The sequence below is a fragment of the Pedococcus sp. P2_F6 genome (genome assembly GCF_056403675.1).
Genome location: NZ_JBFUEZ010000004.1, coordinates 686,080 through 741,175 on the forward strand (window position 1 = coordinate 686,080; position 55,096 = coordinate 741,175).

58 protein-coding genes and 1 tRNA gene (2 of these 59 running past the window's edge) are annotated in these 55,096 nt (G+C 70.6%); 24 read left to right on the forward strand and 35 right to left on the reverse strand.

Annotated elements, in window-relative coordinates:
* The 9 genes from AC1DWP_RS14620 to AC1DWP_RS14660 all read right to left on the reverse strand — a co-directional run.
* Nucleotides 1-550, reverse strand: the 5' portion of a protein-coding gene (locus AC1DWP_RS14620) for a uroporphyrinogen-III synthase (RefSeq protein ID WP_477615310.1). It extends 542 nt beyond the left edge of the window; only the first 550 of its 1,092 coding nucleotides appear in the window; it begins with the start codon at nt 548-550; the stop codon falls past the left edge of the window.
* A gap of 20 nt (nt 551-570) precedes the next feature.
* Nucleotides 571-1,788: a uroporphyrinogen-III C-methyltransferase gene (gene cobA, locus AC1DWP_RS14625; protein WP_477615204.1), complete on the reverse strand. Its 1,218-nt coding sequence runs from the start codon at nt 1,786-1,788 to the stop codon at nt 571-573.
* Nucleotides 1,785-2,273 carry a nitrite reductase small subunit NirD gene (gene nirD / locus AC1DWP_RS14630; protein WP_477615205.1) on the reverse strand — a complete coding sequence of 163 codons (489 nt, stop codon included), beginning with the start codon at nt 2,271-2,273 and terminating at the stop codon, nt 1,785-1,787. Before nirD ends, cobA begins: the two co-directional genes overlap by 4 nt.
* Nucleotides 2,270-4,849, reverse strand: coding sequence for a nitrite reductase large subunit NirB (nirB, locus tag AC1DWP_RS14635; protein ID WP_477615206.1), 2,580 nt, complete (start codon nt 4,847-4,849; stop codon nt 2,270-2,272). Before nirB ends, nirD begins: the two co-directional genes overlap by 4 nt.
* Before the next feature lie 10 nt (nt 4,850-4,859).
* On the reverse strand, nt 4,860-6,461 hold the full coding sequence (locus AC1DWP_RS14640) for an FAD-dependent oxidoreductase (RefSeq protein ID WP_477615207.1): 1,602 nt from the start codon (nt 6,459-6,461) through the stop codon (nt 4,860-4,862).
* Nucleotides 6,458-8,668, reverse strand: coding sequence for a molybdopterin oxidoreductase family protein (locus tag AC1DWP_RS14645; RefSeq protein WP_477615311.1), 2,211 nt, complete (start codon nt 8,666-8,668; stop codon nt 6,458-6,460). The genes AC1DWP_RS14640 and AC1DWP_RS14645 overlap by 4 nt, the downstream gene beginning before the upstream one ends.
* 34 nt (nt 8,669-8,702) lie before the next feature.
* Complete coding sequence (locus tag AC1DWP_RS14650) at nt 8,703-10,115, reverse strand: MFS transporter (protein WP_477615208.1); 1,413 nt, start codon at nt 10,113-10,115, stop codon at nt 8,703-8,705.
* A gap of 131 nt (nt 10,116-10,246) precedes the next feature.
* Nucleotides 10,247-10,837 carry an isochorismatase family protein gene (locus tag AC1DWP_RS14655; protein ID WP_477615209.1) on the reverse strand — a complete coding sequence of 197 codons (591 nt, stop codon included), beginning with the start codon at nt 10,835-10,837 and terminating at the stop codon, nt 10,247-10,249.
* Between the two features lie 28 nt (nt 10,838-10,865).
* Nucleotides 10,866-12,173, reverse strand: a complete 1,308-nt coding sequence (locus AC1DWP_RS14660) for a nicotinate phosphoribosyltransferase (RefSeq protein ID WP_477615210.1) — start codon at nt 12,171-12,173, stop codon at nt 10,866-10,868.
* Between the two features lie 71 nt (nt 12,174-12,244).
* Here AC1DWP_RS14660 and clpS point away from each other — a divergent pair, with 71 nt between their 5' ends.
* The 5 genes from clpS (at nt 12,245) to AC1DWP_RS14685 (ending at nt 15,619) form a co-directional block, all read left to right on the forward strand.
* Nucleotides 12,245-12,535: an ATP-dependent Clp protease adapter ClpS gene (clpS, locus tag AC1DWP_RS14665; protein ID WP_477615312.1), complete on the forward strand. Its 291-nt coding sequence runs from the start codon at nt 12,245-12,247 to the stop codon at nt 12,533-12,535.
* Nucleotide 12,536: 1 nt separating this feature from the next.
* Entirely contained in the window at nt 12,537-13,172 is a 636-nt protein-coding gene (locus AC1DWP_RS14670; RefSeq protein WP_477615211.1) for a DUF2017 domain-containing protein, read from the forward strand.
* 85 nt (nt 13,173-13,257) lie between these two features.
* Nucleotides 13,258-14,109, forward strand: coding sequence for a glutamate racemase (gene murI / locus AC1DWP_RS14675; RefSeq protein ID WP_477615212.1), 852 nt, complete (start codon nt 13,258-13,260; stop codon nt 14,107-14,109).
* On the forward strand, nt 14,106-14,882 hold the full coding sequence (locus AC1DWP_RS14680; RefSeq protein ID WP_477615213.1) for an MBL fold metallo-hydrolase: 777 nt from the start codon (nt 14,106-14,108) through the stop codon (nt 14,880-14,882). The genes murI and AC1DWP_RS14680 overlap by 4 nt, the downstream gene beginning before the upstream one ends.
* Nucleotides 14,883-14,899: 17 nt before the next feature.
* Nucleotides 14,900-15,619: an MBL fold metallo-hydrolase gene (locus tag AC1DWP_RS14685; protein ID WP_477615214.1), complete on the forward strand. Its 720-nt coding sequence runs from the start codon at nt 14,900-14,902 to the stop codon at nt 15,617-15,619.
* A 25-nt stretch (nt 15,620-15,644) separates the two neighbouring features.
* On the opposite strand, the gene AC1DWP_RS14690 is transcribed toward AC1DWP_RS14685, so the two are convergent.
* The gene (locus AC1DWP_RS14690) at nt 15,645-16,457 is read right to left on the reverse strand and encodes a deoxyribonuclease IV (RefSeq protein ID WP_477615215.1); all 813 of its coding nucleotides are present in this window, start codon (nt 16,455-16,457) and stop codon (nt 15,645-15,647) included.
* 56 nt (nt 16,458-16,513) lie between these two features.
* On the opposite strand from AC1DWP_RS14690, the gene rph reads away from it, so the two are divergent.
* From rph to AC1DWP_RS14725, 7 genes are all read left to right on the forward strand, one after another.
* On the forward strand, nt 16,514-17,278 hold the full coding sequence (gene rph / locus AC1DWP_RS14695; RefSeq protein ID WP_477615216.1) for a ribonuclease PH: 765 nt from the start codon (nt 16,514-16,516) through the stop codon (nt 17,276-17,278).
* Nucleotides 17,275-17,883, forward strand: a complete 609-nt coding sequence (gene rdgB / locus AC1DWP_RS14700) for an RdgB/HAM1 family non-canonical purine NTP pyrophosphatase (protein WP_477615217.1) — start codon at nt 17,275-17,277, stop codon at nt 17,881-17,883. Before rph ends, rdgB begins: the two co-directional genes overlap by 4 nt.
* A gap of 107 nt (nt 17,884-17,990) precedes the next feature.
* A tRNA-Leu gene (locus AC1DWP_RS14705) sits at nt 17,991-18,075 on the forward strand.
* A 46-nt stretch (nt 18,076-18,121) separates the two neighbouring features.
* A complete protein-coding gene (locus AC1DWP_RS14710; RefSeq protein WP_477615218.1) occupies nt 18,122-18,712 on the forward strand; it encodes a TMEM175 family protein in 591 nt (196 codons plus the stop codon).
* Nucleotides 18,713-18,716: 4 nt separating this feature from the next.
* Nucleotides 18,717-19,343, forward strand: coding sequence for a DUF1684 domain-containing protein (locus AC1DWP_RS14715; protein ID WP_477615219.1), 627 nt, complete (start codon nt 18,717-18,719; stop codon nt 19,341-19,343).
* Nucleotides 19,344-19,349: 6 nt separating this feature from the next.
* Nucleotides 19,350-19,601 (forward strand): Ada metal-binding domain-containing protein, encoded by a 252-nt coding sequence (locus AC1DWP_RS14720; protein WP_477615220.1) that lies wholly within the window; start codon nt 19,350-19,352, stop codon nt 19,599-19,601.
* Between the two features lie 58 nt (nt 19,602-19,659).
* Nucleotides 19,660-21,030 (forward strand): CoA transferase, encoded by a 1,371-nt coding sequence (locus AC1DWP_RS14725; RefSeq protein WP_477615221.1) that lies wholly within the window; start codon nt 19,660-19,662, stop codon nt 21,028-21,030.
* On the opposite strand, the gene AC1DWP_RS14730 is transcribed toward AC1DWP_RS14725, so the two are convergent.
* From AC1DWP_RS14730 to AC1DWP_RS14745, 4 genes are read right to left on the reverse strand one after another with little or no spacing between them, the layout of a single operon-like run.
* Nucleotides 21,031-21,780 (reverse strand): energy-coupling factor ABC transporter ATP-binding protein, encoded by a 750-nt coding sequence (locus tag AC1DWP_RS14730; RefSeq protein ID WP_477615222.1) that lies wholly within the window; start codon nt 21,778-21,780, stop codon nt 21,031-21,033.
* Entirely contained in the window at nt 21,777-22,538 is a 762-nt protein-coding gene (gene cbiQ, locus AC1DWP_RS14735) for a cobalt ECF transporter T component CbiQ (protein ID WP_477615223.1), read from the reverse strand. Before cbiQ ends, AC1DWP_RS14730 begins: the two co-directional genes overlap by 4 nt.
* Nucleotide 22,539: 1 nt before the next feature.
* Nucleotides 22,540-22,905: a PDGLE domain-containing protein gene (locus AC1DWP_RS14740; RefSeq protein ID WP_477615224.1), complete on the reverse strand. Its 366-nt coding sequence runs from the start codon at nt 22,903-22,905 to the stop codon at nt 22,540-22,542.
* Complete coding sequence (locus tag AC1DWP_RS14745) at nt 22,902-23,591, reverse strand: energy-coupling factor ABC transporter permease (RefSeq protein ID WP_477615225.1); 690 nt, start codon at nt 23,589-23,591, stop codon at nt 22,902-22,904. The genes AC1DWP_RS14740 and AC1DWP_RS14745 overlap by 4 nt, the downstream gene beginning before the upstream one ends.
* Before the next feature lie 164 nt (nt 23,592-23,755).
* Between AC1DWP_RS14745 and bcp the strand changes: the two genes are divergently transcribed.
* Together bcp and AC1DWP_RS14755 are read left to right on the forward strand one after the other, a co-directional pair.
* Nucleotides 23,756-24,226, forward strand: a complete 471-nt coding sequence (bcp, locus tag AC1DWP_RS14750; RefSeq protein WP_477615226.1) for a thioredoxin-dependent thiol peroxidase — start codon at nt 23,756-23,758, stop codon at nt 24,224-24,226.
* A 34-nt stretch (nt 24,227-24,260) separates the two neighbouring features.
* Nucleotides 24,261-24,548 carry a DUF3618 domain-containing protein gene (locus AC1DWP_RS14755; RefSeq protein ID WP_477615227.1) on the forward strand — a complete coding sequence of 96 codons (288 nt, stop codon included), beginning with the start codon at nt 24,261-24,263 and terminating at the stop codon, nt 24,546-24,548.
* Nucleotides 24,549-24,602: 54 nt separating this feature from the next.
* On the opposite strand, the gene AC1DWP_RS14760 is transcribed toward AC1DWP_RS14755, so the two are convergent.
* From AC1DWP_RS14760 to AC1DWP_RS14790, 7 genes are all read right to left on the reverse strand, one after another.
* Nucleotides 24,603-25,088 carry a rhodanese-like domain-containing protein gene (locus tag AC1DWP_RS14760; RefSeq protein ID WP_477615228.1) on the reverse strand — a complete coding sequence of 162 codons (486 nt, stop codon included), beginning with the start codon at nt 25,086-25,088 and terminating at the stop codon, nt 24,603-24,605.
* The gene (locus tag AC1DWP_RS14765) at nt 25,085-25,570 is read right to left on the reverse strand and encodes a cysteine dioxygenase (protein WP_477615229.1); all 486 of its coding nucleotides are present in this window, start codon (nt 25,568-25,570) and stop codon (nt 25,085-25,087) included. The genes AC1DWP_RS14760 and AC1DWP_RS14765 overlap by 4 nt, the downstream gene beginning before the upstream one ends.
* A gap of 428 nt (nt 25,571-25,998) precedes the next feature.
* Nucleotides 25,999-27,243: a glycoside hydrolase family 1 protein gene (locus tag AC1DWP_RS14770; RefSeq protein ID WP_477615230.1), complete on the reverse strand. Its 1,245-nt coding sequence runs from the start codon at nt 27,241-27,243 to the stop codon at nt 25,999-26,001.
* The gene (locus AC1DWP_RS14775) at nt 27,158-27,739 is read right to left on the reverse strand and encodes a VOC family protein (RefSeq protein ID WP_477615231.1); all 582 of its coding nucleotides are present in this window, start codon (nt 27,737-27,739) and stop codon (nt 27,158-27,160) included. The genes AC1DWP_RS14770 and AC1DWP_RS14775 overlap by 86 nt, the downstream gene beginning before the upstream one ends.
* Before the next feature lie 6 nt (nt 27,740-27,745).
* The gene (locus AC1DWP_RS14780; RefSeq protein ID WP_477615232.1) at nt 27,746-29,143 is read right to left on the reverse strand and encodes an FAD-binding oxidoreductase; all 1,398 of its coding nucleotides are present in this window, start codon (nt 29,141-29,143) and stop codon (nt 27,746-27,748) included.
* A gap of 1 nt (nt 29,144) precedes the next feature.
* Nucleotides 29,145-29,912 carry an SDR family NAD(P)-dependent oxidoreductase gene (locus tag AC1DWP_RS14785; RefSeq protein WP_477615233.1) on the reverse strand — a complete coding sequence of 256 codons (768 nt, stop codon included), beginning with the start codon at nt 29,910-29,912 and terminating at the stop codon, nt 29,145-29,147.
* 80 nt (nt 29,913-29,992) lie between these two features.
* Nucleotides 29,993-30,901, reverse strand: coding sequence for a flavodoxin family protein (locus tag AC1DWP_RS14790; RefSeq protein WP_477615234.1), 909 nt, complete (start codon nt 30,899-30,901; stop codon nt 29,993-29,995).
* A gap of 129 nt (nt 30,902-31,030) precedes the next feature.
* Here AC1DWP_RS14790 and AC1DWP_RS14795 point away from each other — a divergent pair, with 129 nt between their 5' ends.
* Nucleotides 31,031-31,657: an MBL fold metallo-hydrolase gene (locus tag AC1DWP_RS14795; RefSeq protein ID WP_477615235.1), complete on the forward strand. Its 627-nt coding sequence runs from the start codon at nt 31,031-31,033 to the stop codon at nt 31,655-31,657.
* 42 nt (nt 31,658-31,699) lie between these two features.
* Here AC1DWP_RS14795 and AC1DWP_RS14800 read toward each other — a convergent pair whose 3' ends face one another.
* The 8 genes from AC1DWP_RS14800 to AC1DWP_RS14835 form a co-directional block, all read right to left on the reverse strand.
* Nucleotides 31,700-34,318, reverse strand: a complete 2,619-nt coding sequence (locus AC1DWP_RS14800) for a family 78 glycoside hydrolase catalytic domain (RefSeq protein ID WP_477615236.1) — start codon at nt 34,316-34,318, stop codon at nt 31,700-31,702.
* Between the two features lie 9 nt (nt 34,319-34,327).
* Nucleotides 34,328-35,107: an ATP-binding cassette domain-containing protein gene (locus AC1DWP_RS14805; protein WP_477615237.1), complete on the reverse strand. Its 780-nt coding sequence runs from the start codon at nt 35,105-35,107 to the stop codon at nt 34,328-34,330.
* A gap of 5 nt (nt 35,108-35,112) precedes the next feature.
* Complete coding sequence (locus tag AC1DWP_RS14810) at nt 35,113-36,201, reverse strand: ABC transporter permease (RefSeq protein WP_477615238.1); 1,089 nt, start codon at nt 36,199-36,201, stop codon at nt 35,113-35,115.
* An 11-nt stretch (nt 36,202-36,212) separates the two neighbouring features.
* Entirely contained in the window at nt 36,213-37,235 is a 1,023-nt protein-coding gene (locus tag AC1DWP_RS14815; protein WP_477615239.1) for a sugar ABC transporter substrate-binding protein, read from the reverse strand.
* A gap of 123 nt (nt 37,236-37,358) precedes the next feature.
* Nucleotides 37,359-38,282, reverse strand: a complete 924-nt coding sequence (locus AC1DWP_RS14820; RefSeq protein WP_477615240.1) for a ketopantoate reductase family protein — start codon at nt 38,280-38,282, stop codon at nt 37,359-37,361.
* The gene (locus tag AC1DWP_RS14825; RefSeq protein ID WP_477615241.1) at nt 38,279-39,253 is read right to left on the reverse strand and encodes a GlcG/HbpS family heme-binding protein; all 975 of its coding nucleotides are present in this window, start codon (nt 39,251-39,253) and stop codon (nt 38,279-38,281) included. The genes AC1DWP_RS14820 and AC1DWP_RS14825 overlap by 4 nt, the downstream gene beginning before the upstream one ends.
* A gap of 50 nt (nt 39,254-39,303) precedes the next feature.
* Nucleotides 39,304-40,098, reverse strand: coding sequence for an SDR family NAD(P)-dependent oxidoreductase (locus AC1DWP_RS14830; RefSeq protein ID WP_477615242.1), 795 nt, complete (start codon nt 40,096-40,098; stop codon nt 39,304-39,306).
* A gap of 44 nt (nt 40,099-40,142) precedes the next feature.
* Nucleotides 40,143-40,901, reverse strand: a complete 759-nt coding sequence (locus AC1DWP_RS14835; protein WP_477615243.1) for an SDR family NAD(P)-dependent oxidoreductase — start codon at nt 40,899-40,901, stop codon at nt 40,143-40,145.
* Between the two features lie 150 nt (nt 40,902-41,051).
* Between AC1DWP_RS14835 and AC1DWP_RS14840 the strand changes: the two genes are divergently transcribed.
* The 8 genes from AC1DWP_RS14840 to AC1DWP_RS14875 all read left to right on the forward strand — a co-directional run bounded on the left by AC1DWP_RS14840 (nt 41,052) and on the right by AC1DWP_RS14875 (nt 48,584).
* Nucleotides 41,052-41,870: an IclR family transcriptional regulator gene (locus AC1DWP_RS14840; protein ID WP_477615244.1), complete on the forward strand. Its 819-nt coding sequence runs from the start codon at nt 41,052-41,054 to the stop codon at nt 41,868-41,870.
* On the forward strand, nt 41,867-42,436 hold the full coding sequence (locus tag AC1DWP_RS14845) for a carboxymuconolactone decarboxylase family protein (protein ID WP_477615245.1): 570 nt from the start codon (nt 41,867-41,869) through the stop codon (nt 42,434-42,436). The genes AC1DWP_RS14840 and AC1DWP_RS14845 overlap by 4 nt, the downstream gene beginning before the upstream one ends.
* Nucleotides 42,437-42,556: 120 nt before the next feature.
* The gene (locus AC1DWP_RS14850; RefSeq protein ID WP_477615246.1) at nt 42,557-43,441 is read left to right on the forward strand and encodes a fumarylacetoacetate hydrolase family protein; all 885 of its coding nucleotides are present in this window, start codon (nt 42,557-42,559) and stop codon (nt 43,439-43,441) included.
* 2 nt (nt 43,442-43,443) lie between these two features.
* A complete protein-coding gene (locus tag AC1DWP_RS14855; protein ID WP_477615247.1) occupies nt 43,444-44,289 on the forward strand; it encodes a fumarylacetoacetate hydrolase family protein in 846 nt (281 codons plus the stop codon).
* A 118-nt stretch (nt 44,290-44,407) separates the two neighbouring features.
* The gene (locus AC1DWP_RS14860) at nt 44,408-45,685 is read left to right on the forward strand and encodes an amidohydrolase family protein (RefSeq protein WP_477615248.1); all 1,278 of its coding nucleotides are present in this window, start codon (nt 44,408-44,410) and stop codon (nt 45,683-45,685) included.
* Nucleotides 45,682-46,494 carry an alpha/beta hydrolase fold domain-containing protein gene (locus AC1DWP_RS14865; RefSeq protein WP_477615249.1) on the forward strand — a complete coding sequence of 271 codons (813 nt, stop codon included), beginning with the start codon at nt 45,682-45,684 and terminating at the stop codon, nt 46,492-46,494. Before AC1DWP_RS14860 ends, AC1DWP_RS14865 begins: the two co-directional genes overlap by 4 nt.
* A gap of 14 nt (nt 46,495-46,508) precedes the next feature.
* Nucleotides 46,509-47,510 (forward strand): alpha/beta hydrolase, encoded by a 1,002-nt coding sequence (locus AC1DWP_RS14870; RefSeq protein ID WP_477615250.1) that lies wholly within the window; start codon nt 46,509-46,511, stop codon nt 47,508-47,510.
* A 102-nt stretch (nt 47,511-47,612) separates the two neighbouring features.
* The gene (locus AC1DWP_RS14875) at nt 47,613-48,584 is read left to right on the forward strand and encodes an aldo/keto reductase (RefSeq protein WP_477615251.1); all 972 of its coding nucleotides are present in this window, start codon (nt 47,613-47,615) and stop codon (nt 48,582-48,584) included.
* Nucleotides 48,585-48,621: 37 nt separating this feature from the next.
* Here the strand turns inward: AC1DWP_RS14875 and AC1DWP_RS14880 are convergent, their stop codons facing one another.
* From AC1DWP_RS14880 to AC1DWP_RS14900, 5 genes are read right to left on the reverse strand one after another with little or no spacing between them, the layout of a single operon-like run.
* The gene (locus tag AC1DWP_RS14880) at nt 48,622-49,575 is read right to left on the reverse strand and encodes a Gfo/Idh/MocA family oxidoreductase (RefSeq protein WP_477615252.1); all 954 of its coding nucleotides are present in this window, start codon (nt 49,573-49,575) and stop codon (nt 48,622-48,624) included.
* A gap of 1 nt (nt 49,576) precedes the next feature.
* Entirely contained in the window at nt 49,577-50,938 is a 1,362-nt protein-coding gene (gene ligA / locus AC1DWP_RS14885; protein WP_477615253.1) for a protocatechuate 4,5-dioxygenase subunit alpha, read from the reverse strand.
* Nucleotides 50,935-51,864, reverse strand: coding sequence for an amidohydrolase family protein (locus tag AC1DWP_RS14890; protein WP_477615254.1), 930 nt, complete (start codon nt 51,862-51,864; stop codon nt 50,935-50,937). The genes ligA and AC1DWP_RS14890 overlap by 4 nt, the downstream gene beginning before the upstream one ends.
* 7 nt (nt 51,865-51,871) lie before the next feature.
* Entirely contained in the window at nt 51,872-52,561 is a 690-nt protein-coding gene (gene ligK / locus AC1DWP_RS14895) for a 4-carboxy-4-hydroxy-2-oxoadipate aldolase/oxaloacetate decarboxylase (RefSeq protein WP_477615255.1), read from the reverse strand.
* A 24-nt stretch (nt 52,562-52,585) separates the two neighbouring features.
* Entirely contained in the window at nt 52,586-53,611 is a 1,026-nt protein-coding gene (locus AC1DWP_RS14900) for an amidohydrolase family protein (RefSeq protein ID WP_477615256.1), read from the reverse strand.
* Nucleotides 53,612-53,709: 98 nt separating this feature from the next.
* Here AC1DWP_RS14900 and AC1DWP_RS14905 point away from each other — a divergent pair, with 98 nt between their 5' ends.
* Nucleotides 53,710-54,396: a substrate-binding domain-containing protein gene (locus AC1DWP_RS14905; RefSeq protein ID WP_477615257.1), complete on the forward strand. Its 687-nt coding sequence runs from the start codon at nt 53,710-53,712 to the stop codon at nt 54,394-54,396.
* A 38-nt stretch (nt 54,397-54,434) separates the two neighbouring features.
* Here the strand turns inward: AC1DWP_RS14905 and AC1DWP_RS14910 are convergent, their stop codons facing one another.
* Nucleotides 54,435-55,096, reverse strand: the 3' portion of a protein-coding gene (locus tag AC1DWP_RS14910; protein WP_477615258.1) for a 4-hydroxybenzoate 3-monooxygenase. 562 nt of this gene lie beyond the right edge of the window; 662 of the gene's 1,224 nt are visible here — the last part of the coding sequence; its start codon lies off the right edge, out of view; its stop codon occupies nt 54,435-54,437.

Genomic DNA, 55,096 nt, shown 5'->3' on the forward strand with positions numbered 1-55,096 from the left:
CCGCGATGACGGACAGCTTCAGCGCCACGGGGTCCGGTGGCGGCCCCCAGCGGTACACGACCAGGCTGCGGACCAGCGCCCCAGCCGCGGCGAGCTCGGTGTCGAGGCCGTCGGCACCGGCGCCATGGTGCTGCACCGCGATCCGTTGCTGGGCAACGCCTTCAGCGAGCAGCAGGTCGAGGATCTCGGCGCTCGTCTCGGACTCCGCCACCCAGTCGGCCTGCAGCCCGGCTGCCTGGATCGCCCCGTGCGCCTTGGGGCCTCGCGCGATGATGCGGGCTCTCGAGAGAACCGTGACGAGCTGCTCAGCCAGGCCCGCGGCGTCGGCCGCCTCCACCCAGCCGCGGAACCCGATCCCGGTCGTGATCACGACGGTCTCGGGGGGCTCGGCGAGCAGCTCCCTGGTGTGGGCGAGCAGCTCCTCGTCGTGCTCGTGAGGCACGATGCTGAGGGCTGGGGCGTGCCGGACACTGGCGCCGCGGCGGGTCAGCGCGGAGGCGAGCTCGCCCGATCGACGGTCGGCCGTGATGAGCACGACGCAGCCGGCCATGACCTGGCCCAGGCGAGCGCTCACGCGCAGCCCTCGAGGAACCCCGGCGCCGCAACGGCACCGATGACGATCACGGCCGGAGCCCTGACGCCGCCCACTGCGCAGACGTCGGCGATGGTCGAGATGGTCCCTGTGGTGACCCGCTGGGTGGGCAGGCTGGCGTTCTCGACGACCGCGACCGGGATCGTGTCGGAGGCGCCGGCGTCCAGCAGCCGGGACATGTGTTCGGCCAGCAGGGAGACGCCCATCAGCACGACGAGGGTCGCCTCGCCGCGGACGACGGCAGAGACCGCAGTGTCGTCGAGCCGGCCGTGACCGTGGGCCACGTGCAGAGCACCGACCGTGCCCCGATGGGTGACGGGAATGCCTGCGACGGCAGGAGCGGACAGCGCCGAGCTGACGCCCGGCACGACTTCCACCGGTATGCCGTGGGCAGCCAGTGCCAGCTGTTCCTCGCCACCGCGTCCGAAGAGGAAGGGATCCCCACCCTTGAGCCGCACCACCAGCCGTCCACGCCCCGCCTGCTCCACGAGGATCGCGTTGATCTCCTCCTGGGTGACCGCATGCAGGCCCGGGGTCTTGCCGACGTCGATGACCTCCACGTCGGACGGCAGGTCGGCGAGCACGCTGGTCGGGCCGAGCCTGTCGGTGACGACCACATCCGCCTCTGACAGGAGGCGCCGCGCGCGCAGGGTCATCAGGTCCGCAGCGCCGGGCCCGCCCCCGACGAGCACCACCCGCCCCTGACCGGCTCGTGCACGTGCTCGACGGTGCCGGAGGTCGACCTCGCCGTTGCGCAGGCTCGCCGCGAGCTGGTCGCGGACAGCGCGAGCGCGTGCCGGGTCGGGAGCACCCTGGGACACGACCGCGAGGCTCAGGCCGGCCAGGTCGGTCGTCGCCGGGGTGCGGGCCGAGCCGTGCTCGGCCGCGCTGGCACAGATGCTCCACACCCGGCGCGCGGTCGCCCACGCGCAGACCATGGTGTTCGTCCGCGGGTCGTCGGTGGCGGCATGGACCAGCCAGACCCCCTCGACGTCGGACTCCTCGACCTCCCTGTCGTGCCAGCCCACTCGTGCGGCTGCGACCAGGTCGACGAGGTCCTCGCAGAGATGGGGAGCCACCACCGTGACGACTGCGCCGTCCGCGACCAGCCGGGCTGCCCGACGTGCGGCAACGGGGCCGCCACCGACGACCAGCACGGGGCGATCCGCGACCTCGAGGCCGACGAGCGTCGTCACCCGGCACCGTGCTGCACGGTCAGGTCAGGCTCAACGGTCAGGTCAGGCTCAACGGTCAGGTCAGGCTCAACGGTCAGGTCAGGCTGAACGGTCAGGTCTGGCTGACCCGGCAGGAACGGCCGCCCGATGCTGATCACGCCGTCGAGCAGCTGCACCGGGTAGACGAGCAGGTGCCGGGCGTCCTTCCCGACGGAGTCCAGGCACTCGCCGGTTCGCAGGTCGAAGACCTGCTTGTACATCGGTGAGGCGACGGTCGGTGCTCCGCCGCGGGTGCCGACGATGCCCCGCGACATGACGTGGGCGCCGCTGTACGGGTCGAGCTGCTGCACGGCATACACGGCGTCGTCGTAGGCGCGGAACAACGCGACCTGGGCACCGTCCACCAGCGCGCAGGCACCGCGCTCGCGGGGCAGGTCCTCCAGGGCACAGACCGGCTGCCACGTCGCTTCCGCTGCACGTGACGAGAGGCTCATCTCGGCGGTCATCGGCGCACCTCCAAGGTCGTTCCGGCGATGAGCACCGAGCCATCGGTTCGTTCGGTCGGCGTGGCCGGTCGGGCCTGACCACGCTCGCTGACGTAGGCGAGGGAGTCGTCGGCCTGGTCCGGCGCGTTGACGAAGGACCCGAACCGGCGCAGCTTCTCGGGGTCGTCCAGCGCAGCAGCCCACTCGTCCTCGTAGCCGTCGACGTGGCCCGCCATCGCGTCGTCCAGGTCAGCGGCGATGCCCAGGGAGTCCTCGAGCACGACCGCCCGGATGGCGTCGAGCCCGCCCTCGTGGTCCTCCACCCACATCGCGGTGCGCTGCAGCCGGTCCGCGGTGCGGATGTAGTACATGAGGAAGCGGTCGATGGTGCGCACGAGGGTCTCGGTGTCGAGGTCCTCGGCGAGCAGCTGGGCGTGCTTGGGGGTGAAGCCGCCGTTGCCGCCGACATAGAGGTTCCAGCCGTTGTCGGTCGCGATGACCCCGACGTCCTTGCCTCGTGCCTCGGCACACTCCCGCGCACAGCCCGACACCCCCAGCTTCAGCTTGTGCGGGGACCGCAGTCCGCGGTAGCGCAGCTCCAGGGCGATGGCGAGACCGACCGAGTCCTGCACGCCGTAGCGGCACCAGGTCGACCCGACGCACGACTTCACGGTGCGCAGCGACTTCCCGTAGGCGTGGCCGGACTCGAAGCCCGCGTCGACGAGCCGCTTCCAGATCTTCGGGAGCTGCTCGATGCGAGCCCCGAACAGGTCGATCCGCTGGCCACCGGTGATCTTGGTGTAGAGCCCGAAGTCCTTGGCGACCTCGCCGATGACGATCAGCCCCTCGGGCGTGATCTCGCCGCCCGGGATGCGAGGGACGACCGAGTAGGAGCCGTCCTTCTGCAGGTTGGCCATGACGTGGTCGTTGGTGTCCTGCAACGAGGCCCGCTCACCCTCGAGGATGTGTCCGGTGCCGAGCGAGGCGAGGATCGAGCCGATGACGGGCTTGCAGATGTCGCAACCGCGGCCTGTGCCGTGGCGGCCGATGATCTCGCTGAAGGTCGTCAGGCCCTGGACACGGACCACGTCGAACAACTGTGCCCGCGAGAGCCCGAAGTGCTCGCACAGGGCGTTGCTCACCTCGACGCCGGACTTCTCGAGCTCGGTGGTGACGAGGCGCTTGACGAGCGGGAGGCAGGAGCCGCAGCTCGTCCCGGCGCGCGTGCACGCCTTCACCCCGGCGAGGTCGGTGCAGCCGTCCTCGGTCACCGAGCAGCGGATCGCCCCGGCGGAGACGTTGTTGCAGGAACACACTGTCGCCTCGTCGGGCAGGTCGCCCGCCGGTGCCGGCGCGGACCCCTCGGGGAGGAGGTATGCCGCCGGGTCGCCACCCAGGGGGCGACCCACCATCGGGCGGAGGGCGGCATACGCACTGGCGTCGCCGACGAGGATGCCCCCGCGCAGGGTGCGGGCGTCGTCGGACATGACCAGCTTCTTGTAGACGCCGGCGACCGGGTCGGAGATGACGACCTCGAGGCCGCCGGGCTCGGCGGCGAAGGCGTCGCCGAAGGACGCGACGTCGACCCCGAGCAGCTTGAGCTTCGTGGACAGGTCGGCGCCGGGGAAGGTGCCCTCGCCACCGAGCAGCCGGTCGGCGACGATCTCGGCCATGGTGTAGCCGGGGGCGACGAGTCCGAGGGTCCGTCCACCGATGCAGGCGACCTCGCCGACAGCCCAGACGGCGGGGTCGGCGGTCGCGCAGGAGTCGTCGACGACGACGCCACCGCGCTCGCCGACCTCGAGTCCGGCGTCCCGCGCGAGCTCGTCGCGCGGTCGGACGCCCACGGCGAACACCACGACGTCGACGTCGAGGGGAGCGCCCTCGGCGAACTCCATCTTCGCGACGCGGCCCAGGCGACCGACGATCTTGGACGTGGCGGTGCCGGTCCGGACCGTGACGCCCAGGGCCTCGATGAGCCGGCGCAGTGCCTCGCCGCCGCCGTCGTCGACCTGGAGGGGCATGAGGCGCGAGGCGAACTCGACGACTGTCGTGCCGACCTCGAGCGCGGTGAGGGCGCCAGCGGCCTCCAGCCCGAGGAGCCCGCCGCCGACGACTGCTCCGCGCAGGGGTCGGCCGAGCTCCTCGCGCAGCTTCTCGACGTAGGCGCGCAGGTCGGCGACGTCGTCGATGGTTCGGTAGACGAAGGCCCCACGGAGGTCCTTGCCGGGGACCGGGGGCACCGCGGCATACGAACCCGTCGCCAGGACGAGCGAGTCGTAGGGGAGCGTGCGGCCGTCGGACGTCGCCACCGTGCGGGCCTCACGGTCCACCGCGGTCGCGGCGACGCCGCGGCGCAGGGTGACCAGTGGGTCGTCCCAGAGCTCCTGCCCACCGAGGGCGAGGTCGTCGGGGTCGCGCCCGGTGAAGTACGACGTCAGGGCGACCCGGTCGTAGGGTGCCCGCGGCTCCTCGCACAGGAGCGTCACCGCCCACTCGCCGGCGGTGTCGCGCGAACGCAGGGCGTCCACGAGGCGTCGGGCGACCATGCCGCCGCCGACCACGACAAGCTGGCGCGGAGACGGGTTCTGGACCATGGCGGCCACGTTAGGAGACCGCGGTTTCAGGGCTGTGGATCACGTGTTTCCCCTTCGTTACGTGGTTCTCACCCAGGCGGAGGTCGGAGGGTGAGGAATGGGCGGGGGCGGTGTCGCCCGCTGCGCTCGGGCCCGCGCTGGACGAGAGCCAGTCCACGAGGGCGCACACGTCGTCGGTGCACCCACCGCAGCCCGTGGTGGCGCGGGTGGCGCCGGCGACCTGGTCCACGGTGCTTGCCCCCTCGTGGACGCACGCCGAGATGTCGGCCTTGGTGACGCCGTTGCAGCGGCAGATCGTGGTGTCGTCGGGGATGGCGCCGGGCGAGGTGGGCGCGCTCGTCGGGTGCGGCGCGAGGGCGGGCAGCAGCAGGTATGCCGGGTCGGCAGGCACCGGTGTGCGTCGGGTGTACGTCGTGACGAGGTCTGCCGCCACCGCGCCGGCACCGACGCAGGTGGCGCCGACGAGCCTGCCGCCGGACACGACCACCTCGATGTGGCGGCCGACGTCGGGGTCGCTGAGGCGCAGCGTGCGCTGTGCCGGGTCGTCGACCCGCTGCGAGCCACACACCCCCATGGTCACGACGTCGAGGCCATGCGCCTTGAGCCGCACGACGTCGCTGCCGACCGTCGACGGTTGCCGCGACGTGGAGGTCGGCCTTGGCGCCGAGGGATCCGGTGTCGTGGCGTCTCCGCACAGGTGCGCGGCGAGCCGTCGCGACTGGTCCCAGCCCTGGGCGACCAGGCCGGTGCCGCCCTCGGGCGGCTGGGCACAGTCGCCGATGGCGAAGACGCGGGCGTCGTCGGGCGAGCGGAGGTTGTCGTCGACGACGACGCCGCGGTCGACGGTGAGGCCCGCGGCGCTGGCCAGGGCGGTGCTGGCGAGGGTGCCGGTCGCGAGCACGAGCAGGTCGGCGGGGACCACCTCGCCGTCGTCCAGGCGCAGGGCGTGGAGCCGACCGCCCTCGACCAGGGCTTCGGTCGCGCCCACGCCGACGCGGTGGTCGATGCCCAGGCCCGACATCGCGAGCTCGACGACCCGCCCGGCCTCCTCGTCGAGCTGGCGCTCCATGAGGGTGCTCGCGGGGTGGATAACCGTCACGGCTACTCCACGCCTGGCGAGTCCGCAGGCGGCCTCCATGCCCAGCACGCCCGCGCCGAGGACGACGGCGCGGTGGGCGTTCAGCGTGGCGGCGACGATCTCGCGGGCGTCGTCGATGGTGCGCAGGGCGTGGACGCCACTGGTGAGGTGGTTGCCGGTCCACAGCCCCGGGAGCGGGGGAACCCGCGCCGCCGAACCGGTGGCGAGGACGAGGCGGTCGTAGCGCAGGCGTGCGCCCTCGTCGGTGACCACGAGCCGGTCCTCGCGGTCCACGTGGGTCACGCTCTCGCCGCGCATCACGTGCAGCCGGGGGCTGGAGGGTGTCGGCAGCGTGAGGGCGGCCAGGTCGTGCTTGCCCGCGACGACCTCGCTGAGCAGCACCCTGTTGTAGGGCTCGCAGCCTTCCGCGCCGACGACCGTCACCTCGAACCGGCCGGCAGCGTCGGCGCCCAGCAGGTCCTCGACGAAGCGCGAGCCGACCATGCCGTTGCCGACGACGACCAGGCGGGTCATGTCCGGGCCTCGGCAGTCACGCGGTGGGTGCCCTGGTCCGCGAGCTGGACTCGCGCCGGTGTGACCTCGACGGCGCACACCTTGAACTCGGGCATGCCCGAGATGGGGTCGGTCGCGTCGCTGGTGAGGCGGTTCGCGCTGCTGGTCCCTGCCCAGTGGAACGGCATGAACACGGTGTCCGGGCGGATGGAGTCGGTGATGCGTGCCGGGACGGCGACCGAACCCCGGCTCGTCGTCAGGCGCAGCCTCTCACCCTCGACGACGCCGAGACGGGCAGCGAGCAGGGGGTGCACCTCGACGAAGACGCCGGGGACCGCTGTCGCCAGCGCCGGGACCCGTCGGGTCTGGGCCCCAGACTGGTAGTGCTGCAGGACACGGCCGGTGATGAGGTAGAGCGGTGCGTCCGGGCGCAGGTCGTCCGCCGGTCCGACGTGGTCGACGGCGACCATCCGGGCACGCCCGTCCGAAGTGGGGAAGGACTCGCCGAACAACCGTGGCGTGCCCGGATGCGGGGCCTCGCCGTGAGCAGTTTCGGGACACGGCCAGAACAGGGCCTCCCCGGTATCGAGGCGGCTGTGGCTCAGGCCGCTGTAGTCGGCCCGTCCGCCCCGACTCGCCCGTGCGAGCTCGTCGAAGACCACGCTCGGCTCGGTGTCCCAGGTGCCTGCCGAGCCGAGACGTGAGGCGAGCTGGGCCCAGACCCACAGCTCGCTGCGCACACCAGACGGGGCGTCGACCACCTTGCGGCGTCGGATCACCCGGCCCTCGAGCGAGGTCATCGTGCCCTCCTCCTCGGCCCACTGCGTGACGGGCAGGACGACGTCGGCGAGCATCGCGGTCTCCGACGGCACGAAGTCGCAGACCACGAGGAGGTCGAGCGCACGGAGCCGATCAGCGACCGGCTGGGCGTTGGGAGCACTGACGAGCAGGTTGGAACCGTGCACCAGCAGGGCGCGCGGGCCACCTGGTGTGCCCAGCGAGGCCAGGAGCTCCACGGCCGGCTTTCCCTTTCCCGGCAGCGACGACTCCGGGACACCCCAGACACCGGCCACGTGGGCGCGCGCGTCGGGGTCGTCGATCATCCGGTAGCCCGGGAGCTGGTCGGACTTCTGGCCGTGCTCGCGGCCCCCCTGGCCGTTGCCCTGACCCGTGACCGCGCCGTACCCACTACCCAGGCGGCCGGGCAGGCCGAGCAGGAGGGCGAGGGTGATCGCCGCCGAGACAGTTGCCGTCCCTTGTCGGGACTGTTCCACGCCCCGTCCGGTGAGGACGAATGCCCCACGTCCGCCCTGCGCGGGACTCGCCGCGGCCAGCAGCCGGGCGCAGTCGCGCAGCAGCCCCGCAGGGACACCGCACACCTGCTCGGCTCGCTCCGGCCACCACGCGGCGCAGCGTCGGCGCACGTCCTCGAGGCCGGTGGTGCGGGCCTCCAGGTAGTCGGCGTCCGTGAGGTGCTCCGAGAGCAGGACGTGGGCGATCGCCAGGAGGACGACCAGATCGGTGCCGGGCACGGGCTGCAGGTGCAGTCCCTGACCGTCCTTGGCGAGGTCCGCGGTGGCGCTGCGGCGGGGATCGACGACCACGAGCCCGCCGCGCCCACGAACGTCCGCGAGGTGGGCGACGGAGGGTGGCATGGTCTCGGCGAGGTTGCTGCCGAGCAGGAGGACGGCGTCTGCACCGGCGAGGTCGGTCAGGGGGAAGGGCAGGCCGCGGTCGATGCCCAGGGAGCGGTTGGCTGCGGCGGCCGCGCTGCTCATGCAGAACCGGCCGTTGTAGTCGATGTTCGCCGTGCCGAGGGCGATTCGGGCGAACTTCCCCAGCTGGTAAGCCTTTTCGTTCGTGAGTCCGCCTCCGCCGAACACGGCCACCGCGTCGGCGCCGTCCTCGCTCCGGATCCGCAGGAGCCGGTCCGCGACGAGGTCCAGCGCCTCGTCCCAGCCGACCGGGGCCAGCTCACCGTCGCTCCCACGCACGAGCGGCGTGGTCAGCCGCCCGGGGGTCGTCAGCAGCTCGCCACTCGTCCAGCCCTTCTGGCACAGGCCCCCCCGGTTGGTGGGGAAGGCCCGGCCCTCGACGGTGACGCCGTTGGCACCGTCGAGTCCGGGGGTGGCCGTGAGGGTCTGGGCGCACTGCAGCGCGCAGTACGGGCAGTGGGTGGCGACGCCTGGGCTCCCAGCGCTGGTGGCGCTGGGAGTCGGGCTGCCGATGGTGTCGGGCGTGGGGGTCAATGGGTTTCCCGGCTCAGATCGTCTCGCCGGCGAGCGACGAGCTGCGCCGCGCGTACACGGCATACGTCGTCGCGGCCATGAGCAGGTAGGCGACGATGAAGACCCAGAGCGCTGGGACCAGCGAGCCGTAGTGCGCCTTCGCCATGGCAAAGCCGCGGGGGATGAAGAAGCCGCCGTAGGCGCCGACCGCACCCGCGATCCCGATGCAGCCCGCAGCCGTCTTGCGCGCGATCGGGAGGCGCTCCGGGCTGACGCCCGCGCGGAAGACCGCGGGGATCATCCGGTAGGTCGCGCCGTTGCCGATGCCGGCACCCACGAAGAGCACGAGGAAGGAGCTGAAGAAGACGACGAAGCTGTGCGACTTCAGCCCCTCGATGGCGCCCAGAGCGCCTGCGGCGAGCAGCACGAACGAGGCGATCGTGACGCGGGCGCCGCCGAGCTTGTCGGCGACCATGCCGCCCAGCGGCCGGGTGAGCGCGCCGGTGAGGGCACCGAGGAACGCGATGGTCGTCGGGGTCTCGGGGAACTGCGTCTTGAGCAGCGTCGGGAACGCGCCCGAGTAGCCGATGAACGACCCGAAGGTGCCGATGTAGAGGAACGAGATGATCCAGGTGTGCCGGTTGCGGGTCGCCGCGGCGAAGCTGCGGTAGTCGGACTTGGCTCCGGTGAGGTTGTCCATCCCTCGCCAGGCCAGGATCGCAGCGATCACGGCCAGGGGGATGAACATGAGGCCGGCCCGCTCGAGGTGGGTCCCCGCCCCGATGACGATGACCGCGGGCACGACCATCTGCACGAGGCCCGTGCCGAGGTTGCCGCCGGCTGCGTTGAGGCCCAGGGCCTTGCCCTTCTCCGCCTCGGGGAAGAAGAAGGAGATGTTCGTCATCGAGGAGGCGAAGTTGCCGCCCCCGAAACCGGCGAGGGCCGCGCACGCGAGGAGCAGGCCGAACGACGATGTGGGCTGCGTCACCACCCACGCCAGTGCAGACGCGGGGATGAGCAGCAGCAGGGCCGAGATGATCGTCCAGTTGCGTCCGCCGAAGCGCGGGACGGCGAACGTGTAGGGGATCCGCACGGTCGCGCCGACCAGGCTGGGCACGGCGATGAGCCAGAACTGCTGGTCGAGCGTGAGGCTGAACCCGGCTGCCGGCAGCAGGGGGACGACCACGCTCCAGAGGGCCCAGACGCAGAACCCGAGGAACTCGGCGAAGACGGAAAGGCTCAGGTTGCGCCGGGCGATCGAGCGCCCGCCCCCGCGCCAGAACGTCGGGTCCTCAGGATCCCAGTGGTCGATCCAGCGGCCGGACCGGTGGATCGGGGCAGACGTGGTGGTCGAGGTGGTGGTTGAGGTGGTGGCAGGTGTGGCGCCGGCCGTGCTGGCCGGCGCCGTCGCGGTGGCGGAGTCGCCCGAGGTCAGGTTCGTGGTCACCCGGGAAGCGTGACAAACGGATGTTTCGCACCCCTGCGACCGCCGTAAAGCGCTCGTAACACTTGCCGCACAGTCCCGTCATCGGGTCTGTGAGAAGTTCCGGGTGGGAGGAGGGGTAGGCCGCGCGGCTCCTACGCCCTCACGACCTCACCACGGGTGGCGACCTCTGCAGCAGCCAGATCGGCCAGCGCTGCCGCCGTGCTCTCGGGAGAAACCCCTGCGGTGAGGTCGAGCAGCACCGTCGTGTCGAAGCCCTCCTCGGCGGAGTCGAGGGCGGTCGCGCGCACGCAGTAGTCGGTGGCGATGCCGACCACATGGACCTCCTCGATGGCCCGCTCGCGCAGCCAGTCGGCCAGGCCCACCGTCACGTCCGCCTGCACGGTGTGTCCTTCGAACCCGCTGTAGGCCGCGCTGTGGTGGCCCTTGCGGAAGATCGCCTCCACGAACTCGAACGCCGGTTCGGCCGCCGGGTGGAACAGTGCACCGTCGCTGCCCACTCGGCAGTGCACCGGCCAGCTGTCCACGAAGTCAGGGGCCTGGCTGAAGTGCGCGCCAGGGTCGTCGTGCCAGTCGGCGGTGGCGACGATCGCGGCATAGTCGTCGTGGTGGGCGAGCACGTGCTCGCTGATCCGTCGCGCCACCTCGGCGCCCCCCACCACGGCGAGGGAGCCCCCCTCGCAGAAGTCGTTCTGCACGTCGACGATGACCAGCGCGAGGCTCATGCTTCGCACGCTACTGCCACACCAGCAGTCACTCGCCGTCGAGGTACGCCGTCGGGATCGCGGGCTCCCCGCGCTGCAGCTTCCGGGCGGTGGCAGGGAGCTCGGCGCGGGAGGCCGCGTGTCGCGCCCGGGCGGCCTCGAGGTCCAGCACGGCGTCATCGACGACCCGGCCGGCGGTCATCAGCGGCACGAGCAGCACGCGGTCATCCCCGTCGTCGAGCGGGGGCGCTCCGATGCCGACCACCTCTGCCTCGGCGATCCCGCGGGTGTTGCGCCGGCGCAGCGCATACTTGCGGCCGGCGACCGAGGCCTTGTCCTTGCTCCGCTTGGCGACGCCGACCATCGTCCCGGAGTCGTCCTCGCGGGACACGAGCTTGTAGACCATCCCCGCCGTCGGCGCACCCGAGCCGGTGACCAGCGAGGTCCCGACGCCGTAGCGGTCCACTGGCCCGGCGGCCAGTGCCGCGATCGCGTACTCGTCGAGGTCGCTGGTCACGATGATCTGGGTGCCCGCGGCACCGAGACGGTCGAGCTGCTCACGCACCTCGCGCGCCTGGACGAGCAGGTCGCCGGAGTCGAGCCGCACTCCTCCGAGCTCCGGCCCGGCGAGCTCGACGGCGAGGGCGACCGCGGCCGGGACGTCATAGGTGTCGACGAGCAGCGTGGTGCCCTTGCCCAGCGAGGCGATCTGGGCGGCGAACGCCTCCCGTTCGTCGTCGTGCAGCAGGGTGAAGGCGTGCGCCGCGGTGCCGGCGGTCGGCACACCGAAGCGTCGCCCGGCCTCCAGGTTCGACGTGGTCGCAAACCCCGCGATGTAGGCCGCGCGGGCGGCGGCGACCGCAGCCTCCTCGTGGGTGCGGCGAGAGCCCATCTCGATGCACGGCCGGTCTCCCGCAGCCGAGGTCATCCGCGACGCAGCAGACGCGATGGCGCTGTCGTGGTTGAGGATCGACAGCACGAGGGTCTCCAGGACCACCCCGTGCGCGAAGTCCGACTCGACCACGAGCACGGGTGAGCCGGGAAAGAAGCACTCGCCCTCGGCATACCCGACGATGTCACCGTCGAAGCGGTAGTCGGCGAGGAAGTCGAGGGTCGCGGCGTCCACGATCCCGCGCAGCTGCTCCAGCTCGCCCTCGCCGAACCGGAACTGCTCGATCGCGGGGATCAGCCGCCCCGTCCCGGCCACCACGCCGTAGCGGCGTCCCTCGGGCAGGCGCCGGGCGAACACCTCGAACACGCAGCGGCGGGAGGCCGCACCGCTGCGCAGGGCGGCCTCGAGCATCGTGAGCTCGTAGTGGTCCGTGAGCAGCGCCGTGCTGGGTGAACGTGAGGTCACCTCGGCAGCCTAAGGTGGTGGCCGTGCCGCATGCTGTCCACCTGGAGATGTCCGTCGAGATGTCCCTCGAGATGTCCGTCGCGCCCGTCGAGCAGGAGCGTGCCTCCACCGACGAGCGCGCCGAGGTCGACGTCCCGTGGATCACGTTGGTGTGGAACGACCCGGTCAACCTGATGTCGTACGTCACGTTCGTCTTCCAGAGCTACTTCGGCTACTCCAAGTCCAAGGCCGAGCGGCTGATGATGGACGTGCACACCAAGGGCCGCGCTGTCGTCTCCACGGGCGCCCGCGAGCGCATGGAGACCGACACCGAGGCGCTCCAGGGGTATGGGCTGTGGGCCACCTTCCAGAAGGACAGCTGACGTGGCACGTGGGTTCAAGCGGCGCGATGGCCGGTACGTCGCGAAGCTCGACGCGGTCGAACGCGGCCTCGTCGTCGGGCTGATGGAGCAGGTGCTCGAGCTGGTCGAGCCCGAGCAGCCCGTCGAGGGTGTGCCCGGTGCCGCGGACGGCGACGAGTTCGACCAGATCGTGGCCGGGCTGGGTGGCATCGGCATGGGGGTGTCGTTGTCGGCGGCCGACCAGGTGCCCGAGCTGGGCGGTTCGGTGCCGCGGGAGCGTGACCCGGCGCTCGAGCGCATCTTCCCGACCGCCAACCGGGAGGACGACCAGATCGCGGCCGAGTTCCGGCGGCTGACCGAGGACGGCCTCCGAGCCCGCAAGTCGGCGAACCTCACGACGGCCATCCGGGCGCTGTCCGGCATCGAGGACCAGAAGCTCTCGCTCGATCAGCCACAGGCCCTCGCCCTGCTCATCGCGCTGACCGACGTGCGGCTGGTGCTGGGGGAGCGGCTCGGGCTCCAGCGCGACGACGACTTCGACCTGCTGGAGGAGCAGGTGTCGGGCCTTCCGCCGGACGACCCGGCGGTCTACGCGCTGGCGGTCTACGACTTCCTCACCTGGTTGCAGGAGACCCTCGCCCACGCTCTCACCCCCTGACGCCCGGGCGCCCAGACCGCCGGTGTGACACACCAGACGTCGGGTTGATGGGGTGCAGGGGGAGGGCGGCACCTAGCCTTGACCCGTGGCGGATGCACCCATCGGGATCTTCGACTCGGGCTACGGCGGGCTGACCGTCGCACGCGCCGTGCTCGACCAGCTCCCGCACGAGTCGATCGCCTACTTCGGGGACACCGCCCGGGCGCCCTACGGTCCCCGCCCGATCGCTCAGTCCCGCGAGTTCGCCCTCGAGTGCCTCGACCGCCTGGTCGACCATGGCGTGAAGGCCCTCGTGATCGCCTGCAACACCGCGAGCGCCGCCGTGCTGCACGACGCCCGCGAGCGCTACGACGTGCCCGTGGTCGAGGTGATCCGCCCGGCCGTGCGACGCGCGGCGCGAGCCACCCGCAACCATCGCGTCGGCGTCATCTCCACCCGGGGTACCCACCAGTCCGGCGCCTACGTCGACGCCTTCGCCGCGGCACCTCACCTCGACGTGACCAGCGTCCCGTGCCCACGGTTCGTGGAGTTCGTCGAGTCCGGCGTCACGAGCGGACCGGAGGTCATCGACGTGGCCCGTGGCTACCTCGCCCCGCTGGTCGACGGCGACGTCGACACCCTGGTCCTCGGGTGCACGCACTACCCGCTCCTCACCGGGGCCATCTCGTACGTCATGGGTGACGGCGTGACCCTGGTGTCCTCCGCGGACGAGACGGCCAAGGACGTCTACCGCGTGCTCGCCGACTCCGACTCGCTGCGGCCCGCCCACCTGCCGCCGCCGAGCCACGGGTTCACGACGACCGGGGACGCCGCGGAGTTCACCCGGCTCGCCCGGCGGTTCCTCGGTCCCGAGGTCGGAGCCGACAGCGACGCCGTCTTCGGGAACGCAGTGGTCCGGTCGGTCGCTGCGCCGACCGCCACGGGAGGGGCCCGATGAGGTTCACGGTCGTCGGTTGTTCGGGCTCCTTCGCCGGCCCCGACTCGCCCGCCTCCTCCTACCTCGTGCAGGCAGAGCACGCCGGCCGCACCTGGTCGGTCGTCCTCGACCTCGGCAACGGTGCTCTTGGCCCGCTGCAGCGCTTCGTCGACCTGGCCGAGATCGACGCTGTCTACGTCAGCCACCTGCACCCCGACCACTGCGTCGACGTGTGCGGTCTCTATGTCACCCGCAAGTACCGGCCCGGCGGTCGGGTTGAGGGCCAGCTCCCGGTGCATGCCCCCACGGGTGCCGAGGAACGCTTCGCCCTGATGTACCACGGGCTCGAGCACGGGGGGATGAGCTCGGAGTTCGCGGTCCACGAGCTGGCCGACGCCCAGGTGACCCAGGTCGGCCCGTTCACCATCACGGCATTTCGCGTGAACCATCCGGTGGAGGCCTACGGATTCCGCGTCGAGGCCGACGGCGCGGTCCTCGCCTACACCGGTGACACCGACACCTGCGAGGCGCTCACACCGTTGCTGACCGGGGCCGACGTGGCGCTGGTCGACAGCGCCTTCATCGACGGCCGCGACGCCACCGTGGGTGTCCACCTCTCCGGCACCCGCGCGGGTGCCGCCGCGGTGGCCGCGGGTGGGGTGCGGCGACTGATGCTCACCCACATCCCGCCCTGGAACGACCCCGAGGTATGCCGCGCGCAAGCCGCCGCCGTCTGGTCGGGTCCGTTGGACCTCGCCGTGCAGGGCAAGACATACGAGGTCAGCGGCAGCTGATCGCCTAGGCTCTCGTCATGGCCAGAGCGGCAGCCGTTCCCATCGCGCCTGGTGTCTGGCGCATCCCGTTGCTCGGTGACTTCGTCAACGGCTTCATCCTCCGCGACGCCGACGGCCAGGTCACGCTCGTCGACATGGGTATCAAGCAGTCCGGACCCAAGGTGATGGCGGCCCTCACGTCGATCGGCTCCGGACCGTCCGACGTCACCCGGCTCCTGCTCACGCACGCCCACCCCGACCATGCGGGCGGCGCGGCTCACGTGGCTGCGAGGACCGGGCTCGACTTCGGCATCCACGAGGACGACGCCCCCTTCGCGGAGGCTGGTCACACCGCCCAGCGCGACCAGTCGTTCCTGCTCGCGAGGCTCATGACGCGGTTCTTCGGGACCAACGCCTTCCCCGCGGTCACGGTGGGGGAGCGGCTCGTCGACGGCCAGGTGCTCGACGTCGCGGGAGGCCTCGAAGTGGTGCACACACCAGGGCACTCACCCGGCCACGCGGCATACCTGCACCGTGAGTCCGGGGTGCTCATCACCGGTGACTCGATCTTCAACGTGCGCGGGCTGCGGTGGCCGATCAAGTCGTTCTGCACGAACTTCGCGCTGACCCAGAAGACGGCCCACCGGCTGGCCGAGCTCGACTACACGACCGCGGCGTTCACGCACGGTCCGCACCTGGCCGACAACCCGCGAGACCACATCCGGCGCTTCCTCGCCACGCACCCCCTGGTCGACTGAGGGATGCACGCGGACTGACCCTCGGTCAGAGGCGCTCGCGAAGCCAGTCGAGGTCGGCGCGCTGACCGTCGAGGCCGCCGCGGGTCTCGATGACGACCGGGGCGCCCGCTGCCCGGACCACACCGGCCAGCTCGTCGGGGTCGATCAGGCCCTCGCCGAGGTTGGTGTGGCGGTCCGCCCCGGAGTCGAACTCGTCGCGGCTGTCGTTGCAGTGCACGAGGTCGATCCTCCCGGTGATGGCCTTGATCTCGTCGACGGCGGTGGCCAGCGCGATGCCCCCGGCGTGCGCGTGGCAGGTGTCGAGGCAGAAGCCGACGTTGTCGGACCCCTCGGCGCTGCCGATGGCGTCCCAGACCCGGGCGATGCGCTCGAGGGTGCGGGCCATGGCGTTGTCCCCACCGGCGGTGTTCTCGAGGAGCAGCGGGATCTTGAGGTCGGTGGCCTCGATCGCCTTGCGCCAGTTGTCGAAACCCTTGTCGACCTCTTCGGATTTGTCGACGTGGCCGCCGTGGACGATCAGCCCCTTGGCCCCGATCGCGGCGCCGGCGTCGATGAACTGCTGGAGCAGCTTGCGGCTCGGGATGCGGATCCGGTTGTTCGTCGTCGCGACGTTGATGAGGTAGGGCGCATGGACGTAGAGGTCGACGTCCGCTGCCTCGGCGGCGGCACGCAGCGCCTCGGGGCCGCCCTCGAAGTCGTACTCGGGACCCTTGTAGCCCTGCGGGTTGCCCAGGAAGAACTGGCTCAGACCCGCGCCGCGCTCCCGGGCGGCGCTGACCGGGTCTGCCGAGTCGACGTGGGCACCGAGCCGCTGGGCGGGAGAGGTGGTGTCAGCCATGGGTCCAGCCTAGGCCGGGCCACCGACGCCGGGCAGGGCCCCGTTAGCCTTGCGGCGTGACTGACACGAGCCCCACCACCCGCCACGACGGACGTACCCCCGACCAGACCCGCGAGGTGCGCATCACGCGCAACTGGCTGGACCACGCCGAGGGCAGCGTGCTCGTCGAGTTCGGCCGCACGCGGGTGCTGGTGGCGGCGTCGTTCACCGAGGGCGTGCCGCGCTGGCTCAAGGGCAAGGGCACGGGCTGGGTGACCTCGGAGTACGAGATGCTGCCGCGCTCGACCAACACGCGCTCAGACCGCGAGTCGCGCAAGGGCAAGGTCGGCGGGCGCACCCACGAGATCAGCCGCCTCATCGGCCGCAGCCTGCGCGCCATCATCGACACCAAGGCGCTGGGCGAGAACACCATCGTGCTCGACTGCGACGTCCTCCAGGCCGACGGCGGGACGCGCACGGCCTCCATCACGGGGGCCTACGTCGCCCTCGTCGACGCCATCGAGGACGCCCGCGCCAAGGGGCTCATCCGCAAGGATGCCCAGCCCCTCACCGGGTCCATCGCGGCCGTGTCCGTCGGCATCGTCAAGGGTGAGGCAGTCATCGACCTCGACTACCCCGAGGACTCGACCGCCGAGACCGACATGAATGTCGTCATGACCGGCGACGGTCGCTTCGTCGAGGTGCAGGGCACGGCCGAGAACGGCGCGTTCGACCGCGAGATGCTCGACAAGCTGCTCGACAAGGCCACCGCCGGGTGCGCCGACCTGACCCGCAAGCAGCAGGAGGCCCTCGCGACCACACCCCGCGAGCGGCTGCTGTGACCCGCGTCGTCCTCGCCACCCGCAACGACCACAAGGTCGGTGAGCTGCGGGCGATCCTCGCCGACGTGTGTGAGGAGCTCGGCCTCGAGATCGTGGGGGCGTCCGAGTTCGACGGTGCGCCCGACGTCGTCGAGGACGAGGTGACCTTCGAGGGCAACGCCCGCCTCAAGGCCCTGGCGCTCGCCGCCCATACCGGGCTCCCGTCGCTGGCCGACGACTCCGGGCTGGCCGTCGACGTGCTCGGCGGGGCGCCGGGCATCTTCTCGGCGCGCTGGTCGGGTCGACACGGCGACGACCAGGCCAACCTCGAGCTGCTCCTCGCGCAGGTCGCCGACGTCAAGGACGAGCACCGTGCGGCAGCGTTCGTCTGCGCGGCGGTGCTGGCCCTGCCCGACGGCACCGTGCGCGCCACCGAGGGGCGCATGCCGGGTGCCTTGGCTCGTGAGCCCAAGGGCGCCAACGGTTTCGGCTACGACCCCGTCCTCGTCGTCGAAGGGGACACGCGGCGCGCCGCCGAGCTCAGCCCCGACGAGAAGAACGCGATCTCGCACCGCGGCAAGGCCTTCCGCGCCATGGTGCCGCACCTGCGCGAACTTCTGGGCTGACCCGCACTGACCTCGGTGAGTGAGCGCCAACCCACTCATCCCGTGCCCGGTGAGTGGGTTGACGCTCACTCGGGGATCGACCGGGCCGCGTTAGAGTTGGCGACCACGCGCAAGTGGCGGAATTGGCAGACGCGCCAGGTTTAGGTCCTGGTGCCTTCGGGTGTGCGGGTTCAAGTCCCGCCTTGCGCACCAGTCAGGGGCGGCCCAACCGTCGGTGGGGTGTGCCTAGACTCCCAGCATGCGAACCGGCCGGCTCGAGGCGTTCAGTGACGGCGTCCTCGCCATCCTCATCACCATCATGGTGCTCGAGCTCAAGGTCCCCGAGGAGCCGACGTTCGAGGCCCTGCGGCCGTCCCTCGTCGGGCTCCTGACCTATCTCCTGAGCTTCATCTACCTCGGCATCTACTGGAACAACCACCACCACATGTTCCAGCTGGTCCGGCACGTGAGCGGGGCCATCCTCTGGGCCAACCTCGGGCTGCTGTTCATGCTCTCGCTCGTGCCGTTCACGACGGCGTGGATGGACGACACCCGGTTGGCCCAGCTGCCGGTCGTCGTCTACGGGGTCAACCTGTTGGGGGCCGCCGTCGCGTACTACGTCCTCCAGCTGGCGGTCTTCCGCCGCGACGGGCCGGACGGCCTGCTGCGCCAGGCGGTCGGCCGCGACCTCAAGGGCAAGCTGAGCCCCGCGGTCTACGTGCTCGGCATCCTCGGGTCGTTGGTGGCACCGTGGCTCGGGGTGCTGGCCTACGTGGCCGTTGCCATCACCTGGCTCGTTCCCGACCGCCGAGCCGAGCGGTTCATCCACGACCACGCCCTGGAGGACTGATCCCGTGCCCGAGCCGGACGACGACGACTTCACCTACCCGCCGGCGCTCGCCGTCGCCTGGTGGCGGCGCGAGGTGCATGCGTTGTATGCCGCGGTGCGCGCCGAGCCTGACCCCGTCACCGCCCACGCGTTGTGGGTCGACGCCCGCTCGCGGCTGTTCCTCGAGCACCCCGCCTCCCCACGCCGCGAGGGCCAGCAGCTGAGGCACGCGCCGTACGACCCGGCATACCGGTTCGTCGTCGAGGTCGAGGAGGTCGACGACCAGGAGCCGTGGGAGTTCCGGTCGGCGACCGACGGGATCGTGCCGTTCGCCGGCGCCGGTCGCGTCACGCTCGAGGGCCTGGGGACCCTCGACCTCTGGTGGCTCAACTCCTACGGTGGCGGGCTGTTCCTGCCGGTGCGCGACCGTTCGGCAGGCACCGAGACCTACGGAGCCGGGCGCTACCTGCTCGACACGGTCAAGGGCACCGACCTCGGCCGTGACGACGAGGGGCGTTGGGTGGTCGACCTCAACTTCGCCTACAACCCCTCGTGCGTCTACGACTACCGATGGGTGTGCCCGCTCGCCCCTGCGGCCAACCGCCTCGAGGCGAGCACCCCTGTGGGGGAGCTGCTCCCCGAGGGCTACTAGGCCACCGTGTTCACCCTCATCGGGGCCGACGGAAAGCCTTGTGCGAGCGAGGTTTCCGGGACGTTCGGTGGCAACCGCCGGGGCAAGCTCTACGGACGCCTCGACTGCCCGTCCGCCTTGCGCGCCATCCGGCAGGGCGGCTACGTCCAGCACCGCGTCTTCTTCGCTGACGAGGCGAGCGCCATCGCCGCGGGCTACCGGCCCTGCGGCACCTGCCTGCGCGCCGAGTACGCCTCCTGGAAGGCGACGCAGCCCTGACCCCCCGAGGTTGCCCTGCCGATCGGGGTGGCGTCCGGGCGCGGCATAGAGTCGACCCGTGAACCACCTTCTGCGCGAGGTGCTCCCGGCCCTCGGCCTCGACGAGGGGTATGCCGCGGCGCACCTCGACGTGGTCGACGGCAGCGGCCTCCCTGCCGCTCTACCGGTGAACACCCTCGCCTGCGGCTCGGTTGCCGCGGCCGGTCTCGCCGGTGCCGCGCTGCGCGGCCTGGACCGGGTGCAGGTCGACCCGCGCCAGGTGTCGGTGTCGTTCCGGAACGACCAGGTGCAGACCGTGGACGGCGTGCACGAGCCCGGCTTCGCGCCGCTGTCAGGGTTCTTCGAGGCGGGGGACGGCTGGGTCCGCACCCACGCCAACTATCCCCATCACCGGGTGCGGTTGCTGCGGGCCCTGGGTCTGGCCGAGGAAGCAACCCGCGAGGATGCAGCCGGGGCCATCGCCGAGCGGTCGGCCCAAGAGGTCGAGGACGTCGTCACGGCCGACCACGGCATCGCGGTGCGAGTGCGGTCGGTGGGCGAGTGGATGGCCTCCGACCAGGGCGGCGCCGTGGCCAGTCACGACGTGCTCTCCGTCAAGACCATTTCGGGCGGGGGTCCCTCAGGAGTCTCTTCGGCGGCCCCCGTCCCCGTGCCCGAGCGCCCGCGGGTCCTCGACCTCACCCGGGTGCTCGCCGGGCCGGTCGCCACGCGGACCCTGGCATTCCTCGGCTGTGACGTGCTGCGGGTCGACAGCCCGCACCTGCCCGAGCTGGAGGCCCTCCACCTCGACACGGACGCGGGCAAGCGCTCGACGCTGGTCGACCTGCACGACGAGCATGCCCGACACCGGCTCCACGACCTGCTGGCCGAGGCCGACGTGCTGGTGACCGGCTACCGGCCCGGTGCGCTCGCGGCCTACGGGCTGGACCCGGACCACCTCGCCGAGCAGCACCCCCAGCTGGTCTGCGCAACCCTGACGGCCTGGACCCCGACCGGGCCCTGGGGCAGGCGTCGGGGGTTCGACAGCATCGTCCAGGCCGCCACCGGGATCTCGCTCATCGAGTCGCGTGAGGGGGCGACGCCCGGAGCACTGCCCGCGCAGGCGCTGGACCACGCGACCGGCTACCTCCTCGCCGCCGGGACCCTGGCTGCCCTGCGTCGACGGGCCACCGAGGGCGGCACCTGGCGGGTCGAGGCACACCTGGCCCGAACGGCCCACTGGCTGCTCCAGACAGATGCGCTCGACGCGCCAGCCGCGGCGATCGACGACCCGAGTCCCTGGCTGGTCGAGTCCGACACGGCCTACGGTCGTGTCGCCCAGTCGCGCCCGGCTTTCGGAGTCGATCACGCCCCCAGGGAATTCGCGTCGGTGGGGCGCCGATGGGGTAGTGACCCAGCCGTCTGGGACCCGGCCGACCGCGTGTCCTGACTAGGGCGCCGCCATGGTCCGCGGGTCGAAGCCGAACGGCAGCTCGAGCCGGTGGGCAGTCATGAGGGCGTCATCGGTGAGGACGTCCCGCGTGGGCCCGTCGGCAACGACGACCCCGTCGGACAGCACCACCGACCGCGGACACAGCTCGTAGGCGTAGGGCAGGTCGTGGGTGACCATCAGCACCGTGACGTCGAGGGAGCGGACGATGTCGGCGAGCTCGCGCCGCGACGCGGGGTCGAGGTTCGACGACGGCTCGTCGAGCACGAGGATCTCGGGCTCCATCGCCAGAACGGTGGCGACCGCCACGCGACGACGCTGCCCGAACGACAGGTGGTGTGGCGGACGGTCGATGAAGTCGACCATCCCCACGCGGTCGAGGGCCGCGAGCACCCGCGCCTCGAGGGCGGCCCCGCGCAGCCCGAGGTTGGCGGGTCCGAACTCCACGTCGGCGCGCACCGACGGCATGAAGAGCTGGTCGTCGGGGTCCTGGAAGACCACCCCCACCCGGCGCCGGACCTCCTGCAGGTTCTCCTTGGTCACCGGCATCCCGGACACGGCGACGGTGCCGGCGCCGGCGGTCAGGATGCCGTTGAGGTGCAGCACCAAGGTGGTCTTGCCGGCACCGTTGGGCCCGAGCAGGGCGACGCGTTCGCCTTGGTGCACATGGAGGTTCACGCCGAACAGTGCCTGGTGGCCGTCCGGGTAGGCGTAGGCCAGACCCTGGACGTCGAGGACGGGAGTGGTCACGCGGCCACCACCACGAGCAGGGTGGCCAGCGCCACAGCAGGGAGGATGCCGGCCACGCGCCACTGCTCGGCCGTGGCCGTCGCAGGGTGCGTCACCGGCAGCGTGCCGTTGTAGCCGCGCGAGAGCATCGCGAGGTGGACGCGCTCGCCGCGTTCGTAGGAGCGGATGAACAGTGCCCCCGCCGTCGTCGCCAGCACCGGCCAGGCCCGGACCGAGCGGGCCTGGAAGCCGCGCGACTCCCGCGCGACCTTCATCCGTGCCAGCTCGCCGGTGACGACTTCAAGGTAGCGGACCATGAAGCCCATGATCTGCACGAGCTGGTGGGGCAGGCGCAGTCGTTCGAGCCCGGCCACGACGTGCCGCGGTTCCGTGGTGGTCGCGAGCACGAGTGAGGCCATGACGCCGAGGGTGCCCTTGGCCAGCAGTGCCCACCCGCCGATCAACCCCTGCTCGGACAGGTGGAGTGGGCCCACGGCGACCCGGGGCCCGGTCGCGACGAACGGCATCAGCAGGGCGAAGACCACGAAGGGCACCTCGACGACCATTCGCCTGGCGTAGTAGCCGAAGGGAACGCGGGAGGCGCGCTGGGCGAGGAGGACGAGCAGGAGGTACACGGCATACGCGGCGAACGCGGTGCGCGGGGTGAGGACGACGGTGAGGACGAAACCCAGGAGCGCCAGCAGCTTGAGGTGCGCCGGGAGGCGGTGGACGGGGGAGTGCCCGTGGAAGTGCAGGTGGTGACCGTGCCCCGCGCCCACGTCAGTTGTCGCCGTCGGTGGACGCGTCGCGGGAGGGCGCGCGGACCGGGTCGCCTTCGCCTCGACGGCGGACGGCGAGGAAGAGGCCTCCGGCGATGACGAAGACGAGGGCGCCGCCGACGATGCCTGCCACGCCGCCGGAGACGCGGGCGTTGTCGATGCCGCGGGTCGAGTACCCGGCAAAGGGTGAGCCGTCGCTGGCGTGGGAACGCGCCGAGCCGAGGAAACCCTGCTCTCCAGCCACGAACACGAGTCCGTCCGGGCTGCTGGAGGCGTAGTAGGAGACGACTCCCGCCAGGAAGAGGCAGACGAGGATGCCGACGACCATGAGGCGCTTGGTGGAGACGCGCGGCCGGGGGGTGCTCATGCCGCCACTCCGTTGCGGATGGTCAGGGTGCGGGTCTCGAGGCTGGGCCGGGCTCCGTGGACGAGGTCGGGCCGGACGGCGACGATGCTGAAGACGGCCAGCCCCGTGATGACCGCCTCGCCGACCCCGATGAGGGTGTGCACGCCCACCATCGCCGTGGCCACCGTCGAGAACGGCACGTCGACCGTGCCGCCCAGCTCGAAGAGCAGCGAGAACGCGAAGGCGGCCGTCGGCACCGAGACCAGGGCCGCTGCTGCCGCGGCCGGCACGACCATCAGCGGGCGCTTCGGCAGCACCTGGCGCAGGACGACGAAGGCCAGCCAGCCCACCCAGACGCCCACCAGTCCCATCAGGGTGATGTTGGTGCCGAGCGCAGTGATCCCGCCGTCGGCCATCAGGGTCGCCTGGACCAGGAGCACCACGGTGATCGACAGGGTGGCCGTGCAGGGCCCGACCAGGACCGCGGCGAGTGCACCACCCAGCAGGTGGCCGGAGGTGCCCGCGGCGATGGGGAAGTTGAGCATCTGCGTGCAGAAGATGAAGAGCGCGACGAGTCCGGCCAGAGGTGCCGTGCGGTCGTCGAGCTCACGGCGCGCACCGCGCAGCGCCAGTGCCACCCCGGCGACCGCGACGACGGCAGTGCCCACCGACGTCGGTGCGTCGAGGAATCCGTCGGGCACGTGCACGGTCGCTCCTGTCTCGAGGCCTTGTGGTGCGGGGCCCGTCGTCCTGTGGATGTCGTCCTGAGGTGGCGGTTGCCCGGCTGGGATAGGTTGGGAACCGCTGGTGGAACCACGTTATTGCAATTTAATCGCAATAACCCTATCCGATCGACGAGGAGCAGACAGCAGTGGCCGAGCGACTGACCGCAGGTGAGACCGCCCCCGACTTCACCCTGCCCGACGACCAGGGCGGCGAGGTCTCGCTGTCCGACCTTCGTGGCAAGAAGGTCATCGTGTACTTCTACCCCGCCGCGATGACCCCGGGATGCACCACGCAGGCCTGCGACTTCAGCGACAACATCAACACCCTCCACCGTGAGGGCTACGAGGTGCTCGGCATCTCGGCCGACAAGCCCGAGAAGCTGGCCAAGTTCCGCGAGCACGACGGCCTCACCATCCGGCTGCTGTCCGACGTGGACCGGTCCGTGATGAACTCCTACGGAGCCTTCGGCGAGAAGAAGCTCTACGGCAAGACCGTCGAGGGCGTCATCCGCAGCACCGTCGTCGTCGACGAGGCCGGCAAGGTCTCCCACGCTTGGTACAACGTCAAGGCCACCGGTCACGTCGCCAAGCTGCGCCGCGACCTCGGCCTCGGCTGACCCGTTCTGCCCGCCTGAACCACAAGGAGCCCGCATGAGCGAGAACTCGAGCAAGCCGTCGGCCGACAGCGGCAAGTCCGTCGACCAGATCGAGGCCGACATCGCCGCCGCGCGGGAGCGCCTCGCGGGCACCGTGGACGAGCTGCACACCCGCACGGCCCCGCAGGAGATCGCCCGACGGCAGGTCCAGTCGCTCAAGACCAGGTTCACCGAGGCCACCCGCACCGAGTCCGGCGACCTTCGCACGGAACGCATCGCCGCGCTGGCAGCCGCCGCCGTCGCGCTGATCGGCCTGGGAGCGGCGCGCCGCCGTCACCGCTGAGCCCAGCAGTGGTGAGGTATGCCGCGGGGCCGTGCCCCGGCGGCATACCTCACCTCACGGGGCGGTCGGCAGACCCGCCTCGCGCCACGCGCGGAAGCCGCCGACGATGTCGGTCGCCCGGTGGATTCCCAGGCGCAGCAACGCATCTGCGGCCAGTGACGACGTGAAGCCCTCCTGGCACAGGATCAGCACGCGGGCGTTGTAGGCAGCGATCGGGAGTCGCGCCTCGTGTCGTGGGTCGAGCCGCCACTCGAGGACGTTGCGCTCGATGACGATCGGTCCGAGGTGGGCCGCGACCTCGCCCTCGAAGGCGCGCTGCGCCGCGGGCCGGATGTCGACGAGGACAGCGCGCCCGTGGAGCACCTCCTGGTAGGCGGCGCGGGCGCTGACCCGGTCCAGTCGGCTGCGGGCGTCACTGAGCTGGTCGTCGATGCCGGCGTAGGTCGGGGCGTCCCAGCCGCGACCGGTCTGTGTCGGGGCAGCCGTCGCGGTCGGGTCACTGAACAGGCGGGTCTCCCAGTGGACGGTCGTGGCGGTCACCACTGCTCACCCGCCCGCTCGACGCCGGTCTGTCGCAAGGTGTTGTCCAGCAAGGCGTAGCGGGTCATGCCACGAAGCGCCGGTGAGTAGACGTGGACCGACAGCGCCGGGCGATCGCCGAGGTTGGCCACGTTGTGGATGTGGCGCGGGCCGAACGAACGCCCCTCGCCCTCCCACAGGTAGCGGTCGTGTGCGGCGTTCCCCGACCATGACTGCTCGGCGAGCTCGCCCTTGACCGTGAGGAAGGCGCCCTCCGACTGGAGGTGGTCGTGCCAGCCCGTGGTGGACCCGACCGGCCAGTGGATCAGCCAGATCTCGAGGTGGGCGGTGGCGTCGAGCCGGCGCCAGCTGCGCTCGGTGGCGTCGAGGTCGACCTCGCGTTCGAGGTCGGGGTCGGTGGCGAACAGCTGTGCGGTGCGCAGCAGCTGGCTACGGGTGAAGCGGTTGACGCCGGGTGTGCCGGCGGTGGTGATGGCGGTCATGGTCCTGCTCCTGATCATGGGTGTGGGTCGAGCTGTCGGAATGCGGTGCGGGGCAACACATTCGGAGACAGAGCGAACCCTGCGTCAGGTGCAGGTCGAGGTGGATGCGGTGGTATGCCGCGTGGCTGTGGAGGGATGAAGCCATGGTTTCGTCTTCCGATCGGGCGGCGCGCTCACGATGGGGCGCCGGGGCTGGTGCGGGCTGAGGTCAGGCGCAGCAGCAACACCGCATGACGCCGCTGCACATGGAGCCCATGTGCATGCGGTGCGCCGCGGTGGTCGAAGACATGCCTCTAGTTGAGCACGACGGGTGCGGCGTCGTCCACGGGGAGCGGCGCACGTCTCGCCACGCGGGACGCGATCGGATTGACGTCACCGCGCAGGGGGTCCCCGGCGCGGTGACATCGACCCAGCGGGGGGAAAGGAGGTCACTCTGCGCTCGAGTGTCGCCGCACCAGGGCCGCGTATGCCGCCGCGCTGGGTTTGGGCGTCCGGGCGAAGGTCTCGCGATCGACCTCGTGGAGCCCGAGTGCCGACTCGTAGCCGAAGACCCACTCGAAGTTGTCGAGCAGGGTCCAGTGGAGGTAACCCAGCACCGGTACCCCGTCCGCCATGGCGGCGAGGAGCCCGTCGAGGGCCGGTGCCAGGAACGCGGCTCGCTGGCGGTCGTCGGCGGTCGCCATGCCGTGCTCGGTGACCAGGATCGGCACACCCGTCTCCTCGAAGGTGTACCGGACCGCGCCCCCGAGGGAGGCCGGCTCGATCGCTGAGCCCATCTGGTTTCGCTCGGCGTCGGCGGGCGGAGGGACCTCGCCCGTGCCGTCGTAGGCCATCCGTTCGTAGTTCTGGACGCCGACGAAGTCGTCGTCCCTGGCCAGCTCGAACCACCGGCCATAGACCTCGGCGCGCTTCCGGTCGCGGACGGAGGCGTCGTCACCGGCCACCACGTCGTCGACGACGGCGATCGAGAAGCCGACTGGCAGGTCGGGGCGGCGTTCCTTGATGGCGGCCTTCGCGGCCCGGTGGCCGGCAGTGAGCCCGTCGCCGATCGCGTCGAACTCCTCCGGCACTACGACGTTGGACGCGCGGTACCGCTCGACGCCTGCTGAGACCCCGGCCGCCTCCAGGTTCGCCCGCTCCAGGTCGTGGACGAACTGGGGGATGTGCAGCCACGAGAGGAGCCGGGGCAGGTTCGGCTCGTTGAGCGTCACCGCATGGGAGATGCGGTCGCCGAACCGGTCCATCACGGCTCCGCAGTAGCGGGCAAAGAGCTCAGGGGCGTCCGCGGCCAGCCAGCCGCCCTTGGCGGCGAACCAGTGCGGCGCGGTGAAGTGGTTGAAGGTGATGACCGGCGCCAGCCCCACCGCGATGCAGCCGTCGACCATGGCCTCGTAGTGGTCGAGAGCTTCGGGGGAGAAGGTGCCCTCGTCGGGTTCGACCCGAGCCCACTCGACGGAGAAGCGATAGGCATTCAGCCCCATGTCCTTCACCAGGTCGATGTCCTCCTGCCACCGGACCCAGTTGTTCGTCGCCTTGCCGGAGGGCTCGCGGAAGGGAGTGGGGTCGGTGTGCTCGAGGAACCACGTGTCACTGTTGGTGTTGTCGCCTTCGTTCTGGTGGCCGGCGGTCGAGACCCCCCAGAGGAAGCCCTTGGGCATCGCGATGTCGGTCATGGTGTTCTCCTTGATGGGTGTGGTCGGTGAGTCGGTCCGGCGGGTGGCTGCTCGGGGTGGGCGTGACGAGGTTCGTCCGGTCGAGCAGCTCGACGAGGTTGCCCTCGGGATCCGCCACGTAGGCCATCCGCACGCCGGGCTCTGGCGACGGCCGCGGCGACATGACCGGCCGCGCCCCGAGCGCGATGACGTGCTCGTAGGCCGCGTCGAGCCCATCCACGTCGAAGGCGACGTGGCTGAACGTCTCGGACAGGGCCGCTTCGCCCGGGTCCTGCGCCCGCAGCCCTGGGGCGCTTCCGGGACGGTGCAGGAGCTCGAGCCGGTCCCCGTGCTGTGGATGCCTGAGCATGACGATGTCGAGGTCGAGGGCGTCGACCCGCAGGGTGAGCTCGCGCTCGTAACCCAACGCCGCGGCATACCAGTCCGCTGCTCTGCCGAGGTCGGCAACGCCGAGGCCGACGTGGTCGAGTCGGGGTTGGATCCCGTTGTCAGCCATGGACGTTCAGTCCGTCCGGGTCGCCGTCAAGTAGGTCTCGAACCGGCCCTGCGGATCGCGCGCAGCCCTGATCTGCTCCAGCCGGTCGTAGTGCTCGTCCGACAGGAAGCGGTCATTGCGCCGGCCGAAGTCCGTGTCGCCGAGGTAGACACCGACGCCGCCCTGTGCCGCGACCGAAGCCGTCCGGTCGTGCACCCAGGTCCGGTAGTGCTCATCGTCGGCAGGGTCGGTGTAGATCGCGTAGGTGGCGACGTAGACGTTGCCCTCGACGGAGAACGCCATGTCGGGCAGCTCGCGGGTGGGCGCCCAGCCGTACCAGATCGAGAAGGAGTGCTCCGTGTCCAGCTCGCTCCACAGCCGGGTCAGTGGCGGGGCGAGGTCGGCTGCGCCGGCGTCGGTCCAGGTGCAGTCGACGGCGTACCGGTGGCTCTCCGGGTTCTGCTCGGCCTGCACCACGTTCTCGTCCAGGATCGTCGTCCGTCCCTGGACGTGGCCGAGCTCGCGTCCCGTCAGCGGTCCGTCTGCGAAGGGGCGCAGGAGCTCGGCGCACTCGTCGTCGGTGTCGGCCATGACCGTCGTGTGGATGAGCAGGGTGGTGCCGCCGGGGTGCTCCACGCCTTGGTGCAGTGGGACGTTCGGCAGCCTCGTCGCAGCGATCACCGGTTCCACTCGCCGATCCAGGGAGGGCAGGAGATCGTGCATCCAGTGCAGCAACGCCTCCCCCTCGGCGAGGGGAAAGGTCCAGGTGTCGTGCCACATGACCCGGGGGGCGGCATAGGTCTGCAGGTGGAAGGCGACGACGACGCCCGGGAAGCCGGGACCGGACCCTCGAGCCGCCCAGTAGAGATCGGCGTTCTGGTCGGCGCTGGCGTGGACCAGAACGCCGTCGGCCGTCACCACCTCGACGCCGACGACGCTCTCGCAGGCCCAGCCCCGGGATCGGCTGTTCCACCCCTGGCCGCCCTGGAGCAGGAAGCCGCCGATGCCGACCGATGGGCAGTGTCCGCCGGGGAAGGCTCGTCCACGCTCTGCGAGGAACGGCGCCAGCTCCAGTCCTCCCCTCGTTGCCGGCCCTGCTACGACGATGCCAGTCGCGTCGTCGTACTCGATCGAGCGGAGAGCGGCCAGGTCGATCAGCAAGGCGTCCTGCCGCAGGCTCCAGGCTGCCCACGAGTGACCACCCGAGCGGACCGAGACGCGCCAACCTCGTTGTCGTGCAAGCCGGATGCCTGCGACGATATCGTCGATCGACGCCGCCTCGAGCACGGCCGCGGGATAGCGGTCCTCGCGCCGCTCGTTGAAGATCCGTCCCACCCGCGCCTGGTCGTATGCCGTGTCGCCCCGCTCGACGTACCTCCCGGAGAATGCCGGGTTGCCGACGGCCACCTGGTCTTCCTGGTTCATCTCAGCCCACCGCCGCCGTTCCGCCGTCGACGGGCAGGTTGACCCCCGTGATGTGGCCGGCCTCGTCGCTGGCGAGGAACAGGATCGCGTTGGCGATGTCCTCGGGCTGGCCCAACTTGCGCAACGGGATCCGGGCGACGATGTCGGCGGCTGGACCGTGGGGGTCCCGCAACATCGGTGCGGTGTGGGGAGTCTCGGTCATCGCCGGGCTGACGGCATTCACCCGGATGCCCAGCGGCCCGCCTTCGACGGCGAGCTGGCAGGTCAACGCCAGGACCCCTCCCTTGGCGGCGCCGTGGGCGTTCTGCGGCATGAAGAAGGCTCCGCGCGACCCCGAGATGGAGCCGAGGTTGACGATCGACCCGCCACGCTCCTTGAGGTGGGGCCAGGCCGCGCGGATGGCGTAGTAGACGATGTCGAGCTCGTTGCGGATCGTAAAAGCCCAGTCGTCCACCGACAGCTCGTCGATGGCCCCGAAGCGGATGGCCGAGGCATTGTTGACGAGGATGTCGACCGCCCCCGCGAGCCGTACTGCCTCGTCGACGTAGGCAGCAGCCCCCTCCGCGCTGGCGAGGTCGACCGGCGCGATGGCATCCATCCGGCCGCCGGTGTCGCGCACCAGCCGAACCGTTTCCGCCGACGCCTCCGGGTCGAGGTCGCAGCCGACGACGTGCGCCCCTTCGCGGGCGAGGACCTGGGCCGTCGCCCGTCCGATGCCTCCACCGGTCCCCGTGACCAGGGCGACCTTGCCCGCCAGCCGTCCGCTCATGCCGGAGCTCCCGAATCGGCACCCTGCCTGCAAGACGGCCCTCCGGGCTGACCGCCGCCGGCGATGAGGACGTGCATGGGTCAGTTCCCTTCCGGGTGGACGACAGGATCGAACGAGTCGTAGGCGGCCGCGAGGCCGTCGATCCGGGACCGCTCCGCCCCGTGCCGCTGCGCGGTCTCGATGATCTCGCGGTAGTGCTCGTGCTTCTCCGCCATGGTGATCACCGAGGTGTCCAGGGAGGTCCATTCGACGGAGCCGTCGGACTGCAGGAGCCCTTGCGCACCGCAGGTCGCGCACTCGACCTCCCGGCCGCGCAGCTCGATGACTGACAGGTGGCACAGCGGGCACACCCCGGGCTCGCCGGCATACACGGCCTCGTCGAACGGGCGGCCGAGCTGGCCGGCGACGTGCCGCCCGAGCTGGCCGGCGCGCTCGAGGGCAGCAGTGTCGAGGACCACCGACTTGGGGGTGCCGCAGCCGCTGACGACCAGCTGGTCGACCACGGCGGTCTGCATGGAGAACGTCAGGGTGTGCAGGACCGGGAGGGCGAGCGTGTGCCACCGACCGACGAGCGAGCCTCCTACGGCCATCAGTCCGGCGACGCGCGGCTTGAGCACCCGCTCGTCGAGGCGGAAGGCCATGGCCGGCTGCTCCCCGCGGGCCTGCATGTCGAGCATCGTGCGGACGATCGCCGCATCGGCGTTGGGCCCGAGGAGACGGTCGACGACGACCTTGACGACCGCCGGGACGGTCCGGCTGAAGATCGGGGCGCTGACGACGAGGCCGTCACAGTCGAGGAGACGTTCCCACAGCCACGGGACGTCGTCGTCGCCGGTCTGACCGGCCCCGGTGCCGTAGCGCAGCTCCTCGAGGCGGACCAGCTCGACGGCGACGTTGTCGGACTGCGCGGCCCGCAGGGCCTCCTTGAGCAGGATCTCGGCGCTACCTCCCGGGGCGCCAGCACCGAGGCCGAGGATACGCATGGTCATCAGAACTCCTGGGTGGCGGCGGCCATCGTGAAGCAGTCGAACAACTCTTGCTCTGCGGAAGTCTTCTTCTCACAGTGAGAGTACGCTGAACTCGTTGCGAACGGAAGCGCGGACCCCAAGGAGCTCGAAATGCGGATCACCCACCTCGGCCACGCCTGCCTGCTCGTCGACCTCGACGGCACCCGGCTGCTCATCGATCCCGGCGTGTTCTCGGACGTCTCGGGCGTGACCGACCTGACCGCGATCCTCGTCACCCACCAGCACGGTGACCACCTCGATCCGGCGGGGGTCCGCGAGCTGGTGACGGCGAACCCGTCAGCCGCGTTGGTGATCGACCCCGACACGGCCGAGGCAGTCGTCGGGTTGCCCGAGGCTCGGGTCGTGCGTCCGGGAGAACGACTCCGGCTGGGCGGCGTCGTCGTCGACGTGCTCGGCGGAATCCACGCCCCGGTCTGGGGGCCGGTGCCCGGCTGCACCAACAACGCCTACCTGGTGGGCGACGGCGCGCTGCTGCATCCCGGGGACTCGTTCGTGGTGCCCCACCGCGACATCGACGTCCTGGCCGTCCCGATCGACGCACCGTGGCTGAAGCTGTCCGAGGCCGTTGACTACGTCGCCGAGGTCGCGCCACGCCTCGCCATCCCGATCCACGAGGGCGAGACCACGGACCCGGTGAAGTATGCCGGGATGCTCGCTGCCTTCAGCGCCGACGACGTGGTCCGCCGGCTCGCCCGCGGAGAGGCGACCGAGGTCTGAGCCGGGTCGACGAGTAGTCAGGTCGACGAAGGGTGGGGAAGGTCAGGTCGTCGAGGTCCAGGTGTGCGTGCCGGGGGAGGCCTGGTGTCTGGCCCCGTCGGGCAGCACGACGATCGCCTTTGTGCCCGGCGGGACCCTGACGTCCAACCGCAGGATCCCGTCGGTGATCTGCCAGGCGCTGCTGATCGGGCCGAACGGGCTGTCGAGGTCGGCACGGGCCGAGGTCAGCCCTCCGCCGGGCCGTGGCTCGACCCGGAACGTCCGGTATCCCGGGGAGGTGGGCACCAGTCCCGCGACGTACCGGTGGAGGAAGGAGATCACGGCGCCCTTGCTGTAGTGGTTGAGCGACTCGTGGGCCTCTCCGTCGGCGTCCACTCCCTCCCAGCGCTCCCACACGGTGGTCGCGCCGCGCTCGCGCATCACGAGCCAGGACGGCTGGGTGTCCTGCAGGAGCACGTCGTAGGCCGTGTCGAGGTGGCCGTGGTCGGCCAGGGTCGGCAGCAGCATGGCAGTGGAGAGGAATCCTGTGGCGAGGTGGTCGCCGGCCTCCCGGATCAGCTCGACCAGCCGGTCCGCCACGGCGGCACGGTGCTGCTCGGGAACCAGGCCGAAGGACAGGGCCCGGACGTGGGCTGCCTGCGTCTGCACCGACAGCCGACCCGTGTCGTCGACGAACTCGGCCCGCCAGGCCGCCAAGGTCCCAGCCGCAAGTCCGTCCAGCCACTGGGTCTCCGAAGCGGATGCGCCGACGACCTCGCCCATGCGGGCGGCTTGGACGGCTGACCGGTGGAGGTAGCCCGTGGCGACCTCTGACTTGTCGGCGCTGGCAAAGGCGAAGAAGTCGTGGAGGTCGACCCCCGGCTCGAGCCACTCACCCCAGTGGAACCCGGTGTCCCACAGGTACGCCTCGTGAGGCTGGGGGTCGGACCCGGAACGGCTCGGGTGACGCTGGCTGGCGGCCTGCCCCGCGGCATACCTCAACCACTTCATGAGGGCTGGCCAACCCTCCCGAAGGAGGTGCGCGTCGCCGTAGGCCTCGTGCAGGTCCCACGGGGCGCTGACGACGACGTCGCCCCATCCGGCGGACCCGTTCACGCGGCCGACAGGACCGTCGAAGCCCTCGATCGGGGAGGCGGGGGAGATGTTCGCGACGCACCCGTCGGCGCGCTGGTCGAGGGCCACGTCGCGCAGCCACTTGCGAGTGAAGGCGCCGACGTCGAAGAGGAAGGCCGCCGTCGGCGCGAAGATCTGCCAGTCCCCGGTCCAGCCCGAGCGTTCACGCTGGGGGCAGTCCGTGGGGATGTCGACGATGTTGTCGCGCAGCGACCAGACGGTCGCCTCGTGCAGCCAGTTGAGCCGCTCGTCACTGCACTCGAACCACCCGGTCCGCCGCAGGTCGCTGTGGATCGCCACCCCGGTGAGGTCCGTCTCGGCGAGTGAGTGGGGGAGTCCCTCCACCCGGACGTACTGGAACCCGTGCGTGGTGAACCGGGGTTCGAAGACGTCGCCCTCGACGCCGGCGGACGTGACCACGTCGACCTGCCCGACGGGCAGCTTCTCGGGGAAGATCGGCACGTCGACGTCGAGGTGCGCCGTCGTGAGGTCGCCGCCCACCAGGTGCTCACCGTGCCGCAGGGTCACTGTCGTGCCGGCCGGGCCGAGGTCCGCGAGTCGCACCCGCCCGGTGATGTTCTGGCCGAGGTCGACCAGGCTCGCTCCGTCGGGCAGCCTCGTCACCGAGGCCGGCACGAGCTCCTCGATCGGGCGCACGGGCGGCGCGATCGACCGGACGACCCGCACATCGGGGTCCCGCGCCTCGGCGGGGGCGAAGCCGGCGGGGGTGTGAGCGGGGTCGTGGACGGACGGGTCCAGACGCCGATGGTCCTCCTCCTGTCCTCCGATGAGGTCGGCGACCAGGAGGTGCGACGGCCCGCTCAGCCAACCCGGACCGCTGGTGGTGAGGGTGGCGCCGTCGCCCGACTCGAGCTGGAGCCGCACGGCAGTCTGCGTCCCGAACTGGTCCCCGGCGCGCGGCATACCCACCTGCCCGCGGAACCAGCCGTCGGCGAGCAGGACCGCCACGACGTTCTCGCCGTCGACGAGCAGGTCGTCGACCACGTGAGACTGGTACTGGACCCGGTCGCGGTACTGCGTGTAACCGGGAGTGAGCTCCGCGTCGCCCACGCGCCGGCCGTTGAGCCACACCTCGTAGAGGCCGAGGGCGGTAGCGAAAAGGGTTGCCGGAGTGCCGGATTGGGCATGGAACGTCGACCGCAGCCAGTATGCCGGTCTCCGCCCCTTGGGGGGCACCTCACCTTCGCGCGGACCGATCCAGGAGCCCTGCCAGTCCGCGTCCTCGAGCAGCCCGCTGTCGAGCTCGACGGCGCCGCTCCAGTCGCTCTCGCCGAGGTCGGTCCAGACCTTGACCCGTGCCGACGTGCGCCGCCTCGAGCGGTCGAAGACGGGGACGACGACGAAGCCCTGCTGTCGACCCTCGACCCGGCCGGTCTCGTAGCCGTCCCCGGTCCGGATCGCGTAGGCCACCTGTGCGGTGGCGCCCACGGGCAGCCACCAGCTCAGGGCGGGCTGGTCACCGCGGCCGAAGAAGTCGCCGCCGACGACGTCGACGCGCAGGTTCGTCGGCGGGAGAGGGGTGCTCACGGCAGGCGGTCAGACGAACATCGAGGCGCGCGCCCCAGTGATCCAGCCGACGAGGTGGTCGTTCTCGGTCTCGGCAGTGGGGACGTCGGCGACCAGCTTGCCGCGGTTGAGGACGGCGATCCGGTCGCAGACGGTCATGGCCAGCGGCAGGTTGTGGGTCACGAGGACGCACGCGATGCCCTGGTCGGCCATGCGGCGGATGAGGTTCTGGACCTGGAGCGTCTGCTCGTAGCCGAGGGCGGCCGTGGGCTCGTCGAGCAGCAGGACGCCGTTCTGGTCACCGGTGACCCGGGTCGCGCTGCGGGCCAGGGCGACGACCTGTCGCTGACCGCCGGAGAGCATCTCGACCGGACGGGTCATCGCAGCGGTGCGGACGCCCAGGCGCTCGAGCTCCGCCTCGGAGCGCTTGCGCTGCGCCCGGTGGTCGACGAAACCCAGCCAGCCGAGCGGTCCCTTGCGGATGATCTCGCGACCGATGTTGAGGTTGGTGGAGATGTCGAGGGCGTCGACGAGTGCGAGGTCCTGGTAGACCATCTGGATCCCGGCCGCCGTGGCGTCGCTCGGGGCCGAGAACACCTTCTCGTGGCCGTGGACCCGGAGGGTTCCTCCGGTGGGGCGGTGGGCCCCCGACATGATCTTGAGCAGGGTCGACTTGCCGGCGCCGTTGTCGCCGAGGAGACCGACGACCTCGCCCTGGTTGACCTGGAAGTCGATCCCGTCGAGGGCGCGGACGAAGCCGTAGTGCATGTCGACGCCCTCGAGCTGCAGGGCGGGTGCGGTGTCGGTCATGCGACTCACCTCGTGCCGGTGTGGACGGAGGCCTGTGCCGTGGTCATCAGGCGGGTGGAGACCGCCGTCGAGACCCACTTCTCGAGGCCGAGAGAGGCGAGCAGCAGGACACCGGTCACGCCGGTGGCCCAGTAGGGCTGCACTCCCTTGACGGTCAGGCCGTTGGTGATCGTGGCCAGCACGAGGGCACCGACGAGGACGCGGGGCAGGCTGCCCCGCCCACCGGCGAGGGAGACGCCGGCCAGGGCGACGGCGGTGAGGGCGTCGAAGATGATGCCCGGACTGGCTGAGGGGCTCGCCTCGGTGACGACCGCCGTCGTGACCAGGCCTCCGAGGGCGGCGCACACGGAGCTGATGACGAAGCCGGCGACCTTGTAGCGGTCGCTGTGGATGCCCGAGCGTCGCACCGCCTCGGCGTTGCCGCCGACCGCCATCATCCGGATGCCGTCGCGGGTCCGGGTGAGGAAGACCGTGACGATGACGAAGAGCACGGCGACGATCCAGACCGGTGCGGGCACGCCGAGGTAGCGCTGCGTGCCCATGAAGTTCAAGTTCGTCAGGCCCGGGAAGGTGTAGCCGCCGGCGATGAGGGCCGCGGCGGCACTCGTGATCGAGAGCGTGCCGATCGTGACGATGATGGGGTTGAACCCGCGCAGTGAGATGAGGCCGTTCGCGACCCCGACGAGCGCACCCACCGCGATGCCTGCGGCGATCGAGACGATGACGAGCTGGCCGTGGGTCATGAGCCACCCCGTGGTGCAGCTGGCGACCGCCGCCACGCCGGGGATCGAGAGGTCGAGGGCCCCGCAGATGATGCCGACCGCCACTCCGGCGGCGAAGATCGCCGTGAGGGCCGCGCCGTTGGCAATGAGGATGGCGTTGTCGAACGTCCCGAAGAAGGGACTCGCCCACACCGAGAAGATCACGATGATCAGAGCCCAGAGGACGAAGATCCCGCGCTCGCGGACGAAGATCAGGGCGCGGATACCGATCGGGTCCTTGGCGGGACGCGGGGGAGCAACGGCATCCGGCGTCCCGGCCGCCCCCTCACTGGAGGGAGCGGCCGCGCGCGGGGTCGTGGGGGTGGCGTTCATGGGGAGCTCGCTCAGCCGTTCTGGGTGACGATCTTCTGCGGCACGACCAGCACCTGGCCGACCGCCTTCGGGTCTGCCTGCATCTTGACCAGCGTGTCGAAGGACTGAGCCATGTCGGCCTGGAACTGCAGAGCGACGGAGGCGAAGACTGCACCCGACTTCACGAGGGCGAGGACCTCGTCGTTGCCACCGAAGTCGACGTTGCAGCCGAGGGTCTTGCCCGCCGACTTGAACGCCGTGATGGCGGCGAGGGTGCCTTCGTCGCCGGTGGACATGACAGCCTTGACGTTCGGGTGCCCCTGAAGGACGCTTGCGATCGTCGTCACGCCCTTGGTGCGGTCGACGATGCTCTGCTCGTCGACGATCTTGGCGTTGGGAGCAGCCGCCGCCAGGGCCTTCTTCGCGGCGTCCTCCATCTCCTGCTTGCCCGCGCTACCGGCGGCCGACGTGGAGAACAGAACGTCCGCGTTGCCCCCGAGCTTGCTGGTGATGCACTTGCCGAGCTGGTCACCGAGCGCGGTGCCGGCCTGGGTGTAGTCGATGTAGTCGAACGTGATGCCGGGCTGGGGGCCCGAGAGGCCGTACTCCTCGGGCTTGCCGTTGACCAGGATCGGCACACCCTTGGCCTGGGCCTTCTTCAGCATGTCGCCGAAGCCCTTGGGCGCGACGGCGAGGACCCAGGCGGCGCCGGCTCGCCCGGAGTCGATCACGGCGCTGAGGTCCTGGGTCTGCTTGCTGGGGTTGAAGTTCGGGTCCTGGACGATGACCTGCCAGCCCTTCGACCCGCCGTATCCCTGGACGCCCTTCGACAGTCCCTGAAGGGCCGGCGGGGCGAGCGAGATCGGCGAGAAGACCAGGGTCTTGGGGAGGGTCGAGGCGGCCCCGCTGGACGAGCTCGAGGAGCTCGAGGTCGACGAGGACGAGGTGTCCGACCCCGACCCCGTCCCCGAGGCGCAGGCGGACAGGGCGGTGACGGTCAGGCCGACCGTGACGACGGACAGGGTGCGGGCGTGACGCCGACGGGGGGTGCTCACGGTCGGTCTCCTCTTTGAGTGCGTGGCTGTGGATGTTCGGTTCGACTCTCGCATTGTGAAAGTCGATTTCGGTTATGGTAACTGTAGGCGGTCGCGCGGCGCTTGTAAACGCCTTCCGCGAAATCAGGATCGGGAGGCTTCGAGGCCGTGCAGCAGCGCGCACATGAGGTCGTGTCGCGGGGTCGCGATCCCGCGCCGCCTGCCCTCGGCGGCGATGCCGCCGTTGAGCACGTCGACCTCGGTCGCACGGCCGGCGAGGACGTCCTGGAGCATCGACGGCTTGTGGTGGAAGGCCACCTCGATCGCCTCCGCCATGGCTTCGTCGGGCGACTTCGTCAGGACGATTCCCGCGGCGTCGCAGACTGAAAGAGCCTCTGCCACAAGGAGATCCACTTCACGACGGATAGCAGGGTCGCTGCACACCTGACCGATGGTGAGACGGGTCAAGGCGGCGATCGGGCTCGTCGCGGCGTTGAAGACCACCTTGGTCCACTGCGGCCCCCGGGCGTCCGCGAGGGCATGCGTCGCGAGGCCACCCTCGGTGAGAAGGAGGGCGAGGCGCCGGATGGACTCCATCGGTGCGGGGCTCGGCTCGAAAGGCCCGATCCAGGTGTCGCCCTGGGCGTCGAAGCGGACGATGCCAGGTGCGGTGACCGCGCCGGCCGGGACGATGCTTCCCCGGGCCACGAGCGGCACCACCTCCGCGATGACCTCTTCGTTCCCCAGGCCGTTCTGCACGCTGACGACGGTGGCGTCCTGAAGCGCGGTGTGCGCGCCTCCGACCGCCTCCCGGGTGTGTTGGGCCTTCGTCGCGACGATCCCGAAGTCGCAGCGTGGGAGCTGTGACCCCTCGGTCACGGCGCGCACGGGTGCGACGAACTCGGCGCGGCCGATGACCCGGAGTCCATGTGCGGCAATGGTTTCAGTGTGCTCGCGCCACGGGTCGACGGCCCACACCTCGACGTCGGGCACCCGGGCGAGGTGCGCTGCATACAGGCTGCCGATCGCGCCGGTGCCGATCACGGCGACCCTGGTCGGCTCGGTCATGACGCGTATGCCGCGCGAGCCAGCTCGGCGCACAGGTCCGGGTGCACTCCGCCCACGCCGAGGCCCGCGACGATGCGGCCCTCCACCAGGACGGGGATGCCTCCCGGAGACGTGAGGAGGGGAGACGGAGCGAGTCGTCCGAGCTGCGCGACGGCGGAGCCGAACTGCTGCGCCACGTCCTCGCTCGCCGCTCCGTACCGCGCCGCAGTCGTCGCCGTCGCGAGGGCCACCTCGACGCCGGCCCCGGGCGTGTCGTCCATCCGGTCCTGCTGGATCGGGTCGCCCCCCGCGTCCACGACCGCGACCGCGACGCGCAGCCCGCGCTCGGCGGCAGCTGCGATGGCACGGTCCACCAGGGCGATGGCCCAGTCCAGCTGCACCTGCCGTGTGGCCCCGGGGGCGGGCGCAGTGCCGAGGCTGTCCTCGGGGGCGATGGTCAGGTCACCGAAGCGAGCAGTCCACCGAGCGGCGTCGTCACCGTGCTGACCGACGTAGGGGACGCCCAGGGCGTAGGCGATGAGCAGGTCCTCGGGGTTGGCCGGGGCGCCGTCGGCGCTGACCACCTCGGGGGCGACGTCGGCGGGGAGGAACGGGCTCACCGTCGCCCCTGAGGCCGCGATGCCGCCGACCACCTGACCGTCCTCGTTGCGCAAGGGCATCCCGCCGGCGCCGGGAAACATCGCCTGCGGCGATATGCCGACGAAGCCACTCGAGATCGGGGCCGGCAGGGTCGTCATCCGGTGCAGGTGCTCGGTGCTCGGGATCTGCTGGGTGGCGGAGATCCAGGCCTTCGAGGTGGCGCGCGCCATGCCGCCGAGGCCGCCGTGGTCGAGTCTCGACGCGGTCACCAGGGCACCACTGGCCCCGACGACGGCGACGCCGCCGCGCAGCCCGAGCTGTTCGGCCTTGTCCACGGCGCGTCGCACGATCGACCGCGCCTCGGCCAGCGGGACGTCGTGGGGATGGGTCATGTCAGCTCCTGGCCGAGGGTGACGGCAGATCGTGGGGAAGGTCGAAGCCCTCAGGCGCCAACCATGTTGTAGCCGCCGTCCGCGACGAGGTAGCCACCCGTGATGTGGTCCGCGTCGTCGGTGGCGAGGAAGAGGGCGGCGCCGGCGTAGTCGGCCGGACCGGGGATGCGACCCATCGGCGTCAGCTTGCGCAGCTGCTCACCGCGCCCGGACTTCCAGTCCTCGCGGCCGAGGGTGGCCTCGGTCTCGATGAATCCGGGAGCGAAGATGTTGACACGCACGGTCGGGGCGAAGGCGTGGGCGTAGGACTTGGTCGCGCCGAGGAGGCCGTACTTGGCCGCGGCGTACTGCGGCGCGCGGGCGCTGCCGCGGACGATGACCGTCGAGCCGATGTTGACGATGCTGCCGTGACCCTGGTCGAGCATCCTGCTGCCGAACTCGTGGATGCAGGCCATCGTGCCCTTGATGTCGACGGCGAGGACGTGGTCGATCGACTCCTCGGTGATGTCCCGCCAGGACATCTGCTCGCGCGCCACGTCGCCGACGTTGTTGACCAGCACGTCCACGCCACCGAGCTGCTCGAAGGCCGCGTCCGCCATTGCCGCCACCTGGTCCCAGTGCACGATGTCGGCCTGCAGCAGCACCGTCTCCGCGCCCTCGGCGCGCACGCGCTCGGCGGTCTTCTCGGCCCCGGCCCTGGAGCTGCGGTAGTGGATGCCGACGACCCGCGCACCCTCCTGCGCGGCGCGCACCGCGATCTCGGCTCCGAAGCCGGTGCCGGCCCCGGTGACGACGACTGAGCGACCCTCGAAGCGGCGGGGGATCGGGACGGGGTTGAGCGGCATACGGAGGGCCTTTCGCGGTAGGAGGGTTCGGTGGCGGGAGAGCCTCAGACGAGGACCCGGCCACCATCGATGTAGAGGACCTGTCCCGTGACGAACCTGGCACGGTCGGAGGCGAGGAAGGTCACCGCGTCGGCAACCTCCTCGGGTCGGCCCAGCCGACCGGCGGGCACGAGCGACTCGAGCTCCTCGCGGTGGCCGTCGGTGTCGAGGTAGGCGCGGGTCAGCTCGGTCTCGATGTAGCCCGGCGCGACGGCGTTGACCGTCACGTTGTGGGTGGCCCACTCACGAGCCATCACCCGCATCATCTGGTTGATGCCACCCTTGCTCGCGGCGTAGGGCGCGTGGTTCGGGTGGGCGAGCAGGCCGGAGACCGAGGAGACGAACACCATGCGACCGTATGCCGCGGACACCATCCGGCGCCCGACTTCCTGGCCGAGCCACCACGCCGTGGACAGGTTGAGGGTGACCATCTGCTGCCAGTCCTCGTCGGAGAGCTCGAGCACCGGCCGGCGGGTGTTGCGGCCCACGGCGTGGAGGAACACCTGGGGGGTGCCGACCATTCGCACGGCCTGTTCGACGGCGGCCCGGCTGGAGTCGGCCGTGCCCACGTCGGCCTCGAGAGTCGCCAGCTCACAGCCGGACTCCTTGGCCTGACGGGCCACGGCGTCGAGGGCCTCGCCGTCGCGGTCGACGACCACCACGTGCGCGCCCTGCGTGGCGAGGCCGAGCGCGCTCGCTCCTCCGAGCCCACCCGCTCCGACGACGAGGGCGGGTCGATCCTGCAGGGACAGCCAGCTGCTCACCTTGCCTGCCTCTCGCAGTTCTCGTATGATGAAAGTCGCTTTCTCCAAAAGTAACCCACCGGTGGCGATGTGTCCAGCGTGGGTCCGGGGGAGGCGGCTCTAGGCTGGCTCACAGGGAACGCTCAGCGCAGTTGGGACAGGAAGGTTCGCATGACACCGAGGACGACCGCGGCGGACAAGGGCGACGCCGCCGACAAGCCCGAGTACCGCGTCGAGGCGCTCGCCAAGGGCCTGCGCCTGCTGAGCCTCTTCGACGAGCAGCGGCCCACCTGGCGAGTGACCGACCTCGCCGCCGAGGCGGGTCTGCCCATGCCGACCGTGTACCGCGTCGTGATGACCCTGGTCTCCGAGGGTTACCTCGACCACCTTCCCGGAGGCGACTACCGGCCCGGGGTGAAGGCCTTGACGCTGGGGACCGCAGCGCTGCGCAGCTTCGACCTCGTCGGGCTCGCGACGCCCAAGCTCCAGCAGCTCGCGGAGCTGACGGGTGAGACCGTCAACCTCGCGGTCCTCACGGGCGACCAGGTGCTCTACCTGATCCGCCTGCGCAACCGTGACCTCGTGACGGCCAACATCCAGGTGGGTTCCACACTGCCCGCGGTCACGACATCGATCGGCAAGCTGCTGCTGGCCAACCTCGACCCCAAGGACCTCAAGTCGAGGATCACGGCCGCGTCCTTCGACACCCAGCACGGTCCCAACGCCAAGCTCTCCCTGGCGGCCCTCAAGGACGAGCTCGCGGCCATCCGCAGCCAGGGGTGGGCCACCCAGAACGAGGAGCTGGCGTACGGGCTCCGCTCGGTCGCTGCACCGATCGTCGGGCCCGGAGGGGCGGTCGTGGCGGGGGTGAATGTCGCTGTGCAGGCTCGGGACTGGTCCAGCGAACGACTGCTCGAGGAGCTCAAGCCGGCGCTGCTCGCCACGTGTGCCGACATCTCCACGCTGGCCTCGTCCGGCATCGTCGCGTGACGCGCCGGGTCGCCAAGCTGTCCCCGTCCGACCTCGACGACGACCAGCGGGTCGTCTACGACGCGATCGCTGGTGGCAAGCGCGCTCAAGGACCGCAGCTGTTCCGCCTGCGTGACGAGGACGGTGGCCTCGAAGGGCCGTTCAACGCCTTCCTCCTCCAGCCCCGGGTGGGCGGCACGCTCCAGGCGGTGGGGTCGGCCATCCGGTACGAGACCGCCTTGTCGGACCGCGCCCGCGAGGTCGCGATCCTCGTCGTCGGAGTCCACTGGCGCTCCGAGTACGAGTGGTACGCCCACGAGGCGGTCGGCCGGCACGTCGGGCTCACGGACGACGAGCTCAGCGGGATACAGGACGGCTCGTACGCCGTGCTTCCCGAGGATGAGCGCACGGTCGCCGAGCTCACCCTCGCGCTGGTGACCGACGGCGACCTGGCCGACGCGGCATACGCGAAGGCCGTTGCCCTGCTGGGGGAGTCCGGAGTCTTCGAGCTCACGACCCTCGTCGGCTACTACGCGACGCTCGCCCTGCAGCTGAGGGTCTTTCGCGTCGGGGTGCCGTCGCCCTGACCGCCGACTGAACGTCCACCTCGCCTCGACCGCCTTGACACGCGCCGGAACCTGAGTGACCATTTATGAAAATGACTTTCGCGATGTGAGAGTCTTCGTATCTCGATGAGGAGTGCCCCCATGAAGCTCGTGACGTTCGATGACGGTAAGGTCGGCAGGCTCGAAGGGGACACCGTCGTCGAGCTCGACGTCCCCTCGACGCGAGAGTTCTTCGAGCGCGGGGGCCAGGTCGGCGAGACGGGCGCCACGCATGCCCTTGCCGACGTCACGTTGCGCGCGCCGATCGTGCCGAAGAAGTTCTTCCACACTGCCGGCAACTTCTCCGACCACCACGAGGAGCTCCAGGCCGTCGACTGGAGCCACCCGGTCCACAAGGGCATCGTCTTCTTCCAGAACGTGGACGCGATCATCGGCCCGGACGAGGCGATCGTGTACCCCGAGGGTCTGACCAAGGAACTCGACTACGAGCTCGAGCTCGGCATCGTCATCGGCAAGAGCGGCAAGTTCTTCGGGCCCGAGGAGGCAGAGGACTACATCGCCGGCTACCTCGTCTTCAACGACATCACCGCCCGCGACATCCAGCGTCGCGAGATGCAGTCGGGTGTGTTCTCGTTCTCCAAGGCGATCGACACGTTCTGCCCGATCGGGCCGTGGATCGTGACGAAGGACGAGCTGCCCGACCCGCAGAACCTCGCCATGGAGCTGCGCGTCAACGGGGAGGTCCGCCAGGCCGGCAACACGTCCAAGATGCTCATCGACATCCCGCACCTCGTCGCCCACCACTCGGCCCAGGGTTACAGCGCGGGCGACATCATCACGACCGGCACCATCTCCGGCGTCGCGGCGATCCAGCCCAACCCGTTCGACTTCTACCTCCAGGTCGGCGACAAGGTCGAGGCCGAGATCGAGGGCGTCGGCGTCCTGCGCAACCACGTGATCGCGTGGCGGGACCGCCACGACACCGAGCCCTACACGACCGACCTCTACGCCGACCACGAGGACTGAGCGTGCGGTTCGGGACACTCGACGGGCGCTTCGTCCTCGTCCGCGGCGACGACCCGCAGGTCGAGGTCCTCGACGTGGCCACCGCCTCCGGCGGGGACCTGCCTGCCGACGCGGTCGGCGCCCTCGCCCAGTGGGATGACGTATGCCGGTGGGCCGCCACCGCGGACTGGTCCGGTGCCGCTCCGGTGGCAGTGGGTCGGCTGGGGGCGCCCGTCCCGATGCCTCGTCAGGTCTTCGCGGTGGCATTGAACTACCGGCCGCATGCGGCCGAGGCCGGCTACCAGCCGCCTGAGGAGCCGTTGCTGTTCACGAAGTTCCCGACCTGCATCACGGGGTCCGACGTCGAGGTGGCGCTGCCGCCCGGCAACGTCGACTGGGAGATCGAGGTCGTGGTCGTCATCGGGTCGGGCGGGTACCGGATTCCCCGCGCGCAGGGCTGGGCCGCCGTCGCCGGGGTGACCGTGGGACAGGACCTGTCGGAGCGCCTCCAGCAGCTCCGTGGGACGCCTCCGCAGTTCTCGCTCGCCAAGTCCCACCCGGGGTTCGGTCCCACCGGCCCATGGGCCGTGACCCCCGATGCGCTGCCCGACCGGGACGACCTCGGCTTCGAGTCGCGCCTGGGCGACGAGGTCCTCCAGAGCGGTCGGACGAGTGAGCTCATCTTCCCCGTCGACGACCTCGTGGCCCGGATCTCCTCGGTGTGCCCGTTGCTGCCGGGGGACCTCATCTTCACTGGCACCCCTGCCGGGGTCGGGAACCGCAGGACCCCGCCTCGCTTCCTGCAGGCCGGCGAGGAGCTGGTGAGCTCGGTCGAGGGCATCGGCCAGATCCGGCAGCGTTTCGTCTGAGTCTGTTGGACAGCACCGATGCTCGGGCGGTGGCTGGCCAGTCTTGACATGCTGGACGGACCTGAGCACACTTTGGTAGGAATGAAATCAACTTTCACGATGTGATAATGGAGTCACCATGAGTCGGACGATCTTCACCGGCGGGCAGGTCTTCGACGGGACCGGGGTGCCGGCCTTCCCCGGGGAGGTCGTCGTCGAGGGCGACCGGATCGTCGATGTCCGACAGGGCCACCACCCGGATCACCACGACGGCGCCGAGGTCGTGGACGTGGCGGGCCGGACGGTCATGCCCGGCATGATCGAGAGCCACGCCCACCTCACCTTCCCCTCCGCGGTCGGGCACATCGACCCGTCGTTCAACCCGCCGCTCGACGTGTCGTTCTTCCACCACATCGAGGGCTTCGAGTCCGAGCTGGCCCGCACCGAGCGCAACGCGAAGATCGTGCTCGACGCGGGCTTCACCTCTGCATACTCCGCCGGGTCGCTCCTCCCGATGCCGGTCGAGCCGGTCGTCCGCGACAAGATCCGCGGCGGGGTGATCCCGGGGCCGCGGATGCTGGCGGCGGCAGCGGAGCGCGACAACCACCCGCAACGCCCCGACGGCCACGTCGAGCCCGACTGGACCGGTCCCGACGCCTGCGCGCGGTGGGTGCGCGAGCAGGCGGCGATGGGCTTCGACAGCGTGAAGTTCCTCGTGAGCAACGACGACGTCTTCGTCCCCGGCGGCAGCCACATGACGCAGTACGACGCCGACGAGCTCAACGCCGCCGGCGAAGCCGCCCGTGAGGTCGGCGTGTGGCTCAACGGCCACTGCCAGTCACCCGAGTCGGTCAAGCTCGCTGTCCGCGCAGGCTTCCGCTCGATCTACCACTGCACGTACGCCGATGAGGAGGGCCTGGACCTGCTCGAGGCCAACAAGGACTTCCTGTTCGTCAGCCCTGCGCCCGGCATCATCTACGCCAACGTCCACGAGGGGGCCGAGTTCGGGATCACCACCGAGGTTGCCCAGCAGATGGGCTCCGTCGACGCGCTCGCGGGGATGCAGGCGATCTACCCCGCGATCCGCAAGCGCGGCATCCGGGCCCTCATCGGTGGCGACTACGGCTTCCCCAACAACCCGATCGGGCGCAACGCCCGCGACCTCGGGCTGTTCGTCACCGAGCTGGGCTACTCACCCGCCGAGGCCCTCGTCGCGGCCACCCAGTACGGCGGTCAGCTGATGGGCATGGGTGACGAGCTCGGGCTGCTCAAGCAGGGCTACCTCGCCGACCTGCTCGTCGTGAACGGCGACCCGACCGTCGACGTGACGATCCTCGAGGACGCCGACAACCTCGTGTGCATCGTGCAGGGCGGACGGTTCCACAAGCGCTCGCCGGAGGTGGCGGCCGTCTCGTGACCGAGGTCCAGATCCGCCGGGACGTCGTGTATGCCGGCCTGCCCGGCTTCCGACCGCTGGCGCTCGACGTCTACGCGCCGCGGTCGCCGCGGCTGATCTGTCTCTACCTGCACGGAGGCGGCTGGCGGGTGGGATCGCGACGGGCCGGCCCCGGGCCACTGTCGCCCACGTCGGGCCGGCTCTTCGAGCGCATGGCCGGCAGCGGCGTCGCGATCGTCAGTGCCGACTACCGGCTCAGCGGCGAGGCGCAGTTCCCGGCCCAGCCCACGGACGTCGCGGCAGCCTGGGACTACGTCGTCGCCAACCGGGACGGGCTCGGCCTCGGTGACCTGCCCATGGCGGCGTTCGGGGTCAGCGCCGGCGGTCACCTGGCCGCCTTGCACGCTCTGCGTGGGCAGGCTGCACCGCCCGTCAGCTCCGTCGCGCTCTGGTACCCGGTCACCGACCTGCTGGCGATGCCCGACGACCAGGCGGAGGTGGGGGGCGACGCCGACCGCGGCCCGGGCTCGCGTGAGGCGATGCTCCTCGGCGGACCGCCGGCCGACGTCCCCGAGCTGGCTCGGGAGGCGAGCCCCGTCAGTCACGTCCGCCCTGGCGCACCGCCCTTCCTCCTGGTCCACGGTGACGCGGATCTGGCTGTGCCACAACGGCAGAGCGCCCGGCTGGCCGAGGCGCTCCTGGCCGCTGGCGGGACCGCCGACCTCGTCACCGTGCCCGGGCAGGGGCACATGTTCCCGACCCTCCGGGCCCACGAGGTCGAGGCGCTGGTCGACCGGACGACTGACTTCCTGCTGTCCCACGCCGGCTGACCCTGAGGACTCTCATGCCGATCGACCCCCACTACACCCGCAGGTTCCACCTCATCGACGGCATCGCTTCCTGGCCTGAGGCCTTCGGTGATCCCGCGTCGAGGGGGCGCTTCGAGCAGTTCATGGCGCAGGGCCGGACCGACTACGTCCCACCGGCGGTGGAATCTGAGGCGGTCGAGGCGCCTGGACCGCATGGTCCGGTTCCGATGCGCGTGTACTCATCCGGTGGTGTCGCGCCCGGAACGCCTCGTGCCGGCCTGGTGTGGCTGCACGGTGGCGGCTTCGTCGCCGGAGACCTCGAGATGCCCGAGGCCGATGCCGTGGCCCGTGAGCTGGTCGTCCGGGCCGGTGCAGTGGTGGTCAGCGTCGACTACCGGCTGGTCGACCCGGCCACTGGCGCCAACGCCTTCCCGGTGCCGCTCGACGACGTCCTGGCTGCCTGGCGCTGGGTCGTGGTGCACGCCGACGCCCTCGGTCTCGACGCGCGGCGGGTGGCGATCGGGGGTGCCAGTGCCGGCGCGAACCTGGCCACGGGTGCAGCCATGAGGCTCCGTGACGACGGTGACGAGGTGCGACCGTGCCGACTCCTGCTCGCCTACCCCTGTCTGCACGCCGTTCTCCCGCCGCAGCCCGTCGCCCACGAAGGTGCCATGTCCGACGTGCCGGAACTGTTGCGCTTCCGTCCGGCAGACGTCGAGCGGATCACCCGGGACTACGCCGGCGGTGACATCGCGTCCGTGAGCCCGTACGCCATGCCAGCGGCAGGCGACCCCGCCGGGTTGCCGCCGGTGACCATGGTGAACTCGGAGTACGACGATCTACGCGTGTCCGGTGAGGACTTCGCGCGAATGCTCGCCGAGGCCGGTGTGCAGTGCGATGTCTCCACGGAGCCGGGCGTCCTGCACGGTCACCTCAACGAGTCGCCGCGCGTTGCCGGGACGGAGCGCACGCTCGCCCGGTTCGCCGCGGCGCTGTCGTCCCAGCTGGACCCTGGGTCAGCGGGGCGCCACGTCTGACCAGGCCGAGGTACGACCTGCGGAGGAGGATCGATCAGGACCCGCCGGCCGACCGTCGCATCGCCTGCTCTCGTCGACCTGCCACGCACGAAGGAGACGACCATGGAGTACACCCGTCTTGGCAGCACAGGGCTGCGCATCAGCCGGCTCGCGCTCGGTTGCATGAGCTACGGCGACCCCACGGCCGAAGCAGCGCACCGTTGGGCACTGGACGACGATGCTGCACAACCATTCTTCCGGCAGGCCGTCGAGCTGGGCATCACGTTCTGGGACACCGCGAACGTCTACCAGCACGGCACCTCCGAGGAGGTGGTCGGCAGAGCCATCGGTCGCTACTCCCGACGCGAAGACATCGTCCTCGCGACAAAGGTCTACGGAAAGATGCACGATGGGCCTGGTGGTCGAGGTCTGTCACGCAAGGCCATCCTCGAGCAGCTCGACGCGTCGCTGGGCCGTCTTGGCACCGACTACGTAGATCTGTACCAGATCCACCGCTACGACCCCGACACGCCGGTCGAGGAGACGATGGAGGCCCTGCACGACGTCGTCAAGGCGGGCAAGGTCCGCTACGTCGGCGCCTCGTCCATGTTCGCCTGGCAGTTCGCCAAGCTGCAGCACGCCGCAGACCTGGGGGAATGGACCCGATTCGTGTCCATGCAGAACCAGTACAACCTGCTTCGCCGCCAGGACGAATCAGAGCTGATGGCCATGTGCGCCGACATGGGTGTGGGCTGCGTGCCCTATTCGCCACAAGGCAAGGGGCGGCTTGCCCGCCCGTGGGGACAGCAGTCGCACCGATCCGATGTCGATCACCTCGTCCAGGCCTTCGACTCTCCCTTCGACGAACCGGTCGTCACCGCGGTCGAGGCGGTCGCGAACGCGCGTGGTTTGACGATGGCGCAGGTGGCCTTGGCGTGGGTGTTGCGCAACCCGCTGGTGTCTGCCCCGATCGTCGGTGCCACGAAGGATCACCATCTGCCGGAGGCGGTTGCCGCTTTGGATGTCGAGTTGACCGATGAAGAGGCTCAAACCATGGAGAAGGAGTACACGCCCCAGGGTCCCTCTTGGTACTGACCCCTCGCACCCCCGTCGTCGCCACCTGCGGGTGGAGTTACAGCTGCCGCTCCAAGGCGTCGAGGGTTCGGTAGCAGTCGAGGACGTCGGCGATGGAGGAGTTGGGTTGCCTTCCTTCGCGGATGGCTGACACGAACTCGCGGTCCTGCAGCTCGATGCCGTCCATGGACACGGCCACCTTGCTCACGTCGATCGGCTCGTCCTTGCCCGTGCTGAGGTCGTCGTACCTCGCCAGGTAGGTGCCGGTGTCGCCGATGTAGCGGAAGAAGGTGCCGAACGGGCCGTCGTTGTTGAACGACAAGGACAGGGTGCAGATCGCGCCGCTCTCGGCGCGCAGCTGGATGGACAGGTCCATCGCGATGCCGAGCTCGGGGTGGATCGGGCCCTGGATCGCGTTGGCCTGCACGATGGGCGAGCCGGTCTGGTAGGCGAAGAGGTCCACGGTGTGGGCGGCGTGGTGCCACAGGAGGTGGTCGGTCCACGACCGCGGCTGACCCAGCGCGTTGAGGTTCCGGCGGCGCAGGAAATAGGTCTGCACGTCCATCTGCTGCACGTGGAAGCTGCCGTCCACGACCCGCTGGTGCACCCACTGGTGACTGGGGTTGAACCGGCGGGTGTGGCCCACCATCGCGACCACCCCGGTCTTCTCCTGGAGGTCGGCACACGCTTCCGCCCCAGCCAGCGAGTCGGCGAGCGGGATCTCGACCTGGACGTGCTTGCCGGCCCGCAGGACGGCCTGGGTCTGGTCGGCGTGCATCGGGGTCGGGGTGGCGAGGATGACGGCGTCGACGTCGTCCATCGCGAGGATGTCGTCGAGCGTGGCCACCGCGCGTCCGATGCCGTGCTCGGCCGCGAACGCCTCTCCCGACTCCAGGGAGCTGCTGACGACGGCCGCCACGTCCACGTCGGGGATGCGCTTGAGTCCGTTGACGTGCTTGGCGCCGAAGGCGCCGCCTCCGGCGAGGGCCACTCGGATCGGCTGGTTGGTCATGTCACTCCTGGGTCGGGGTGGCCGGGTCGCTGGCCGGGTCGCTGGCCGGGTGGTTTGCGAGGACCAGGTGGCCGACCGCGGTGTTGGAGGCCGGCACATGGTAGAAGCGGTGGAGGACCTCGGTGCTCCCGGCGCCGGGACCACCGTCATCGGCGACGTCGGCCATCGCGCCGCGGGCGATCAGCCACATGACGAGCTCGATGCCCTCGGACCCGGCCTCCTCGACGTAGTTGAGGTGGCCCACCTCCGACTGCCCCGCCGGGTCCGAGATGAGCCGGTCGAGGAACGCGTTGTCCCACTCCCGGTTGATCAGTCCGGCTCGCGGTCCCTGCAGCTGGTGGCTCATCCCCCCAGTGCCCCAGACCTGGACGCGCAGCGGCCGGTCGTAGGACTCGACGGCACGGCGCAGGGCGCGACCCAGGGCGTAGCACCGGGCGCCGTGCGGGACGGGGTACTGCACGACGTTCACGGCCAGGGGGATCACCTTGCACGGCCACGGCTCATCCGGCGCGCGCTCTCCGAACATGAGCGACAGCGGCACGGTCAGGCCGTGGTCCACTGCCATCTCGTTGACGAGGGTCAGGTCGAAGTCGTCGAGGATGAGCGACTGGGCGAGGTGCGCCGCGAAGTCGGGGTCGCCCTCCACCGGCGGGACCGGTCGCGGCCCGTACCCCTCGTCGGCGACCGGGAAGTGCGGACCGGTCCCGATGACGAAGGTCGGGATGAGGTGCAGGTCGAAGGCCGTCGCGTGGTCGTTGTAGACGAGGATCACGACGTCGGGGGTGTTGTCGGCCATCCACTGACGGGACCACTCGTAACCGTCGAAAACCGCCTTCCAGTAAGGCTCCTCGGTCTTCCCGAGGTCCATCGCCGCACCGATCGCCGGTACGTGCGAGGTGTAGACGCTGGCCGTGATGGTGGGGTGGCCGTCGGCGGCGGTGGACGGCGCGGCATACCCCTCCTCGACGATCCGCGCGGCAAGCGCGTCGCGGATCCGGTTGCCCTCGATCGAACGACCGCCGGCGAGCATCATGTCGCGGTACTCGGCCTCGGTCATGCCCGTCATGGACCCGGCCATCTGCTGGAAGGACAGGCCGAACGTCGCGCCGATCTTGGACAGGAAGTAGATGTTACCGCCGAGCCGGATGCACTCGTTGAGGTCGAGGTCTAGCACCGCCTGCTTCTGCTCGGGCGACAGCTCCCACTCGTCGAGGTAGGCGCCCTGGTCGGCGATGAAGCGGCTGCGGTTCTCCGGCGACATGAGGGACATGCAGAACTGGTTCAGGTGGTAGCCCTTGGCCGACTGGTCGGCGTCGAAGATCGTCGTGCCGGGCACGTCGAGATATGGCTTGTCCATGGTCATGGGGTTGATCCTTCCTCGGGCCAGTAGAGGCGCATCGGGTTGTCGACGAGCAGCGCCCGCTGGAGTTCGGGAGTCGGTGCGATGTGGGGGATGCCGTCGACGAGCAGGCCGTCGTCGGGCATGTGGTCGGTGAGGTTCGGGTGCGGCCAGTCGGTGCCCCACAGCACCCGGTCGGGAAACTCCTCGACGACGCGGCGAGCGAACGGCACGACGTCCCGGTATGCCGTGCGCTCGCCATCGAGGGCGGGTGGCCCGGTCCGCGACAGGCGTTCGGGGCAGGTCACCTTGCACCACACGTCGGGCTTGTCCCGCATGAAGTCCAGGAAACCGGTGAAGCCCGGTCCGTCCGGCGACGCCGCCACGTCGGGCCGGCCCATGTGGTCGACGACGAGGGGCAGGGGGATCGAGGTGAAGAAGTCGCGCAGCTCGGGCAGGTCGGGTGCCTCGAAGTAGATGACGACGTGCCAGCCAAAGGGCGTGATCCGGGAGACGACGTCACGGAGGTCCTCGGGGGAGGGTGTGTCGACCAGCCGCTTGACGTAGTTGAACCGCACGCCGCGCACGCCTGCCTGGTGCAGGTCGGCCAGCTCGGGCTCGGAGATGCCGGGCCGGACCGTGGCCACCCCGCGCGCCCGACCGTCGGCCGCCCGGAGGGCGTCGACCATGGCCCGGTTGTCGGCACCGTGGCAGGTCGCCTGGACGATGACGTTGCGGCTGAAGCCGAGGTGGTCGCGCAGGGCGAAGAGCTGGTCCTTGGAGGCGTCGCAGGGCGTGTACTTGCGTTCGGGCGCAAAGGGAAACTCCGCGCGGGGACCGAACACATGGCAGTGTGCGTCGACCGCGCCGGGGGGCACGACGAAGTGGGGCTTCGTCGGCTCGGCGTACCAGTCGAGCCACCCGGGCGTCTTCGTCGTCGTCTCGCTCATCGGGGCGTCAGTCCTCGTACCGCAGGCCGAGACGGGCGAGCGGCTCACGCATGTCGTAGAGGTCCAACCCCAGTGTCCCGCTGCGGAACTTGGCCCGCTTGCCCTCTTCGTTGGCCTCGCGCCTGCCCGCCTCGGCAGCGACCTCGGAGGCCCTCGCCGCGGGCACGACGACCACCCCGTCGACGTCGGCCACGACGACGTCGCCGGGGTTGACGAGGGCGTTGGCGCACACGACCGGGATGTTGACCGAACCCAGGGTGGCCTTGATCGTGCCCTTGGCGTTGATGGCCCGACTGAACACGGGGAAGTCCATCTTCTCGAGGTCCTCAACGTCCCGGACGCCACCGTCGATGACCAGCCCGGCGCACCCACGACTACGCAGCGAGGTGGCGAGCAGCTCGCCGAAGAAGCCGTCCTCGCTCTCGGTCGTGCAGCCCGCAACCAGGACGTCTCCCTCCTGGACCTGCTCAGCCGCGACGTGGAGCATCCAGTTGTCGCCGGGTTGCAGGAGCACTGTCACGGCAGGGCCACAGAGTTTCGCGCCGCGGTAGACGGGCCGGAGGTAGGGCCGCATCAGGCCGACCCGGCCCATGGCCTCGTGGACGGTCGCGACACCGTAGGCCGACAGGGCCCGCACCGCGTCCGCGTCGGCCCGCTCGATCCTGGTGTGCACGACACCGAGCTCGGTCCCGCTCATGGGGTCTCCTCCTCTGTGCTCATGTCAGCGTCCCTGCTCACGCAGCCGCGCGTCCAGGCGCGGGTAGACACGTCGCGCGTTCGCGGCATACACGTCCTCGCGGTGGGCATCGGTGAGGTGGGGTGTCGCGTCGACGTATCGCCTGGTGTCGTCGAAGTAGGCGCCGGTGCGGGGATCGATGTCGCGGACGGCCCCGATCATCTCGCTCGCGAACAGGATGGCGCTGGTGGGGATGACGTTCGTCAGCAGGTCGATGCCGGGCTGGTGGTACACGCAGGTGTCGAAGAAGACGTTGGCCAGCAACGTTTCCGGGTCAGGCCGCTTCAGCGCCATGGCCAGGCCCCGGAACCGGCCCCAGTGGTAGGGGACCGCGCCACCGCCGTGCGGGATGACCAGTCGCAGGGTGGGGAAGTCGGCGAACAGGTCGCCCTGGAGGAGCTGCATGAACGCCGTGGTGTCGGCATTCAGGTAGTGCGCTCCCGTCGTGTGGAACCCGGGGTTGCAGGAGGTGCTGACGTGCACCATGGCCGGGACGTCCAGCTCGACCAGCGCCTCGTAGATCGGGTACCAGGACCGGTCGGTCAGCGGTGGGCTGTCCCAGTGGCCACCGGACGGGTCGGGGTTGAGGTTGACCGTGACGGCGCCGAGCTCCTCGACCGCACGACGCAGCTCGGGCACCGACGTCGCCGGGTCGACCCCGGGCGACTGTGGCAGCATCGCCCCCATCACGAACCGCTCCGGATAGAGCGTGCTGACCCGGTGGCAGAGGTCGTTGCAGATCCGCGCCCAGGTCGAGGAGACGTCGAAGTCGCCGATGTGGTGCGCCATGAAGCTCGCGCGCGGCGAGAAGATCGTCACGTCGATGCCGCGCTCGTCCATGAGCCGCAGCTGGTTGGCCTCGATGCTGGCGCGGATCTCGTCGTCGGTGATCCGCAGTGCCGCCGGGTCCGGCGCGTTGTCGGGGTGGCCGATCGCGGAGACCTGCGCGTTGCGCCAGGCCTCAAGCGGCGCCGGCGCCGTCGTGTAGTGCCCGTGGCAGTCGATGATCACGAGTCCAGCCTCGCATCCGAGAATGCTCCGGAGAGGCAGCCTTCCGTCTGACGGAAGGCCTCTGTGGCGGGCCGGGAGGTGCACCTAGCGTGGTCCTCGTGCTGACCCTGCGAGGGCTTTCGTCGATGGCCACCCGCGACGTCCTCGCCGCGTTGACGGCTGAGGGCGACCTCGGGTTGAGCCAGCTCGTCGTGCAGTCGGCCGGAGGCGTCGAGGTGGCGCGACGCCTCCGGGAAGGCGAGCAGGCCGACGTCGCGGTGCTGGGGGGCGACGCGATCGAGGCGCTCGCTCGCGACGGCCTCGTCGACCGCCACACGATCGTGCCGTTGTTCGTCTCCGACGTCGTGGTCGGCGTCCCGGAGGGCGCTCCCGTGCCGGACGTCAGCAGCGTGGAGTCGTTGGTTGCCGCCCTTCTTGCCTCACGGCGAATCGGCTACTCCACCGGGCCCAGTGGCTCCGCGCTGGTGGGCCTGGTGGACACGTGGGGCCTCACCGAGCGGCTCGCGGACAGGTGGGTCCAGGCACCTCCGGGTATGCCGGTTGCCCGGCTGCTCGCCGACGGCGCCACCGATCTCGGCTTCCAGCAACGCAGTGAGCTCGCGGCCGCACCTGGCGTCACCGTGGTCGGCCCGATGCCGCCCGGTGCGGAGATCGTCACGACCTTCACCGGGGCGGTGCCGACCGCGTCGGAGCATCCGACGGAGGCGCTGGCCGCACTGGTCCGGCTCGCCGCCCCTGAGACGTACGAGATCGTCAGGCGTCATGCCCTTGCCCCTGCCGGTTGATCCCGTCGACTGACGTCAGGAGTCAGTGCCCTGACGAGTCACTGCCGTGAGGAGTCATTGGGCCACCCCGCGTACTGCTCGGCCAGGTAGGTCCGACCGGCGCGCGTGGAGACGACGTTGTCCAGCTCACCCAGCTGTCGGCGGAGGTCGAAGGCGCTGGCACCGGGCGCCGTGTGCAGCATCTGGGTCATCCAGTACGAGAAGTTCTGTGCCCTCCAGACCCGGTTGAGCGCCCGCGGCTCGTAGTCGTCGAGCGCGTCGAGTCCTGCGCTGCCGAGCGCACGCGGGATCACCTCGGCCAGCACCTTCACGTCGTGGAGGGCAAGGTTGAGGCCGCGGGCTCCGGTCGGCGGAACGGTGTGCGCCGCATCGCCCGCCAGCACCATCGACCCCCACCGCATGGGTTGCTGCACAAAGGATCTGAAGCGCAGCACGGTCTTCTCGATGACCGGGCCCTCGACGAGCGAGAAGCCGTCGGCGCCAGCAACGCGCGACTGCAGGGTCTCCCAGATCCGCTCGTCGCTCCACGCCTCGGTGTCCTCCTCGGGGTCGCACTGGAAGTACATGCGCTGCACGAGGTCGGTGCGTTGGCTGATCAGCGCGAAGCCGTGCTCGGAGTGGGCGTAGACGAGCTCGGGTGCGCTCTTCGGCGCTGCGGCGAGGATCCCGAACCACGCGAACGGGTACTCACGGAAGTACT

What these genes read in the sequence shown, in the direction of transcription:
- ligA (WP_477615253.1), bottom strand. Translation starts at nt 50,938, where the DNA reads ATGACCATGGACAAGCCATATCTCGACGTGCCCGGCACGACGATCTTC.
- AC1DWP_RS14820 (WP_477615240.1), bottom strand. Translation starts at nt 38,282, where the DNA reads ATGACCGAGCCGACCAGGGTCGCCGTGATCGGCACCGGCGCGATCGGC.
- nirB (WP_477615206.1), bottom strand. Translation starts at nt 4,849, where the DNA reads ATGGTCCAGAACCCGTCTCCGCGCCAGCTTGTCGTGGTCGGCGGCGGC.
- AC1DWP_RS14770 (WP_477615230.1), bottom strand. Translation starts at nt 27,243, where the DNA reads ATGACCGACATCGCGATGCCCAAGGGCTTCCTCTGGGGGGTCTCGACC.
- AC1DWP_RS14785 (WP_477615233.1), bottom strand. Translation starts at nt 29,912, where the DNA reads ATGAGCGGACGGCTGGCGGGCAAGGTCGCCCTGGTCACGGGGACCGGT.
- ligK (WP_477615255.1), bottom strand. Translation starts at nt 52,561, where the DNA reads ATGAGCGGGACCGAGCTCGGTGTCGTGCACACCAGGATCGAGCGGGCC.
- AC1DWP_RS14655 (WP_477615209.1), bottom strand. Translation starts at nt 10,837, where the DNA reads ATGAGCCTCGCGCTGGTCATCGTCGACGTGCAGAACGACTTCTGCGAG.
- AC1DWP_RS14690 (WP_477615215.1), bottom strand. Translation starts at nt 16,457, where the DNA reads ATGGCTGACACCACCTCTCCCGCCCAGCGGCTCGGTGCCCACGTCGAC.
- AC1DWP_RS14875 (WP_477615251.1), top strand. Translation starts at nt 47,613, where the DNA reads ATGGAGTACACCCGTCTTGGCAGCACAGGGCTGCGCATCAGCCGGCTC.
- AC1DWP_RS14850 (WP_477615246.1), top strand. Translation starts at nt 42,557, where the DNA reads ATGAAGCTCGTGACGTTCGATGACGGTAAGGTCGGCAGGCTCGAAGGG.
- AC1DWP_RS14880 (WP_477615252.1), bottom strand. Translation starts at nt 49,575, where the DNA reads ATGACCAACCAGCCGATCCGAGTGGCCCTCGCCGGAGGCGGCGCCTTC.
- AC1DWP_RS14840 (WP_477615244.1), top strand. Translation starts at nt 41,052, where the DNA reads ATGACACCGAGGACGACCGCGGCGGACAAGGGCGACGCCGCCGACAAG.
- AC1DWP_RS14685 (WP_477615214.1), top strand. Translation starts at nt 14,900, where the DNA reads ATGGCCAGAGCGGCAGCCGTTCCCATCGCGCCTGGTGTCTGGCGCATC.
- AC1DWP_RS14640 (WP_477615207.1), bottom strand. Translation starts at nt 6,461, where the DNA reads ATGACCCGCCTGGTCGTCGTCGGCAACGGCATGGTCGGCTCGCGCTTC.
- nirD (WP_477615205.1), bottom strand. Translation starts at nt 2,273, where the DNA reads ATGACCGCCGAGATGAGCCTCTCGTCACGTGCAGCGGAAGCGACGTGG.
- AC1DWP_RS14790 (WP_477615234.1), bottom strand. Translation starts at nt 30,901, where the DNA reads ATGACCATGCGTATCCTCGGCCTCGGTGCTGGCGCCCCGGGAGGTAGC.
- clpS (WP_477615312.1), top strand. Translation starts at nt 12,245, where the DNA reads ATGTCCGTCGCGCCCGTCGAGCAGGAGCGTGCCTCCACCGACGAGCGC.
- AC1DWP_RS14825 (WP_477615241.1), bottom strand. Translation starts at nt 39,253, where the DNA reads ATGACCCATCCCCACGACGTCCCGCTGGCCGAGGCGCGGTCGATCGTG.
- AC1DWP_RS14780 (WP_477615232.1), bottom strand. Translation starts at nt 29,143, where the DNA reads ATGAACCAGGAAGACCAGGTGGCCGTCGGCAACCCGGCATTCTCCGGG.
- AC1DWP_RS14805 (WP_477615237.1), bottom strand. Translation starts at nt 35,107, where the DNA reads ATGACCGACACCGCACCCGCCCTGCAGCTCGAGGGCGTCGACATGCAC.
- AC1DWP_RS14890 (WP_477615254.1), bottom strand. Translation starts at nt 51,864, where the DNA reads ATGAGCGAGACGACGACGAAGACGCCCGGGTGGCTCGACTGGTACGCC.
- AC1DWP_RS14775 (WP_477615231.1), bottom strand. Translation starts at nt 27,739, where the DNA reads ATGGCTGACAACGGGATCCAACCCCGACTCGACCACGTCGGCCTCGGC.
- AC1DWP_RS14680 (WP_477615213.1), top strand. Translation starts at nt 14,106, where the DNA reads ATGAGGTTCACGGTCGTCGGTTGTTCGGGCTCCTTCGCCGGCCCCGAC.
- AC1DWP_RS14810 (WP_477615238.1), bottom strand. Translation starts at nt 36,201, where the DNA reads ATGAACGCCACCCCCACGACCCCGCGCGCGGCCGCTCCCTCCAGTGAG.
- AC1DWP_RS14860 (WP_477615248.1), top strand. Translation starts at nt 44,408, where the DNA reads ATGAGTCGGACGATCTTCACCGGCGGGCAGGTCTTCGACGGGACCGGG.
- AC1DWP_RS14755 (WP_477615227.1), top strand. Translation starts at nt 24,261, where the DNA reads ATGAGCGAGAACTCGAGCAAGCCGTCGGCCGACAGCGGCAAGTCCGTC.
- AC1DWP_RS14870 (WP_477615250.1), top strand. Translation starts at nt 46,509, where the DNA reads ATGCCGATCGACCCCCACTACACCCGCAGGTTCCACCTCATCGACGGC.
- AC1DWP_RS14710 (WP_477615218.1), top strand. Translation starts at nt 18,122, where the DNA reads ATGCGAACCGGCCGGCTCGAGGCGTTCAGTGACGGCGTCCTCGCCATC.
- AC1DWP_RS14765 (WP_477615229.1), bottom strand. Translation starts at nt 25,570, where the DNA reads ATGACCGCCATCACCACCGCCGGCACACCCGGCGTCAACCGCTTCACC.
- AC1DWP_RS14740 (WP_477615224.1), bottom strand. Translation starts at nt 22,905, where the DNA reads ATGAGCACCCCCCGGCCGCGCGTCTCCACCAAGCGCCTCATGGTCGTC.
- AC1DWP_RS14830 (WP_477615242.1), bottom strand. Translation starts at nt 40,098, where the DNA reads ATGCCGCTCAACCCCGTCCCGATCCCCCGCCGCTTCGAGGGTCGCTCA.
- AC1DWP_RS14795 (WP_477615235.1), top strand. Translation starts at nt 31,031, where the DNA reads ATGCGGATCACCCACCTCGGCCACGCCTGCCTGCTCGTCGACCTCGAC.